The following is a 57,671-nucleotide window of genomic DNA, read 5'->3' on the forward strand; positions in this document are numbered from 1 at the left end:
CGGCGCATCGATGAGAGTACCGTCCGCGGCCAGCCCCGAACCCCACTCCACGGTGTCGTAGCCGTAGCGGGCGCTGTCGTGGCTCGCGCTCCGGCCGTTGGTGGCTGCCTTGGTCGGTGCGACGCTGCTCGCCGCGCCCAGTGTACAGGCCCAGACGACCGCCGAGCTCGCGCTGGAGCGGCGCGTCGCCGAACTGGAGCGTCAGCTCGCCGAGGCGCGTGCCCAGCTGGCCGAGGTCAGGACCGGCGCGCCGGCCACGCGCGACGTCAGCGAGGGCGCCGACACCGCGACGGCGGCCCAGGCCCCGGTGGCGGCCGCGGAGCCGGCGGCGGACGACGGCTCGAAGATCCGCATCGGCCCGTTGACGATCGGCGGCGCCATCCGCGCCAACTATGTGATCGGCGACTATCCGGGGCGCGGTCCTGGCCCGTCGCGCGGCGGGCACGGCGGCAACGTCGAGCTCGATACGTTTCGGATCAACATGGATCTGAAGCACGAGCAGCTCGTCGGCCAGCTGGAGTACCGCTGGTACGATGGCTACAACTTCATCCACACGGGCTGGCTCGGCTGGGACTTCGACGACGGCAGCCAGGTGCAGGTCGGTGTCAACCGGGTGCCCTTCGGTCCCGGCCCCTACGGGGTCTCGCAGAGTTGGTTCTTCGACCAGCACTACTATGTCGGCCTGTCCGACGACATGGACCTCGGGATCCGGTACGTCACCGGCGTCGGCGACTGGAGCCTGGACCTGGCCTATTACGCGAGCAGCGAGTGGAACGGCCGGGGCACGAGCCACGACAGCGCCCGCTACGGCTACGACACCGTGGAGTGGGGTTCGGGGCTGGCCGCGGACGGTACTCTCATCGATGCGCCGACCAACGGCTATCGCGAGCGCAACCAGTTCAACGTCCGGGCGATCTACGCGTTCGACGACGTCGCGGTGCCGACCGACCTGGGGCTCTCGCTCCAGTGGGGCCAGCTCGACGGTCGGCGGGCCGACGACGGCGAGCACTGGGCCGTCTCGGTGCACATGACCAACAGCTGGAACAATTGGCTGCTCGCCACCCAGCTGACCCGCTACCGGTTCGACATCGATGACGACAACCCGCTCGGCACCGACGCGCTGATCCCGATGGGCGCCTACGACTTCGCCTGGCCGGTCGCCACCGATGCCTGGATCCCGGCCGTCTCGCTGAGCTATCTCCACGAGACCCCCGGCATCCCGTGGCTCGATTCGGTCCGCCCCTATGTCGAGTACAGCAACATCCTCAAGCGCGAGGGCGACTTCAACGACAGCGACCTGTTCGTCCTCGGCGCGGCCTGGGCGCGCCAGGGCTGGTACATCTACACGGACGCCGCCTGGTCGAGCGGCAACTACTTCGTCGGCAGCGATGGCGACTTCGGCGTCAACAGCGACGACGAGCGCAACTTCCGCTTCAATCTCAATCTCGGGTACTACTTCTGAGGTCGGGGCCGCCGGGCATCGCGCGGCGATGCCCAGCGGCCGGGTCCCGGGCCTGTCTTCAGGCGATTTCTGTCAACAAAGATACCGTCTGGCTGGTCTTTTCGCCCGCCTTCCGTGTCGCGAGCGCACTCACATAGCTGGGCTATGCTCCGGCGCTCGCTCCTTGAAGACAAACGAAAGTCCGGCGTCATCCGGTCGGTTTGTTTCCGGCAATCGCCTCAGAGTTCGCCCGTGACCCAGTAGTCGATCCGCTTCGGGTTCTCGGCGATGTATTCGCTGACGGCCGCCTCGTAGGAGGTCTGCTGGGCGTCGTACATGGCCGCCTGGAGGTCGTCGATCGGGATCTGCATCCGCGAGATGAAGCCGGCCGCGTCGATGTCATCCCCGTAGAAACCCTTGCGCGCCAGTGCGACGACGCGCTCGTAGCCGCCGAGCACGCCCTTGGGGTCCTCGAGGTAACGCAGGTCGTAGGCGCCGAACTTCCAGTGCGGACTCCAGGCCGTGACGACGATCCACTCGTCGCGGCGCACGGCGCGCTCCAGCGCCGCGGTCATGCCGGCGCCCGAGGAGATCTGCAGCCGATAGTCGTCGAGGCCGTAGGCGTCGATCGCCTCCTGCGACAGGCGCATGAGGCCGGCGCCCGGGTCGATGCCGGTGATGGTCCCGTCGAGCGCATCGCGCACCGACGCCTTCTTAAGGTCCTCGATGCTCGAGAGCTCCTCTGGCGGGACATAGCCCGGCACGGCCCAGCCGAGCCGGGCGTGGGTGTAGAGGATGCCGAGCGTCGCCACGTCCTGGCCGACCTTCGCCAGGTAGTCGCCGTGGGTCTGCGGCTGCCACGACATCAGCATCACATCGAGGCTGCCGCTCGCGAGCCCCTGGTACTGGGGGGCGATGTCGGTCTGCAGGAGCTCGACCTCGTAGCCCATGCGATCCTCGAGGATGCGCTTGGTGAGCTTGGTGACGAATTCCGCGTCCGACCAGGCGGTCCAGCCGATCCGGATCGTCTTGTCTGCGGCCGAGGCCGTGCCGAGCGCGAGGGCGAGCGCCCCGGCGAGCAGGACTGTGAGCGGGGTCTTGATGTGCATGATGGCTCCTCTCAGAATCGAGTGGATGGAGGGGGACGCCCCGCCGTGGCGGGACGCCGGGTGCGCGGCCGAACGGGCGTCAGCCGCGGCCGGATGCGCCCGGCCCGTCGGCGGCGAACAGCCGCTTGAGCCGCGCGAGCCCGGATGGCGCGGCGCCACGTCGGGCGGTGCCGAAGCTCTGGGTGATGCGATCGAGCAGGATGGCCAGCAGGACGACCCCGAGGCCGCCCTCGAAGCCCAGGCCCACGTCGAGTCGCTGGATGCCGGTCAGCACCGTGTTGCCCAGCCCGCCGGCGCCGATCATCGAGGCGATGACGACCATCGACAGCGCCAGCATGATGGTCTGGTTGATACCGGCCATGATCGAGGGCATCGCGAGCGGCAGCTGGACCTTCACGAGGAGCTGGCGGCCCGTGCAGCCGAAGGCCTGGCCGGCCTCGATGTGCTCCTCGCCGACCTGGCGGATGCCGAGGTTGGTCAGGCGCACGGCCGGCGGCATCGCGAAGATCAGCGTCGCGATCGCCCCCGGTACCTTGCCGAGGCCGAAGAAGATCGCCGCCGGGATCAGGTAGACGAAGGGCGGCATCGTCTGCATGAAGTCCAGCAGGGGGCGAACGACGGCCTCGACCGAGTCGTTGCGGGCCATCGCGATGCCGATCGGGATGCCGATCGCCAGCGCCACGAGGCTGGAGGCGATCACGAGCCCGAGCGTCGAGACGGTCTCGTCCCAGATGTCCATGCCGAAGAGCAGTGCCATCGCCGCGACGGCGAAGAGGCCGAACCGCCAGCCGACCCGCCAGGTCGCGAGCCCGACGATCAGGCCCGCGAGCACGAGTGGCGGCATCGCGAGGAGGGTGCCCTCGAAGGCATCGATCACCGCGGCGAGGACATCGGAGATGCCATCGAGGACGCCGGTGAGGTTCACCTGGATCCAGTCTACGCCCGCCTCGACCCACTCGCCGACGGGGATCTCGATTTGAAGGTTGTCGTTGGCCATGGTGTCTCGGTCGGGGTACGGCGCCAGGGTCGCCCAGGGGGAGCTCGAGGCAGGATCAGGGCGCGATCAGGTGGTCTTGTCGAGGGTTTGGAGCAGGATCGTCTTGTCGACGATGCCGAGGTAGCGTCCATCGGCGCCGACGACGGGAACCGGGTAGTCGCTGCCGGCCACACGCCCGAGCACGTCCGAGAGGCCCGCGTCGGCCGGCGTGGGCGCGACCTCGCCGATGAAGGCCGCCTCCCAGCGCGGTTCCTCGCCTGCGCCACGCGCCGCCGCGGCGGCGAGCGAATTGATGCTGACCATGCCGCGATACTGCCGGCCACGGTCGATGACGACCCCGAGGGTGCGGCCGCGGTCGCGCAGTTGGGCGAGGGCGGCGCGCAGGTTCACGCCGGTGCGCTCGAACACCGTCAGGACGTCGTCGGCGGCGATGTCGCCGGCATTGAAGACCTTGCTGACGTCGACGCCGTAGAAGAAGGAGCGGACGTAGTCGTTGGCCGGGCGCGTGACGATCTCCTCGGGCGTGCCGATCTGCACGATCGAGCCGCCCTCCATGATCGCGATGCGATCGCCGATGCGGATCGCCTCGTCGAGGTCGTGGGAGATGAAGACGATCGTGTGGGCCTGGGTGCTTTGCAGGCGTACCAGTTCGTCCTGCATCTCGGTGCGGATCAGCGGGTCGAGTGCGGAGAAGGCCTCGTCCATCAGCAGGATCGGGGCCTCGGTCGCGAGTGCCCGGGCGAGCCCGACACGCTGCTGCATGCCGCCGGAGAGTTCATCCGGATAGCTGTCGGCGTAGGGCGCGAGACCCACCGTCTCGAGCGCCCGCGATGCCCGGGCGTGCCGCTCCTCCTTGTGCATGCCGGAGACCTCGAGGCCGAAGGCGGCGTTCTCCAGGACGCTCCTGTGGGGCATCAGCGCGAAGGACTGGAACACCATGCTGACGACGCTACGGCGCAGCTCGATGAGCGCCTGCTTGCCCATCTGCGTGATGTCCTGGCCGTCGATCAGCACCTGGCCGCGGGTCGGTTCGATTAGGCGATTGAGCATCCGCACGAGGGTCGATTTCCCCGAGCCGGACAGGCCCATGATGACGAAGACCTCGCCCTCGCGAATCGCGAATTCGGCATTCTGCACGCCCACCGTCGTGCGCGTGTGCTCGAAGATCTCGTCCTTCGACAGCCCCTGATCGAGCAGGGCCAGCGCCTGCTCCGGCTCGGGGCCGAAAATCTTGTAAAGACCTTTGACTACGACCTTTTCTTGCATGACGAGGGCTGTCTTCAGGGGGCTGCATCTTCGGTCCCTTCGGCGGCCGAAAATGGCGGGGCATCCAAGCCCTGCGCGGGCGTCGGACATTCTTCTGGGCGCCTTGTGTACGGCGGCGCAATGGCGAAGACGGGCGCCGTCGCCTATGGGGACCTTGAGAAATCGCCATCCGGGCAATTCTCCAAGACGGGGCATCCGTACCCCGCGCGCGCCTTGAATTCTTCTAAGGTGCCCCGATGCCGCGTATTATTCACCGTAGCAGGTTCGCCAAGCCCTTTCAACGCGTTGCATTTGCCCGCGCCTTGTGATCGGCGGTGCGCCTCTGCTATTTTGAGACCGCTTGGGATATCACCTTGCGGCCTCTGGGTCCTCTCGCCGGCGCGCAGGTGCGACGCGTAGCGGGCCGCAATGGCCGGGCACCAAATCGAATACGACGGTGCGTCACGGGCGGTGCGGCGACCTCGCCCGCTGACGAGGGCTCGGGTCGCCATCGATTGGGCCCTGATCCGTCGCGATTCGGAGCATCCATCCGATGCCGAATCGCTTCGCTACCGATGACGCGGTCGACCAGGACGATATCCGTGCCTGGGGCAGGGATCTGCGGAGTTCGGTATTCTTGAGTGACAACTCAAGAACAAGCGGCGCATTTTCTTCAAACTACGAAACACGCGAAACACGCGAAACACGCGAAAAGGCGGAATATACGCCGGATAATCTGCCGTGTTCCGCGATTTTCGTGCATTTCGTGGTTTCTTGTCTTCCGCGTGCTTGTGTCGGTTGTTTCTGCATCGTTCCTTATCGTCAGCCCGCTCGTGCTCGCCTTCGTGGTCGGCACGCGGGTGTTCCCGGGCGAGGCCACGCCGGTCGTCGACGGCGCCAAGGGCTGGCCCATCGACCACATCGACGGGCTGTCCCTCGTCGCCGGCAACGCCTCCGTCGTCTTCTGGGGACACCGATGCCTTCGTCGGTTACCCTGAGCGCAGCGTAACCCGACAGCGGGGGCCGAATGCCAGTCGCGAGGCGCTGCGTCGCGACCTCGACAGGGAGTGGATGGCCGATGGATGGCGCGAACTCGACCGATGCCCAGGAGTCCGGTCCCCCGTGTCGCCGCGACCGGGTGCGCGACCCAAGTCGGTGGGGTCCCTCGGTGCTCGACTGGCTCTTGCCGCCGACCTGCGCGCTCTGTGGGGCGGCGGGCCTGCCCGGGCTCGATCTCTGCCCCGGCTGCCTCGCCGACCTGCCACACAACTGCGCCGCCTGTCCGCGTTGCGCCCTGCCGTTGCCGCCCGATCAAGCAGTTGGTGCGACCTGTGGCCGCTGCCAGCGTCACCCGCCGCCGTTCGATGCGGCCCATGCCGCCTTCCGCTACGAGGGGCCGCTGCCGGCCCTCGTGGCCGGCGCCAAGTTCCGCGGCCGGATGAACCTGATGCGCCTGCTCGGCAGCTGCCTGTTGCGTGCGCTCCTCGAACAGGGCGCGGCCCGCCCGGAGCTGATCGTCCCGGTCCCGCTGCACCCGGCACGGCTGCGTGAACGCGGCTACAACCAGGCCCTGGAGATCGCCCGGGTGCCGGCGCGGGCGTTGGGCCTGCCGATCGATGCCCGCGGCTGCGCGCGGGTGCGCGCCACGGCGCCGCAGATGGGGCTGGAACGGGCGGCGCGCCGGCTCAATGTCCGCGGCGCCTTCCAGGTGACCGCGCCCCCGGCCGCGCGGCACGTCGCGCTCGTCGACGACGTGGTCACGACCGGCCAGACGGCCGCCGAGCTCGCCCGCGCGCTACGCCGCGCCGGCGTCGCCCGCGTCGACCTCTGGGCGGTCGCCCGCACGCCCTAGCGGCGCTCGGGGTGCCGGCCGTTAGGGTGCCGGGTTGGGCCAGCGGGTGTGGATCGCCTCGATGGCCTGCTCCAGTTCGTCGGTGAGGGTCAGGTCGGCGCTGCCGAGATTCTCGCCGAGCTGGGCGAGGCTGGTCGCGCCGATGATGGTCGAGGTCACGAAGGGCCGGCTGGTGACGTAGGCGAGCGCCATCTGGGCCGGGCTCAGGCCGTGGCGGCGTGCGGCGGCGACGTATTCGGCCGTGGCCTGCTCGGCCTGCGGGTTGGAGTAGCGGCTGAAGCGCTCGAAGCGGGTCAGGCGGGCCTCGGGCGGGCGGGCGCCGTCGAGGTATTTGCCGGTGAGTGTGCCGAAGGCCAGCGGCGAGTAGGCGAGCAGGCCGCAGCGCTCGCGGATCGCGATCTCGGCGAGGCCGATCTCGAAGGTGCGGTTCAGCAGGCTGTAGGGGTTCTGGATGCTCACCGGACGCGGCAGGCCGCGGTCTTCGGCGAGTCGCAGCAGGGTCATCAGGCCCCAGGGGGTCTCGTTGGAGACGCCGATGTGGCGCACCTTGCCGCTGTGTACCAGGTCGCCGAGGACCTGGAGGGTCTCCCCGAGCGGCACGCTGTCGTCGACGGCCGGGTGGCTGTAGCCCAGGCGGCCGAAGAAGTTGGTCTGCCGGTCGGGCCAGTGCAGCTGGTAGAGGTCGAGGTAGTCGGTGCGCAGGCGCCGCAGGCTGCCCTCGAGGGCCGCCTCGATGTTGCGCCGGTCGAGGCGGTTCTGGCCGCCGCGCAGGTACGGCAGCCAGTCGCCGGGGCCGGCGACCTTGCTCGCGAGGATCAGGCGGTCGCGCCCGCCGCGCCGCGCGAGCCAGGAGCCGATGTAGGCCTCGGTGCGCCCCTGGGTCTCGCCGCACGGCGGCACCGGGTAGATCTCGGCGGTGTCGATGAAGTTGATGCCGGCGGCGATGGCGGCGTCGAGCTGCGCGTGGGCCTCGGCCTCGGTGTTCTGTTCGCCGAAGGTCATGGTGCCCAGGCACAGGGCGCTGACCTCGATGTCGGTGGTGGCGAGTCGTCGGCGTTGCATGGCTCCTCCCGGTTGCGCGCCCGTGGGTCCAGCGGGGCACCCAGTATAACAATCCCCCCGGCCCGGGCCGGGGCGGCGCGGGTGCGGTGCCGCGGGTGAAAAAGGCGATCGATTCGGTTAAATTTGCGCCACATTGGTTGTTACCCAGGGCCCCTGTCGGCCACGGGGACCGCTAACCTCGGGAGAGACCCCATGGCTCGTGACTTGATCGCCCCCTCGATCCTCTCCGCCGACTTCGCCAGGCTCGGCGAAGAGGTGGATCGGGTGCTGGCCGCTGGCGCCGACATCGTCCACTTCGATGTCATGGACAACCACTATGTGCCGAATCTGACGATCGGCCCGCTGGTCTGCGAGGCCCTGCGCAAGCACGGCGTGACGGCGCCGATCGACGTCCACCTGATGGTCAAGCCGGTCGATCGCATCGTGCCGGACTTCGCCGCGGCCGGTGCCACCTACATCACCTTCCACCCGGAGGCGAGCGAGCACATCGACCGCACCCTCCAGTTGATCCACGCCGAGGGCTGCAAGGCCGGTCTGGTCTTCAACCCGGCCACCCCGCTCAGCCATCTCGACTATGTGATGGACAAGGTCGACATGATCCTGCTGATGTCGGTCAATCCGGGCTTCGGCGGCCAGGGCTTCATCCCGTCGGCGCTGGAGAAGCTGCGCCAGGTGCGCGAGCGCATCGACGCCTCGGGGCGCGACATCCGCCTAGAGATCGACGGCGGCGTCAAGGTCGACAACATCGCCGAGATCAAGGCGGCCGGCGCCGACACATTCGTCTCCGGTTCCGGCATCTTCGGCAAGGGCCGCGCCGAGGACCCGAACCGCTACGACACCATCATCGCCGCGATGCGCGCGGCGCTCGCGAGCGTCGCCCGCTGAGCGCCCCACTGAGCGCCCAGCTGGGCAGGGAGAACGGCGCCATGCGGCGACCCAAGATGATCCTGGTCGATCTCGACGGTACGCTGGTCGACAGCGTCCCGGACCTGGCCTTCTGCGTCGATCGGATGATGGCGGGCCTCGGCCGGGCGCCGCGCGGCGAGGCCGCGGTGCGCACCTGGGTCGGCAACGGCGTCGAGCGCCTGGTGCAGCGCGCGCTGACCGGCACCCTCGACGGCGAGCCGCCGGCTGGCGACTACGAGCGGGCGATGGCGCTCTTCCTCGAACTCTATGCCGCCAACACCTCGGGCCGCTCGCGTCCCTATCCGGGCGTGCGCGAGGGGCTCGAGATCCTGCGCGGCGCCGGCTATCCGCTCGCCTGCGTCACGAACAAGCCCGCCCGGTTCACCGAGCCCCTGCTTGCCGACCTGGGGCTGCGGGACTACTTCTCGCTTGTCGTCGCCGGCGACACCTTGGCGGAGAAGAAGCCGCACCCGCTGCCGCTGCAGTATGCCGCGGCGCACTTCGGCGTGGCTCCGGGCGAGGCGCTGATGGTCGGCGATTCGGTCAGCGACGTGAAGGCCGCGCGCGCGGCCGGCTTCGCGATCGTCTGCGTCAGCTATGGCTACAATCACGGCCGCGACATCCGCGAGGCCGCGCCCGATGCCGTGATCGATTCCCTGACGGAGCTCGAAGGGCTCCTGGCGGAGGCCGCCTGATGGTGTGGCGGCGGCGGTTCGGGGGTTGCCGCGAGGGGGCGCCGCTCGCCCCGGGCGGGCGATGGCGACGCTGCGTCGAGGTACCCGACCGACACCCGTCCGCCGCCCGGAGCCATCCAGATGACACCCGAAGCCTACCGCGCCCTGGCCGAACAGGGCTATAACCGCATCCCGCTGGTGCGCGAGGTCCTCGCCGACCTCGACACCCCGCTGAGCGTCTACCTGAAGCTCGCCGAGGGTCCCTTCTCGTACCTGCTCGAGTCCGTGCAGGGCGGGGAGAAGTGGGGCCGATACTCGCTGATCGGCCTGCCCTGCCGGACGCACCTCGAGGTCCGCGGCCGGCAGGTCCGGGTCCTCGACGATGGCCGCGTCGTCGAGGAGGTCGAGGTCGACGACCCGCTGGCCTGGATCACCGCCTTCCAGGGGCGCTTCCGCGTCGCCGAGCACCCGGGGCTGCCGCGTTTCACCGGCGGCCTGGTGGGCTACTTCGGCTACGACACCATCCGCTACATCGAGCCCAAGCTTGCCGAGTGTCCGAACCCGGACCCGATCGGTGCCCCCGACATCCTGCTGATGGTGTCCGACGAGGTCGTCGTCTTCGACAACCTGTCCGGGCGCATGTTCTTGATCCTGCATCTGGATCCGACCGCCGGCGACAGCTTGGAGGCGGGCCAGGCGCGCCTCGACGAGCTGGTGCGACGGATGCAGCAGGGCGCCCCGCGCCGCCCGGGCGGGCCGCCCCGCCAGGTCGCCGAGGACGACTTCCGGTCGGGCTTCACCGAGGCCGGCTTCAAGGAGGCGGTGAGCCGGATCAAGGACTACATCCTCGCCGGCGACTGCATGCAGGTCGTCCTCTCGCAGCGCCTGTCCATCCCGTTCCACGCCCGCTCGCTCGACCTCTACCGGGCGCTGCGCGGGCTGAATCCGTCGCCCTACATGTATTTCCTCGAGCTCGGCGCGTTCCAGATCGTCGGCTCCTCGCCCGAGATCCTCACGCGGCTGGAGGACGGCATCGTAACCGTGCGTCCGATCGCCGGCACCCGCCGGCGCGGCTACACCGAGGACGAGGACCGCGCGCTGGAGGCCGAGCTCCTCGCCGACCCGAAGGAGCTCGCCGAGCACCTGATGCTGATCGATCTGGGGCGCAACGACGCCGGGCGGGTCGCGCGCACCGGTAGCGTGCGGGTGACCGACCGGATGATCGTCGAGCGCTACTCGCACGTGATGCACATCGTCTCGAACGTCATCGGCGAGCTCGATGACGACCTCACCGCGATCGACGTGCTGCGCGCGACCTTCCCGGCCGGCACCGTCTCGGGGGCGCCCAAGATCCGCGCGATGGAGATCATCGACGAGCTCGAGCCGGTCAAGCGGGGCGTTTACTCCGGGGCGATCGGCTACCTGTCCTGGAACGGCAACATGGACACCGCGATCGCGATCCGCACCGCCGTCATCAAGGACGGGACCCTGCACATCCAGGCCGGAGCCGGCATCGTCGCCGATTCGGTCCCGGCCCTGGAGTGGAAGGAGACGATGAACAAGGGCCGGGCCATCTTCCGCGCCGTCGCCCTCGCCGAGGCGGGCCTCGATCGCGTCCCGCCGTCGTCGACCTAGGGGCAGCCGACGTTGGGCGAGGCGAGGTCGGGTCAGCGCAGCGCAACCCGACATTCCGGGGCCGCGTCGGGTTAGGCGCGCCGGCACGACGGTCGCCGAGAAGGAACGGGCCGGCCGCGCCGTAACCCGACAGGCGGCGGCCTGTTTCTCGGTAACCCGACGCCCTGGAATCCACGAGGGCCAGTGCCAATGACGAACACCTACGAATCCGATTTCTACAGCTGGGCGACCACGCAGGCCGCGCTCCTGCGCGCCGGACGGCTCGATCAGGCCGACATCGAGCACATCGCCGAGGAGATCGAGAGCATGGGCAAGGGCGAGCTGCGTGAGCTGGAGAACCGGCTCGCGGTCTTGTACACGCATCTCCTGAAATGGCGATTCCAGCCCATCCACCGCGGCCGCAGTTGGGAACTCACGATCAAGGAGCAACGCCGCCGGCTGCGCCGCCACCTGGACCAGAATCCAAGCCTCAAGGCCAAGCTCGCCCAGGCGATCGCGGACGCCTACGGCGACGCCATCCTCGAGGCGGCGCGTCAGACGGGGCTGGCCGAGGATGCGTTTCCCCAGACCTGCCCGTTTACCTTCGAGCAGACTGTCGATGACGGCTATTGGCCCCTGGGGGCCTAGTGGCGCAGGTCGCGCGGTGCAACCCCGCCATCGGCACCGCTGGGAGCCGCGTCGCCCGCTGTCGGGTTACGCCCCGAGGGGCTAACCCGACCTACGGCCCCGGCGCACGTCGGCACGGCCCGTAGCCCGTGGTCGGGTTAGGCGCGCCGGCACGGTGGTCGCTGAGAAGGAACGGGCCGGCGCGCGCCGTCACCCGACAGGCGGCCGCCTGTCTCACGGTAGCCCGACGCCCTGGAATCCTTGAGCGCCAGTGCCAATGACGAACACCGACGCCCTGCGCCGCTGTCTCGGCGATGCAACGAGATGATCGAGCCCCGCGAGATTCGCATCCCCCTGCCCGACTGGCTGCCCGATTTTCTGGCGCGGCAGCCGGCGCGGTATCCGACCGACGAGGCGGCGATGGCCGTGGCCATCGCGCTCGCCGAAGAGAACGTTCGGCAGCGGACCGGCGGGCCGTTCGGTGCCTTGGTGGTCGCGTCGCGGACGGGCGAGCGGATCGCGGCCGGGGTCAATCTGGTGCTCGCCTCGCACTGCTCGATCGCCCACGCCGAGATGGTCGCCCTGGCCTCGGCCCAGCTGGCCCTCGGCGACCCGGATCTGGGGGCCGCCGTCCCCGGCGGTTGCACGCTCGTCTCGAGCGCCGAGCCCTGTGCGATGTGCATGGGGGCGATCCCCTGGTCCGGCGTGACGCGCCTCGTCTGTGGGGCGCGTGATGCGGACGTGCGCCGCGCGGGGTTCGACGAAGGCGACAAGCGCGACGACTGGCCGGCGGCCTTCGCCCGGCGCGGGATCGCCGTGGTCCGCGACTGCCAGCGAGGACGGGCCGAAGCCGTCCTGCAGGCGTATGTCCGAGCCGGCGGGCCGATCTACTGACGGGTCGGGCGACCAGCGTGCGGTCCTCGGGATGCGATCGCCAGCCAGGCGGGGTCCCCGCGGACGACAAAACGCCTCCAGGTTGATCTGGGCCAAGGATCCGCCGGCGATGCGGGCCACCGCCATCGCGGTTCGCGCTACATTTCTGCCATCCCGGACGCCGATCCGATCGGTCCGTCCCGGCCGGCTTGCCCCGGTCCCGGCGAGGAGCCCTGTCATGCACGCCGTCGTCGCCATCAAGCAGGTGCCCGACACCACCAATGTCCGGATCGACCCCGACACCGGCACCCTGATCCGCGAGGGGGTGCCGGCCATCGTCAATCCCTATGACGTGCACGCGCTCGAGATGGCCGTGCGGCTGAAGGAGCGCTTCGGCGGCCAGGTGACCGTGCTGACGATGGGGCCGCCGAAGGCCGCCGAGGCGCTGATCGAATGCGTCGAGCAGGGCGCCGATCGCGCCATCCTGCTCAGCGACCGCAAGTTCGGCGGCGCCGACACGCTGGCGACCTCCTACGTGCTGGCCGGGGCGATCGAGGCGATCCGCGCCGAGGGGCCGGTCGATCTGCTGCTCTTCGGCAAGCAGGCGATCGACGGCGACACGGCCCAGGTGGGTCCCGGGGTCGCGACCCGGCTCGGGGTGCCGCTGATCACCTATGCGATCGAGATCGAGGCCTTCGATCCGCTGGCCCGCACCGCGATCGTCCATCGCCGCACCGAGCTGGGCGTCGAGGTGCTGGAGACGGCGCTGCCGGCCCTCCTGACGGTCGAGAAGGAGATCGCCGCGATCGCCCGCGCGCCGCTGCCGAACCTGGTGCGCGCCGCGCGCTACCGGCCCGAGGTCTGGGACGCCGCCCAGCCGGTCGCGTTCGATGCCGCCAAGCTCGGCATCAAAGGCTCGCCGACCGTCGTCGGCCGGGCCTTCACGCCCGCCGCCAAGGCGCCGGGTGAGCAGATCGAGGTCGCGGCGCTCGGTCTGCCGGCCGTGATCGAGCGGGCGCTGACCCGACTCGAGGCGGCTGGCGTGCTCGCCGCCGGCCCGCCGTCGGCCGGTGGCCCGGGAGGGGGACCATGAGCGGGGCGCCTGAGCTGACCGCTGAGACAGGACCCAGGCGCATCTGGGTGCTGATCGAGCAGCAGGGGGGGCGGGTCCATCCCGTCTCGTGGGAGCTCTTGGGCGCGGCCCGGCGGCTGGCGGTCGAGCTCGATGCCGATCGGGCGATCGTCGAGGCCGTGCTGCTCGGGCAGGACGTCGGCGCGATCGCGCAGGAGGCCCTCCGCTACGGCGCGCGGCGGGTGCACCTGATCGAGGACCCGGTCCTCGCCGACTATCGCAACCTGCCCTATGCGGTCGGCATCAGCCGGCTGGTGCAGGCCCACCGCCCCGAGATCTTTCTGATCGGCGCGACCAGCCTGGGCCGCGACCTGGCGAGCGCGGTCGCGACCCGGGTCGAGACCGGGCTCACCGCGGACTGCACCGAGCTGACGATCGACCCCAAGCTCCAGATCCTCGCCGCGACCCGCCCGACCTTCGGCGGCAACCTGATGGCGACCATCCTCTGCCGCCGGCATCGCCCGCAGATGGCCACGGTGCGGCCGCGCGTCCTGCCGCTGCCCGAGCCCCTGCCCCCGGCCGAGATCAGGGGCGAGACCAGGGGCGAGGTCGTGCGCGCGCCGCTCGGCCTCGTCGAGGCCGAGGTCCCGCTGCGGCGGCTGCGGCTGATCCCGGGCGCCGAGCGGGTCGATCTCGAATACGCCGAGGTCATCGTCGCCGGGGGCCGCGGCCTCGGCGACCGCGACGGGCTGCCGCTGCTGCGGCAGCTCGCCGAGGCCCTCGGCGGCGTCCTGGCCGTCTCGCGCCCGCTCGTCGACGCCGGCTGGGTGTCGGTCGAGCATCAGGTCGGGCAGACGGGCAAGACGGTGCGCCCCAAGCTCTATGTCGCGGCCGGCATCTCGGGGGCGGTGCAGCACCGGGTGGGCATGAGTGGCGCGGGCTTCATCCTCGCGATCAACAAGGATCCGCACGCGCCCATCTTCCAGATCGCCGATCTGGGGATCGTCGGCGACCTCTACGAGGTGGTCCCGGCACTGATCGATGACCTGCGGGCACGGCGCTCGGGGGGCGACGATGGGCGCTGACCTGCGCTTCGACGCGATCGTCGTCGGCGGTGGTCCGGCCGGCGTGGCCGCCGCGATCACGATGGCCAAGGGGGGTCTCGACTGCGTCCTGATCGAGCGGGGGCGCTTCGCCGGGGCCAAGAACCTCTTCGGCGGCGTCCTCTACACCCACGCCCTCGCCGACATCCTGCCCGATTACTGGTCGCGCCAGCCGCCCTTCGAGCGGCCCGTGACCGAGCAGGGCTATTGGCTGCTGTCGCCGGACAGCGCCATGCGTATCCTGCACAAGGGCGAGTGCTACAAGGGCGAGCCGGCGGCGGCCTACACGGCGCTGCGGGCGCGCTTCGACCCCTGGTTCGCCGAGCAGGCGGTCCGCGAGGGGGTTCTGGTGATCCCGAAGACGACCGTCACCGAGGTGCGGCGGGATGATCAGGGCCGCGCGATCGGCGTGGCCACCGACCGGCCCGAGGGCGAGGTGTCCGCCCCGATCGTCGTCCTCGCCGAGGGCGTCAACAACCTGCTGACGCAGCAGCTCGGCCTGGCCCGCGGCGACCTGCCGCCGCGCTATGTCGCCCTGGCCGTCAAGGAGGTCATCGGGCTGCCGAGCGCCGAGATCGAGGCGCGCTTCGGCCTCGCCGGGCCCCAGGAGGGGGTCGCCATCGACATCTTCGGCGACGCGACCCTCGGGCTGCCCGGCACCGCGTTCCTCTACACGGACACCAAGGCCGTCTCGATCGGCGTCGGCCTGCTGTTGGAGGAGCTCGTCCACCACAACCTCCGGCCCTACGAGGTGCTGGCGCGCTTCAAGGCCCATCCGGCGGTGCGGCCCTACCTGGCCGGCGGGACCCCGCTGGAGTACGGCGCCCACCTGATCCCGGAACAGGGCTACGACCGGATGCCGCAGCTGGTGGCCGACGGTGTGCTCGTCGTCGGCGACGCCGCCTGCATGGTCGACGCTTTGCACCGCGAGGGCACCAACCTGGCGATGACCGCCGGGCGCCTGGCCGGCGAGACGGCGTTGGAGGCGCACCGCGAACAGGACTTTTCGGCGCGCGCGCTGCGCGCCTACCGGCGCCGCCTCGCCGAGAGCTTCGTCCTGAAGGACTTGAAGCAGTACCGCCGCATGACCGACCTCCTCGACAGCACCCCCGACCTCCTGGGGACCTACGTCAACTTCATCAACGAGGCCGCGCAGCGCTACTTCACCGCCCACGGGATCCCCAAGCGCGAGATGGAGGCCGAGATCCTGGGGCTGCTGCGCGAGCGCCGCTCCTTCCTCGGCGTCGCCCGGGACCTGATGCGGCTGCTGCGCGGCATGCGAGGCTGAGATGAGCGAACGCAAGCACCGGCCACTGGCCCCGGAGCTCGAGGCCAGCCTGCCCAGGGTCGATGTCGACGACCTGATCGCACCGCTCAAGTACTATGTCGACGACGATCACCCCCATCTCTGGATCAAGGACCCGGCGGTCTGCACGGGCTGCACGGCCAAGCCCTGCCTCGCGTTCTGTCCCGTCGGCGTCTACCGGCTGGACCGCCGCGGCCAGGTCATGGTCGGCTACCAGGCCTGTGTCGAGTGTGGCAGCTGCCGGGTCGGCTGCCCCTTCCTGAACATCGGCTGGGCGCTGCCGCGCGGCGGCTACGGCATCGCCTACAAATTCGGCTAGGTATGCGACCATGCAGCCCACCTCGATGGAACAGATCGACCGCGCCGCGCTGACCCTACTCCAGGCGCTCGCCGAGCACGGCCGGGCCCTCGCGCCCTACTTCGAGTCCGGCCATCTCGAGGGCCTAGAGCAGGATCTGGTCAGGCTGCGCCAGGCGCTGCTCGCCGTCCAGATGGGGCCGCTCTACTGGGAGACCCCCGCGGACCAGCAGGCGGACCAGCGGGCACCGGACTGAAATCGGGGAGTGCAATCGGGGGTGACATGGGCTCGACGGACGCTGGTTTTCGTGGTCCGTCGTTCGAGAATGCGCCCGGTCGCCGGTCTGTCCACCAAGGAGGCATCGCCGCCCCATGTTCGGATTCCTGCAGGGCCTGGCCTACGGGCTCTTCGTTTCCTGTCTGCCCTGGTTGATCATCGGTCTGGTCGACCCGCGCCTCGCGCTGCCCACCGAGGCGCCGTCGCGGCTGCACGTGCTGCTCCGCTATTGGCTGTTGGTGCCCTTCATCGCCTTCATCGTCTGGGTCACGTCGCTGTGGGGCGGTTTCGGTCCGAGCCTGGGGGGCTGGCTGGCCGGACTCGTGGCCGTGCCGGCGGCGATGCCGCTCGAGCGCGCCTGGCGCAGGTGGCGGCGCGCCCGGCGCGAGCGCGAGCGGCTGGCCCGCCAGCAGGCGCTGGCGGCCGAGCAGCAGGCCGCCCTGGAGCGCCAGGCGCGCGCGCAGGGGCTCGCCGTCCTCGATCCGGCCCGTGCACCGGCCGACGCGGACGAGGTCGTGCTCGCCCTGTGGGAGGCCAAGGGGCGCCTGCTGGCCGTCGGCCGCCCGGATCTGGCGATCCTGGCCGATCGGATCTACAGCCGCCATGCCCATGTCGACGAGGTCCTGCGCAGCAAGTTCGACGCGCGGGAGCTGACCTTCGAGCGCTCCCGCGGCCTGGTCGGCGAGGTCTCCCGCACCGCGGTCGATACCCTGAACACGATGGCCTCGGTCGCCCGCGGGATCGTCGGCATCGATGTCGACGACGTGCGCCGGCGTCTCGCGCGGCAGCCGACCCTCATGGGCGCCGAGGAGCGCCAGGCGCTGACGCGGCGCCTGGAGCTGGTCGAGGACACGGAGCGGCGGCTGCGCGAACTGGGTGCCCGCAACGAGGCGGCCATCACGGCGCTGGACGATGCGGCCGTGGCCGTGGCGGCGATCGCGACGGATCGTCCGCGCGCCTCGCTGGCGGCCGAGCAGGCGCTGGCCGACCTGCGGCGCTTCGCCGAGCGGGCGCACCAATACGGTCGCGCCCCCTGATGCCGTCAATGCGTTTCGGAGACGATTCCAGGACAACCGGTACAGTTTCTCGGAACTACGAAACACGCGAAACACGCGAAAAGGCTGAATAGACACAGGAGCACCTGCTGTTTTTCGCGACTTTCGTGTATTTCGTAGTTTCTTGTCGTCCCCGCCCTTGTGTCGGTTGTTTCTGAACCGTCCCTAAGGAATCCAGTGTGTGCGCGAGAGCGCGGAAGTCGCCTGACCGCCGCGCGCTACGAAAATTGCCCGGAAGCCGGTCTTTCCTGGTCACCATCGAGCGAGGAACCCCATGAACCCAGTCAATCCAGATGCGCAGGCGTCGTTGCGTCTCTCCCTGCCCCCGGCCGAGGAGATCGCCGAGGAGATCAAGGTCCAGGTCAAGACCCAGACCGACCCGGACGCGACCCTCGACGACCCGGCCCTCGTCGAGATGGCCGAGGCCTTCGTCGCCGATGTGCTCGCCGCGACGGGGGCCGAGCAAGTCGAGCACCGCCATCGCCAGGCGGTCGACGAGATGGGCCTGGACGTCCAGCGCCAGGCCGCCCATCGCAGCAAGATGCTCGAGGCGCCGATCCGCCAGCTCGCCCACCAAGGGGATGAGGGAGGGCCTGTCGCCCGCTCGCTGGTCGATCTGCGCACGCGGATGCAGGACCTCGATCCCCAGCGGCACAACCTGAGCCGCGACGGGCTGACCCGGCTCCTCGGCCTGATCCCGGGCATCGGCTCGCCCCTGCAACGCTATTTTCACAAGTTCGAGACGGCCCAGGGGGCGCTCGATGCCATCCTCAAGGACCTGGACGCCGGCAAGGAGATGTTGCGGCGCGACAACGTCAGCCTGAGCGACGATCAGGAATCCTTGCGGGCGAGCCTCGAGCAGCTGCGCCGCCAGATCGGGCTCGGTCGCCTCATCGACCGGCGCCTCGTCGAGGAGGCCGAAGGGCTCGCCCCGGATGACCCGCGGCGGCGGTTCATCGAGGAAGAGCTGCTGTTCCCGTTGCGCCAGCGGGTCCTGGATCTCCAGCAGCAGCTGACCGTCAGCCAGCAGGGCATCCTGGCCCTGGAGGTGGTCATCCGCAACAACCGCGAGCTGATGCGCGGCGTGGATCGGGCGATCAATGTGACCGTCTCGGCGCTGAACGTGGCCGTCACGGTGGCGCTCGCCCTCGCCAACCAGCGGCTCGTGCTGGATCGGGTCGAGGCCCTGAACACGACCACCTCGACCCTGATCGCCGGTACCGCCAACGCCCTGCGCACCCAGGGGGTCGAGATCCAGAATCGGGCCGCGTCGACGGTGCTGGACATGGCGCAGCTGGAGCAGGCCTTCGCCGACGTGATCGGCGCGATCGACGAGGTCTCGCGCTATCGCCGCGAGGCCCTACCGCGCCTCGATGCGCAGATCGATCGCCTGGAGGCCCTGGCCGCCGAGGGCGATGCCGCGATCCGCCGGCTCGACGAGGGCAACGCCGCCGAGGCGACGCGGGCCATCTCCCGCTGAATTCAACCCTTGCCCTCCTCGGGCGCAGCCTCTACTATCCGCCGCGCTTCGCCGGGGACCCTTGGATTTCCGGTCCTCCGGCTCGACCCCCACCCGCCTCGCAAGCACCAACCACTCGGTCAATCGAGAGACGTGCCATGGCCCACTTCGGCTTTCCGCTGGAAACCATCCTGATCTTCTTCGCGGTGATCGGCCTCTCGGTCTTCATGGACCTGTTCGCCCATCGGCGGACGCAGGAGATCTCCGTGCTCGATGCCAGCCTCTGGACTGGCTTTTGGGTCGCCCTGGCCCTCGCCTTCTACGGCTACCTCTGGGTGCGTTTCGATCGGGAGTGGGCCGACCTCTACCTCGCCGGCTTTGCGCTGGAGAAGTCGCTGTCGATCGACAACCTGATGGTCTTCATGGCGATCTTCGCCTCGTTCGGCATCAAGGGCGCCCTGCAGCACCGCATCCTCTACTGGGGCATCATCGGCGCGCTCGTGTTTCGCGCGATCTTCGTCGCCGCGGGCACCAGCCTCTTCCTGCTCACCCCCTGGGTCGGCCTGTTGTTCGCGGCCGTCGTCGCCTGGTCGGGCTGGAAGATGCTCACGGCCGACAAGTCCGACGAGGCGATCCACGACTATTCCGATCACTGGTCGGTGCGTCTCGCCGAGAAGGTCGTGCCCATCTTCCCCCGCCTGCATGCCGAGCGCTTCTTCGTCACCCGGATGATCGCGAAGGACCTGGTCAAGGCCGACCCCTCGCTGCGCCTGCCCCGGGATGCGGCCCTGTTCGCGACCCCGGCGTTCCTGTGCCTGCTGACGATCGAGACCTCGGACGTGATGTTCGCCTTCGACTCGGTCCCGGCCGTGATCGCGGTGACGCAGGAGCCGCTGCTCGTCTACGCGGCGATGATCTTCGCGATCCTGGGCCTGCGCTCGCTCTACTTCGTGCTGGCGGCCCTGACCCGCTATCTGGTGCACCTGGAGAAGGCCGTGATCGCGCTGCTCTTCTTCATCGCCTTCAAGCTGACGCTGCAATCGGGTGAGCACCTCTTCGGCTGGGACTTCCTGCACATCTCGCCGACCGCGAGCCTGATGGTCGTGATCGGCACGCTGACGGTCGGCGTCGTTGCGTCCTTCATCTGGCCCGAGCAGCGGGATACCCCTTCGGATGCCGCCTGATCATCGAACGGCGCGGGGTGCTCCCGCGCGCGACGACAGACCCGGCCGCCACCAGAGACCATCCCTTCCTTGGTCTCTGGCACGATGGGGCTCGTCTCAACACCGATCCGATCTGGCGGGTTCCGGCTGGCGCCCGGATCTGCGCGCGACCACCCCTCCGATCACGTGGCGCGCAGGCTTGTCGTGTACCGCTGCCGCGTGAGGGCGTCGGATCAGCAATTTGAAATTGCCGCCCTTGTCCGCACCTCTATAATATTTACGCGAATCCGTGAATCCAGCGCGCTGTCCGTGAAGTGCGGTTTTCGCTAGTGGCGCGATCAAGCGCATGAAAAATCAAGGAGATTCTGGTGTCTCTCCTGTACTCTGCGCCCTGGAATCTGCTCGGAAGCCGATGCTTCAACCTCCGGTCACTATGGTGACATTGAAGGATGCAGGCCGATCCGTGCGGTCTTCCGCCAGCGCGGCCCGAGGTGAGTCGAACGGATAAGCGGACCACGGAGAGCTCCGAAGGAGCCGGCGAGGTTGACGACCATGTTCAGGATATTTCGACATTACATCCCCAAAGATATCGTATTTTTGGGTGTAGCCGAAGCTGCAATCTTCCTTCTATCGGCGTATCTCGGGGTTCGGCTGGGCCTTTTCGTTCTGGATGGTGGAGCCACGTTGGCGATGGAGCCGCTGTCCCCCCGTGCGCTCCTATTCGCCGCCGTAATGCTCATCGCGATGAGCGCCATGGGTCTCTACGAGCGCGACTTGCGTGTGAGTACCGGCGCGACGCTGTTGCGCATCGTGCTGAGCTTCGCGATTGGCGCCCTGCTCGTGGCGTTGCTGATGCAAGTTCAACCGGAACTGTTCGCGAGCGCTGGCGCCCTCGCGATATCGATGGCGGGTGCCTTTATGGCGGTGTTGGCGGCGCGACTGGTGTTCGTCAAACTGAGCGACGCCGAGCGATTCCGAAAGCGTATCCTGGTGCTGGGCGCTGGGCAGTCCGCACAGGAGATCGCCAATCTCAAGCGCAAGACCGATTGGCGCGGGATGACCCTCGTGGGTTTTGTCGCGATCGAGGATGCCGAGCCGGCGATAGGGCCTTCGCGACTGGTCCCGATGGAGGCAGGTGTCGCAGATCTGGCGCGAGAGCATCGAATCGACGAGATCGTTGTCGCGATGGATGACCGGCGGGCACGACTTCCGGTCGCCGCGCTTGTGCAATGCAAACTGCTCGGGATCAAGATAAGCGACACGACTCAATTTCTCGAGCGAACGAACCGGAAGATCGCCATCGATGCGCTGCGTCCGAGCGACATCTTCTTTTCCGACGGTTTCTCGAAGCATGTCTTCCAAAGCCGCACCAAGCGCATCTTCGACGTCCTGGTGAGTTTGGTGGCACTGCTGCCGGCACTTCCTATCATGGCCTTGACGGCAGTGGCTATCCGTCTCGAGGGGCACGCCGGCGAGCCAATCCTCTACCGACAAACCCGTGTGGGGAAGAACGGCCGACACTTCGAGTTGCTGAAGTTCAGGAGCATGCGCGTCGATGCGGAGGGGGATGGCGTTGCGCGCTGGGCGGTCGCCAATGACGATCGGATCACGAGGACTGGACGTATCATCCGCAGGTTGCGCATTGACGAATTGCCGCAACTATTCAACGTGCTGCGCAACGAGATGAGCTTCGTGGGGCCGCGTCCCGAGCGCCCGCAGTTTGTGGAGGACCTGCAAGAGAAGATGCCTTATTATGCACTTCGTCACCAGGTCAATCCCGGAATTACCGGCTGGGCGCAAGTTCGGTATCCCTACGGGGCATCGGAGAAGGACGCGAAGGAAAAGCTGCAATACGACCTATACTACATCAAGAACTATAGCGTTTTTCTCGATCTCATGATCCTGTTTCAAACGGTGCAGGTCGTTCTGTGGGGCAAGGGCGTGCGTTGAGCGGTGATGGATCCTTGTGGACTAAAATGGTGGGTTCGGACTCCGATTACCTGACTTCGTTCACTAGAACCCGTTAAAATGATCCTCAATCCGTGAACTGAATGGCAAGACGATTGTGTTTCGCGGCATGAAGGGCGGGTCGGTGTCGCGGGTATTGACCGGGTGAAGACACTAAGCGCCGGCGCCGCGGTGGCCCTGTAGGGAAGCTCGAGAAATTTGCCATCCGGGCAATCTTTCGAGACGCGACGCGAAAATGCGGTTTCCGCTTCGCTTCAGTTTCAGTCGCTTGGGCGACTGGGAATGGCGGGGCCTCTTTGCCCCGCGGCGGGCACCTTGAATTTTTCAGCGTGCCCTGTATTGGCCCGCCGCGGCCTGCGGGGCGCGTTTTTCTCGGCGCCGGACAATAGGGGTCCGCCGCGCCCGGGCGCGGTACCTGCATCCCCGGGCCGGGGCCGCTCGGGAGTCGGCGGGTTGGGCGTAGAGGCGCTGGAAGAGCGCGACGACCGAGCGCTGCCCGGGCGAAGGCGAGCTCGAGCCGCCGCCCGCCCCCGTATGGATCAGTCGCGCGGCCCGGCACATCGACTCCTGCATGACGGTACGGCTGAGTGGACGCTTGGCCCGACGGCGTGGTGGGGCCTGGCGCCGAGCAGTCCGTTCTGCCCGATTCAGCGCAGGATGTTGTAGGCGAGTACGGTGGCGGCGATGATCCGCGCATTGGTGCGCGGACTCCCCCGAGGGCCGTCCGCTCGATGTAGAGATCGGTCTTGAACTCCCTGTGGAACTGCTCCGAGGTTCGGCGGACAGGGCGATGATCGTCTCCCCGTCGTACTCTGGACTCATCCGCGAGCCTTGGATCTCGACGTCGGGCACCAGCAGGCGTTGGCCGTCTTTGTCGATGATGCGCTCGGTGGCGCGCATCACCCGGCGCAAGGGATGGGCTTAGCCGGCATGGGTCCGCGTCTCGCCCCCCCCTCGAACTGACCACGTCAAGACCCGGTAGTCGCCTCGAAGTCGCGCTTGCCCAGCCACAGCAGGGCCGCATAGCTCGCGAGAATGTCTGACGTCGTCAAGCCGAGGCGGATCTCCTGCCTCGCGCACCCACTGCTACACCGTAACGTGCACGTGACAGGCCGGGCCGCTGGGGACTACTATTGGTCCCATCAATATGGAATGGACTTCGACCTGCGCCACCTCATCCATGTGCCATAGCGACCACGATCTGCGACAGTTCGACGCCGAGCGCCTCGCGCCGCTGACGGAGAGGCCGTTGCGGGTGGTCTCAGAGAAGCCGCTGCTGGATCTGAAGGCGGCGCGCGAGCGGCTCAACCGCAGCACTCGTAACGGATCGTGTGCCGCGAGCAGGCGGGTGCTATGTGAGCGGATGCGAGAGGCGGCGTTCGGGGACGAAGCAAAGGCGCCCGAGGTGGAGGCGGCCGAGGAGGCAGAGGCAGCCGCCGGTGAGTCGCAAGCGCGGCCCAAGGAGGAGTGCCGGGAGCAGAAGACGTGCTCGCGCACCCAACGTCTGGGCGCGGGCCTGCGTCCGGGGGTGACCCGCACGCGCACGCTGCTGGTCGATGCCGAGGTGATCCACGGCCAGTCGTGCTGCGCGCTACAAGGGCAGCTCCAGCCATTGCACGCGCAGGCCTACATCGGCCGATACGAAAACGATGCGGTGGTGCGCGCGACAGGACAGGGGCTGCTGCTGCGCCAGACAAAGCACATCCGTATCGATAACGTAGCAGTGCGCCTGCGCGTATCTCATCTGCGCTGGGCCCGGGCGGCGCGAGCCGGAATAGGGCTGGCGGGTCAAGCTGGACGAATGGCATCTCGCCGGTCCCGGCCTGGTAACCTTCATGGTCGCGTTGGCGCAGCGCCAACGGGTCTCGTGGGTTCGCACCCGGGACTCTCTACTCGGTGGCTGGGGACTGTCGCTGAGCACAGCAATGATCAACTCGTGTCTGCACGAAGCCGCTCGGGCCGTGGTGGACCGCGAGATCATTGCCGGCCTGCGCGCGCTCGTTCTGGTGCGTACCGACGATGCGATCTGGCTCCAGCAGGGCGAGGCGCTGCTGGCCGTAAGTCTTCACCAGCGCACCAAGGTCTTGTTTCTCATCGGGCGGTGCCTGCGGGCGGTCGTGGCGCAGTGGTCGGGCGAGGTGTTCAGACTGCCGCCAACGCCGAAAAAAGGTCGCGCAATGGGATTTGAACTGGGAGATCCAGCCCCATGTACGCGACAGTTGCGGCTCGTAACTAAGGGGGTTGAACGTAACGTGCGCCATTGACCGGAAGGACTGCCGAAAGCACGAAGTAAGCGGCTGATTGTGAAGGGTATTCGCGTCGGCGCCCTAACATCATGGCGTGCCTTGGTCGCAGCCATGATCTAGGCCTAATTGACCCCCTGGCGACTGGCAGAATTGCTTGCAAGGCGGTCGAGTGGCGATGAAGAACTTCGGTCTGCCTTCTTCCGCGCAATTTTCGGTGCCGCGCTCTTCGGGCGGAGACGTGCCGTCTCGAGCTCCGCAAGGTATCGATCTTGCAGGTGAGAATGCCTCGACGAGGCCAGCGATGCTTCAGCGCATACGGGCCACGTCGGGGGCGACCGCCCAGTTCCCTCGCTAGCTCGCATCTCACAGGGTGGTGGAGCCAAGAACCCACGGCGCAGCTGCTTCAGCCCTCTCATACTGGGTTGAATCGGCCGATTGAAATGCCGGTAGATCCGTGATTTTTGTGGCCCCCTTCGCGCTCGAGGACTCCCGGCCCTCGCGCAGGGTGCGTCTTCAGCAATCCTTTGCCACGCAGTTCGCGGCGTCAGGTTTGTGGCATTTTGATATTCCGTAGTCAAGCAGGGTACGATGATCCGCAACGCACTGACAGTTGATGTCGAGGACTATTTCCAAGTTGGAGCGTTCTCGACGCACATCCATCGCGCCGATTGGGACCGGTTCCCGTTGCGTGTGGAGCACAATACGCACAGGCTTCTTGACATCTTCTCCGAGTTCAATGTCAAGGCCACATTCTTCGTCCTCGGTTGGATCGCGGAACGGTGTCCGCGTTTGGTTAAAGAAATCGCAGAACGGGGCCATGAGATCGCGTGTCACGGTTACGCCCACCAAGAGATCTATACTCAGACCTGCCGGGAGTTCCGGGCCGAAACGATTCGAGCCAAAGCGTGCCTGGAGGATCAGGCGCAACGTCCGGTCGTGGGCTATCGGGCAGCGAGTTATTCGATTACAGCGCGCTCTCTGTGGGCGTTAGACGTACTTGCGGAACTCGAGTTCTCGTACGACTCGAGCATTTTCCCTATCTATCACGACCGTTACGGGATCCCGGGCGGCAGGAGATGGCCCTACGCGATGACGACGCCGAGCATGTCGCGACTCATTGAGTTCCCGCCATCCACGTTTGAGATCTTCGGCCATCGACTTCCCATTGCCGGCGGGGGATATTTCCGGATCTATCCTTACGCCTTGACGCGCTTCGCTATTCGGCACATCAATCGCGCGAATCATATGCCCTGCAACTTCTACCTGCATCCCTGGGAGATTGACCCCGACCAACCCCGTATTCCGGCGAGTTGGCGATCGAAACTCCGTCACTACACGAATCTCGTACGTTGTGAGGCGCGGCTGCGTCGGCTGTTGTCTGACTTCGCCTTCGCCCCCGCGACCGATGTTCTCAGCGAATGCACCGTGGAAGAGGTACACGGACCGGTTGCTTCTCCAAAAGGCGTTGTAGCTGGCATTTAGACACGAAAATTGACGCGCAGGTCCCAGTACGCGCCGATCCGTATCGGCCGCTGGGGTCCAATATGCTCTCGTACAGAACTCAGGCGTTGACACTGACACTGACAGAAAGGCGAAAAGCGATGAAGGTGGCGATTTTAGCGGGAGGGTTTGGGACCCGGCTTGCAGAGGAAACCGAGATCAAGCCGAAGCCCATGGTTGAGATCGGTGGGCATCCGATGCTCTGGCACATCATGAAACACTATGCCCACTTTGGCTTCGACGAGTTCGTCATTGCGCTTGGCTATAAGGGAGAGCACATCAAGCGCTGGATGAAGGACTATTCCATGCTGAATGCCGACATGACTGTCGACACGCGGACGGGTGACATCCGGGTGCACGAACAGGAAAAGGTCGGCTGGGTCGTCGATTTGGTTGACACCGGGCTGAAAACCCTCACGGGTGGCCGGATCAAGCGGCTCAGGCCGTGGCTCGGTGAGAGCACCTTCATGCTGACCTGGGGCGACGGTGTCTCGGACGTCGATCTGGATGCACTCCTGGATTTCCATCGACGCCACGGAAAGCTGGCGACGCTAACCGCCGTCAGGCCGCCCGCGCGCTACGGGCACCTCGGCTTCGAGGGCGAGAAGGTGACGGCCTTCACCGAGAAGCCGCAAACTGCGGAGGGCTGGATCAACGGGGCGTTTTTCGTCCTCGAGCCAGGGGTCTTCGATTACATCGAAGGGGATGAAACCATGTTCGAGCATGATCCTCTGACAAACCTGGCACGGGATGGTCAGCTCTACGCCTACAAGCACTCGTCATTCTGGCAGTGTATGGATACTCTCCGGGAAAAGCATATACTGCAAACGCTGTGGGATACCGGAACCCCACCCTGGAAGCTCTGGAGTTAGGATATGCGTGTATTGGTAACCGGGTCTGCCGGATATATAGGGACCGTACTGGTTCCTATGCTCGTTGCTTCGGGCCATGATGTGGAGGGACTGGACAGCAACTATTTCTCGCGCTGCACCTTTGTCGAGCCTGTTCGCGACATCCCGACGACCCAGATGGATGTGCGGGACGTGTCGGCGAAGATGTTAGAGGGGTTCGATGCGATCATTCACCTCGCCGGGCTCTCTAATGACCCATTGGGCGACTATGACCCGAGGCTGACCGAAGATATTAACACGGCCGGGTCGATTCGCCTGGCGCAATGCGCCAAGGCCGCTGGCGTCCCGCGCCTCTTGTTCGCATCCTCGTGCAGCAATTATGGTGCCTCGGGCGATAATTTTCTGACTGAAGACGCCACATTCAATCCAGTAACGCCTTACGGCGTTTCAAAAGTTCGGGTCGAGGAAGCGCTTCACGCGCTGGCAGACCACGCGTTCAGTCCTGTATATCTGCGGGCCTCGACGGCCTACGGCCTTTCGCCGCGGATTCGCTTTGACCTAGTGGTAAACAACTTGACGGCCTGGGCCTTCACCACGGGGCGCGTTTATCTCAAGAGTGACGGTACGCCTTGGCGCCCCATCGTTCACGTCGACGACATCTGTCGAGCTTACTTGGCGGCACTTGAGGCGCCCCGGGAAGCCGTACACGACCAAGCGTTCAACGTCGGGACGACCACCGAGAATTATCAAATCCGGGAGCTAGCGGAAATCGTCCAGGAGATCGTGCCGGGGAGTCGCGTGGAGTTTGCCGCGGACGCGGGGCCGGATAAGCGTTGCTATCGCGTGGATTGCAATAAGATCGCACGGGCCTTGCACGGGTTCAAGCCTCAGTGGACTGCTCGTCGAGGTGTGGAGCAGCTTTACCATGCCTACAAGACGATTGGGCTCCAACTGGAGGATTTCGAGGGGCCGCGATTTATGCGGATCGCCCACATGAAGGCCTTGGTAGAAGAAGGCCTGCTGGACGCGAACTTGCGTTGGAAAACCTGATTATCTTTAGGGAAAAAACGGAGGTTCCACCTCGTGACTCAGAATGGCGAATTGGTAGCTTGTCGATCGTGCGGTGAACGCGGGCTTCGACTGTTTCTTGACCTGGGTGTGATGCCTTTGGCTGATCGCCTGATCCCGCCGGAACACTTGGGCGAGCCTGAGCCGGCCTTCCCGTTGCAGGTAGCGTTCTGCCCTAATTGCGCTTTGATGCAGATCCTCGAGACAGTACCGCCGGAGACGCTCTTCTGCGACAAGTACCCCTATTATTCGTCTTTTTCGGACGCCCTCCTGCGCCACGCGCGCGACAATGTAACGAGCCTGATCGCGAGTCGCAGGCTCGACGCGAGTAGCTACGTGGTTGAACTCGCAAGCAACGACGGTTACCTCCTGAAGAACTATGTCGACCGAGGGATTCCAGTGCTGGGCATTGATCCGGCCGAGGGTCCGGCAAAGGCGGCAGAGAACGTGGGGGTCAAGACATTAAATACCTTCTTCACCGCAGACCTCGCGCGGTCTTTGGCCGCTGAGGGCCGGCAGGCGGACGTGGTCCACGGTAATAATGTGCTCGCGCATGTCGCGGATACGAATGGATTTGTGGCGGGCATCGGGCTGTTGCTCAAAGACAGCGGCGTGGCTGTGCTGGAAGTGCCGTACGTAAAAGATCTCATTGATCATTGCGAGTTCGACACGATCTACCACGAGCACTTGTGTTATTTCTCTGTCACGGCGCTGGACAGACTATTCCGACGCCACGGCTTGTATCTCAATGACGTCGAGCGGCTTGATATCCATGGAGGCTCGCTTAGGCTCTACGTGGAACGTACAGAGAGGGTGACAGCGCGGGTGCATGACCTCCTCCATCGAGAGCGGCAGGAAAATGTTGATCAATTCTCTTTCTACGAAAACTTTTCGCGACGGGTGGAAGCGCTGAGAGGCGACCTGCTGGCATTGTTGCGGGAACTCCGCCAGGGCGGCCACAGGATCGCTGCATATGGCGCCGCGGCGAAGGGAGCCACTTTGATCAATTACATCGGTATCGGCCCGGACCTGATCGATTTCGTCGTGGATCGGAACGTTCATAAGCAGGGCTCCTATATGCCAGGTAAGCACATTGAGATCTCTTCTCCCGAGCGTTTGCTGACGGAGACCCCCGACTATACGCTTTTGCTGTCATGGAATTTTGCTGAGGAGATTCTAGAACAGCAGGCGCAGTATCGGGAGCGGGGCGGTCGTTTCATCGTTCCGATTCCGGAACTGAGGATCCTGTGATGGTCGGTAGGGCGGAAACGGCGACGGTGGGAATGACAACGGGGCCCAATGCACGTGGGCATTCGGTGGTTTGCCCTAGTTGCCAGACGCAGCAGATGCGCGTCTTCCACCGGCAGGACAATGTGCCCACCAATAGCTGTATCCTCCTCGCCTCATTAGAGGAGGCCGTGGCATACCCGCGTGGAAGCATCGCGTTGGGCTTTTGTGACACCTGCGGTTTCGTCTCCAATGTCGCGTTCGAGCAGCGACTGACGGAGTATTCAGGGCGTTACGAAGAGACTCAAGGCTTCTCGAGGACCTTTAGCGCATTTCATCGCGACCTTGCTACGCGTCTTATCGAGCGCCATGGATTGCGAGGGAAAAGGATCCTCGAAATCGGGTGCGGTAAGGGTGAATTCTTGGCCCTGCTTGCGGAACTTGGCGACAATCATGGGGTCGGGTTCGATCCGGGATACCGCGAGGGCCGGCTGCCGGGGTTGAGCGGCGCGGGCGTCGAGTTCGTGAAGGATTTCTATTCGGAGAAGTACGCCGATGTCGAAGGCGACTTCGTCTGTTGCAAGATGACGTTGGAGCACATTCACGGTACGGCTGACTTCCTCGGCATGGTGAGGCGTGCGATCGGCGACCGCCCGGATGTCGTCGTTTTCTTCCAGGTTCCCGAGGCGACGCGCATTTTGCGCGATTGCGCGCTTGAGGACATCTATTACGAGCATTGCTCCTACTTCAGCCCCGGGTCCGTGGGTCGCCTGTTTCGCCGCAGTGGCTTCGAAGTGCTCCATCTCGCCACGGAGTATTCGGACCAATATTTGACCATTGAGGCGAAGCCTTCTTGTGGGAGCCCGCAGCCCGTCGCGCCGGAGGAAGATGACTTGGCTGCGCTTAGGTCGTACGTCGCGGGGTTTCCGGAGAAGTTCGCTGCCAAGGTAAACGCTTGGAGGCAGCGAGTCGGAGCGGCCGCAGCGAGCGGACGGAAGCCTGTCCTCTGGGGGTCTGGCTCAAAGGCGGTTGCATTTCTGACGACGCTCGGTCTTCGCGAACAGATCGAGTATGTCGTGGACATCAATCCTCATCGCCAGGGGTTCTTTCTGCCGGTGACGGGCCAGGAGATCTTGGCCCCCGCAGCCCTTCGAGCCTACCGTCCGGACTTGGTTATCGTTATGAACCCGGTCTACCGAGATGAGGTTGTTGGCGATCTCGATGCAATGGGGCTTCGACCAGAAGTGTGTACGCTATGACTTGAATGGGTACGTGTCGCGACCCTGGGATTGTCGCAGCCTCTGCGCAGCTGCGCGGTGGGTGCGGTCTAGCTGCGGCTGGCCGCCAGAAGCGAGAAGGCAATAGCGGGCTGGGTAGGGCGGTGAGTGGCCAAGGCCGCCTACGATGCCAGGGCAAACGCATCAACGGCTCCTAATATAGATGGCGCCGATAGCTGCGACCCACGCGATTGCCGGAGGTTCTGCTGAGTGCAAACTTGATCGTTCGTTCCGCATTGTTCGTGCGAGGAACTTTGCCCTGAGGCTTCTTGGTACTAACCGGAGGATTCGCCGAAACGCGAAACGTGTTCGATGGGGCGCTTCAAGGCTCCAGTCGACGAAAACGACATAGGTTATTATACCTTTAGAATATTTGGGAAGTTTGATGCGTTTGTTCTGCCTACGATGCCCTGCTCGATCGGGCGTTTTGAATGTCGTGCTAATGAAGGGTCTTGCCTCGCCCTGGGCGAGGCCTCCCTCGAAAATCGCGACCTTTAGCCGGGGGCAGAACCGCATGCGTGGTTCGATCTTAGATGTTTCCCCCGGGCGGGCGAACCCCGCGCGGGATGCCGTCTGGGTGTTGCCCTCATGATGTCGGCGGCTTCGTTGGTCGGGAGTGACAAGCGCATGGGACCGGAGAACGTAACGCGGTGTCCTGTCTGTGACGGCACGCAGATAAACGACCTATTGCGAATCGACGCGGCCCCGGTCCTTTGCAACGTGCTATGGCCGGAAGAGCGGCAGGCGCGCTCGGCGCGGCACGGGCCGCTCGGTGTCGCCTATTGCGAGGCGTGCGCCCATGTATTCAACAAGGAACACGATCCGGACCTCGCGGACTATGGAACGGCCTACGATAACTCATTGCATTACTCTCCCTTGTTTAACGATTACGCGAGAAGGCTTTCGCAGCGATTGGTTGACCGATACGACCTGCGCGGCAAGAGAATCGTGGAGATCGGGTGCGGAAAGGGCGACTTCTTGCGCATGCTGTGCGAGGCGGGAGGTAACTTCGGCTACGGGTTCGACCGCAGCTTTGAGCCTGACCGCGTGCAAACGAGCGACACCGCTGAGATAGCCTATGTCCAGGACCTGTACACGGAGAAGTATGCCGCGCGATGCCGGCCTGACTTTCTTTGTTTTCGACACGTGCTGGAGCATATCGATCGACCAATCGATTTTCTGGTGGATCTGCGCCGTACGATCGCCGATCGCAAAGACGTCGTCATCTACTGCGAAGTGCCCAACGCGCTTTTCACACTGAAAGATTTGGGTATTTGGGATCTCATCTACGAGCACTGCTCGTACTTCACGCTACACTCCCTGGTCGCGGTATTTCAACGTGCCGGCTATGATGTGGTTGCCGGCGATGAGGCATTCGGTGGGCAGTTCATCTGGGTGGAAGCCCGGGCCGGGGCAGGGCAATCTCTCGTGACCCTGTCGGAGCATCAGATGCCGTCGCAAGTCCGACTTCATGCCGATGCGTTCGCCGACCAGTACGGCGCTAGCGTCCGCGCTTGGCGTGACCGGCTAGCAGCGTTGACGCGGGAAGGGCGCCGGCCTGTAGTCTGGGGCGCGGGCTCGAAGGGTGTGACCTTCCTGAATGTTCTAAAGGAGTTCGGCGACCAGATTCAATACGTGGTCGATGTCAATCCGCACAAGCAGGGGCGTTACGTACCGATTACCGGGCAGAGGGTCGTGCCAGCGGAGTTTCTGCGCAGCCAACGCGTGACGGACGTCCTCATAATGAATCCATTGTATGAGAAGGAGATCACGGCAACTATCCGCGAACTGGGCCTCGAGTTGAATATTTCGACGGTTTGATTTCACGGCACATGCAATGGCGCGACACCTCGTCGTTACATTATCGTCGCACGGGTTCGGCCACATCGGGCAAACTGCCCCCGTGGTTCGGGCGTTATGCGAGCGTTTGCCGGGTCTTCGAGTAACCCTGCGCACCTCCGCGCCGGCCTTCAAGTTGCGCGAACGCTTTGGAGCCGAAGCGCGGATCGTTCCGGCGGTGACCGATGTCGGTATGGTGCAGGAAAATGCTCAGGCAATTGCGTTGGAAGCAAGTGCGCAGGCCTATCAGAGATTCCACGACGGCTGGGAACGCCGGGTCTCCGAGGAGGCACGGCAGTTGGTTGACCTCGGAGGCGATCTGGTGCTTGCCAACGCGCCCTATCTGCCGCTGGCCGCGGCGCAACGTGCCGAGTTGCCGGCCGTAGCCTTGTGTTCTATCAACTGGATGGATATCTATGCGCACTACTTCTCAGCACGCCCTGAGGCGTGCGTGCTACTGGATGAGATGCGACGAGCCTATTCGTCGGCGGCACTGTTCTTGCGGCCGACGCCGAGTATGCCGATGCGAACGCTCACCAATGGCCGCGTCGTGGGGCCGATCTCCGACTGCGGAGTGAACTGTCGCGCCTGGTTTGCTGAGCATTTGGGGCTACGCGAGGATGAACGCCTGGTCATGGTGTCGCTCGGAGGCATGGAGCTTTGTCCGCCATGGGCCGACTGGCCCCGGTTTCCCGGGGTGCGCCTTATCGTTCCGGGAAGTTGGGGATGCAGACATCCAGACACCGTTGATTTCGAGGCCTTGGGAGTGCCATACGTGAATGCCCTATGGTCGTCGGATGCCCTGATCTGCAAGCCTGGCTACGGAAGCTTCGTCGAAGCAGCGTGCGCCGGCCTGCCAGTGCTCTATCTGGCGCGCCCTGGCTGGCCGGAGGTGCCGTATTTGGTGCAGTGGCTGAAGGCGGTTGGTCGCGCTGAGCCGCTGGAGCAGCGCGACTGGCAAGGCGGCGATCTGTCGGCTCACTTGCAAAGACTGTGGGAGGCGCCATCGCCATTGCCGATTTCTGCCGACGGTGCAGATGAAGCGGCGGAGGCTATCCTACCAATTCTGTTATGAATTGACTTAGCGGTCGTCCGCGAATCACTCGAACAAACAGGCTTCGGATGCGAAACCATGGATACGGATGCCGTTGACGAGGAGTCGATTTGGCGGGAGTATCAGCGGCTAAGTGGGCTGTTGAACGAGCGCAAGCATCGCTTGTGGGTGGCTGTGGAGTCTGCGGAACTCGGTCGCGAGGGCATCTCGACGGCGGCGCGGGCAACGGGGCTGTCGCGGACGACGATCGATCAAGGCTTGGACGAGTTGGGGCAAAGGCGGCCGGGCGGCGCTCTGCGCCGGGGTCGGGTTCGCCACGCAGGAGCCGGGCGCAAGGCGGCGACGGAAAAAGACCCGGAATTGCTATCGCGTTTGGAGCAGTTGGTCGAGCCGACGACACCCGGCAACCCGGAATCGGCGCTGCACTGGACATGCAAGCGCACGCGCCCAGTTGTTCGAAGCGCTCAGGATGCAGAGGCATCCGGTTGGTCGGCAGAAAGCCTGTGAGTTGCTCAACAGGCTCGGCTATACAGCCTTCAGGCCAACCTCAAGACCCGCGAAGGCAGCGATCACGAGGATCGCGATGCCCAATTCAAGTACATCAACGCGCAGGTAAACGCCGATCAGCCGTGCGCTCAGCCGGTGACTTCGGTGGACGCCAAGAAAAAGGAACCCGTCGGCGACTTCAGGGGACCTTGCAAAATTGCCATCCGGGCAATTTTTCAAGACGCGGAGCGAAAACGCGATTTCCGCTTCGCTTCATTTTAGTCGCTTAGGCGACTGAAAATGGCGGGGCATCCTCGCCCCGCGCTGGCACCTTGAATTTTTCAAGGTGCCCTTAATTGCGGACGGCGGCTTAGGCCCATGCAGGCGTGACGGCACCCTGAAAGATGGCAAGGGGTATTGCGCGGTAAAGGCGACCTTTCTCTTGCCGGGCAGCCGTGCGTGCCCGGCTAAGTCCGTCCGGACTCGGCGGGCCACAGTGACTTCTCCGCCGGACGAGGGCGGGGGGCCGCGTAGACGTAACCGTTTAGCGTCCCTCGCTGGGCGTGATTCCCGAGGGTTCTGGGCCAGGTGTTCACGCCGCAGATGATTCCCTACTCGTAATCCCATGGATTTGGGGTCGCCGGGTGTCGCCACCTGCCGAGCTTGCCGAAAATCAACCGGAGACAAATTGCGCTAAGACCAATAGATCCATCCGAAAAGCGGGCCGGACAGTTATACGGAGCTTGTCGGCTCTTTCCATCGCTGTGAGCGGGCCGCACAAGTTGGCGGTGACGTTCGAAGCGCACAGCAGCGTTGCCTGATATCGACAGGAGCACCGCCTGATCAAGCGGTGCCGAGGTGACGCTGAACGGCTTTCCGCCACGCGCGGCCGAGGCCGGCCCTGCGGAAGCGGATCTTTCGTACTTCGGCGGCGAGGCGAGCTGCCAGAAGAGATCCGCAGGCCAGCCGTGTAGTCGCTTCGTGTTACGCGTCGCAATGGCAGACCTCATCTCGTGCCGGCCAGAGGTAGCGGGCGCCACGTTGGCTCCGCGTGAACAAACAGAACGTCATCATGATGGCAAAGTTGCACGGACACCGCTTTGATCACCGTGCAAGATGCAGGTTTATTTTCGGGGTGCCGCCACGTCTACATGCTCGTTAGAGAGAATACCACCGTTGTGGGTCGGTCTCAGGCTTTCTTGAGGAGCCCGCGCGAGTGCGACGCGCCGTGGCAACGATGACTTGTGAATCCAATTTGACGGGATCTTGAAAAATCGCCATCAGGGCAATCTTCCAAGACGCGAAGCGAAAGCGCAACTTCCGCTCCGCTGCATTTTCAGTCGCTTGGGCGACTGAAAACGGCGGGGCATTCTTGCCCCGCGCGGGCACCTTGAATTTTTCAAGGTGCCCTTAACTTAGCCGAATATGAAAAAGGATGACGGTACAACATGGTCGGTGCACTGCTCTCCAGTCCTTTCGCAGATCGACACAAACGAGCCTGTAACGATTCTCGAGATCGCCTTGGCGTGGCCGTGACCCCGAGGGCAGCGTGGCTATTCAAGTGCGCAAAGAAGGCACGCCCTTGGCCGATTTAGAAAGCGTTTACGAGCACATTCTTCTGAGAAGATTTGGGCTCGGAGTTATAGGCGGAGCCCTTTCGGTTGTGTTACTCGCAACCCTGTTTCCCTTCAATTTCCACCTTGGGTCCCATATATTCGATCCCCCGTCAGTTGCTACGGCCTACGACTGGGATGTGCTCGATGTACTAAATAATGTCGTCCTGTTCCTGCCCCTGGGCTTCGGCCTAGGATGTTTGTCGCGGGCGGCGCCGTGGAGCGACGCGCCCAAAGTTTGGGGCGTCTTGTTCATCAGCGCCTTTGTGTCTGCCGCGGTCGAGTTTCTTCAGATGTTTCTTCCTACTAGGTGCCCAGCGTTTGCCGACTTGTTGGCAAATGCACTTGGGGGCGTAGTAGGGTACTTTCTGTTCCAGGTCTCCAAGAACAAGGTTTGTGCTTTGCTGTCCGCCAGGCCACGGGGTGGGATCAGCCATTTCACCTTGGAGAGGCTAAAGATCGCAATTATTGCGTATTTTTTGGCTGCCTGTCTCGTTACTGCCCAGATCGCAACCAGCGGTCATCTTGATCGATGGGATGAAAGCTTCCCTTTGATGATTGGCAACGAGCACACAGGGGATCGGCCTTGGACAGGAGTCGTGTCGGAGTTGGTATTTGCGAATAAGGCATTGTCGCGGCAGAGCGTAGAGGGTGTCTTTTCCGGCAGGTTCGCTTGGGCCTCTTTAGGAGATCGCTTGATCGCTCAATACGACCTGAGTGGATGCGGGCCGTATCCGGACCGAGCAGGGAATCTCCCGAATCTGGCCTGGCGAAGCCGAAGAGACATCGGCGAGACCGATGGGGAATCTGGCAGGCGAGCAGATTTTGCCGGCACGGGCGAGGAAGGGGCTCGGGTGGATCCCTACAGCTGGCTAGAAACGGCCCGTGCAGCGACACCTTTGGCGAACTCGGTTCGTGCTACATCCGAGTTCACCTTGAGCGTTGCAGTCGCAGCAACGGAAGGATCCCAGACGGGTCCCGCACGGATCATTTCGATTTCGGAGAGTCCCTGGCGACGAAATCTCACTTTGGGGCAAGAGGAGTCCGACCTAATTTTAAGACTCCGGACCCGGACTAGCGGCGAAAACGGTAGTGACCCGGAGTTAAGGCTACCGAATGTATTCGTCGACGATCTCACTCATCAAATAATTGTGACCTACGACGGCCAGTTTCTGCGCGTGTATGTGGACAGGCCAGACGAAACGTTCGCTTTAGAGATGCCGAATCTTGTTCTCGTGAACCCCGGCGCTGCGCTTTGGCGCTTGGCGTCGCAGCCTGGCACGGAGATCTACTCCCAAGTGGACCTCGGCTCTCGGGGGTGGGTTTCTTATAAGATAGTCTATTTCGGGTTGATCTTTGTTCCCATGGGCGTAATGCTTGGGGTGAGCATCGCCTTGGGTAGCGGCAGGTCGGCGAAGGGGGGGGCGCTGTTGGTTGCTGGCGTCCTCTTGTCAGTAATTGGTCTGGCCTGGGTCTGGGGAAGCGGAGGTCGAGATGGCCTTAGCATGGGGGACATCTTCCTCGGCTTGAGCATGGTCACGACTTCGACGCTTCTGTTCGGCTCTTGGGCTGCGAACATCCTCTCGACGGAGCGCCTTGACAGTGTATGACTTCGATTGGAGGTGGCGTCAACTGGCGGTTGATGGCCTGTTGGCGTTGAACGAGCGCTTGAGTGTGACTGCGTCGCCAGAGGACGTCAGTTCTCGTAGTGCCATTGTTTTTGCTCCACACCCGGACGACGAAGTATTGGGTTGCGGTGGGGTCATAGCCCTAAAGGCGCAGGCGGGCACACCTATCAAGGTGGTGGTGATGACTGATGGTAGAGCATCGCATCGGGGGTTCATTGACGAAGACGAGCTCGTGAGAATGCGGCGCGCGGAAGCGAAGGAGGCGGGGGTGCGTCTCGGGCTAGCTGCCAGTGATTACCTGTTTCTTGATTTCGAGGACCACCGGCTGCAGCTGCATCGCGGTGCAGCCTGCGATCGGGTTGTCGATATTCTCGGCCGACATTCGCCGCTAGAGGTGTATGTGCCGCATCGGCGCGATGCCCTTGCTGATCACGTCGCGACGAACGAAATAGTGCGAGACGCCGTAGAGCGCGCCAAGCGCCCGTTGATGTTGTTTGAATATCCCGTGTGGTTGTGGAATTCCTGGCCTTGGGTGCGGGCTGACGCGGTGCGTCCCGGTGCGCGTGGCTTGTTCCAAGTACCTAAGACGGTGCGGGACGTGACGGAAGTCGCGTTGGGTTGTCGTACCAGAGTGCGGGTTGGGAGCGTTTTGGCGCGGAAGCGAGCGGCGCTCTGCGCATATAGGTCACAAGTCGAGCGGTTGAATGGGAGCGCAAGATGGCCAACCCTATCAGATGTGGCGCACGGAGATTTTCTGGAAATCTTCTATACTGGCGTTGAGATCTTCCGTCGGACAAGTTACCCTCGAACAGCGGCACGCGAATCACGGTGAGGTGCGTGGATTTGGAAGTTGGCCCCAGCAGTATTGTTTGTTGGTAACTCGTCGAAGCCCCGTGCCTCATCGAGGGTTGATAGCTTGTTGGAGTAAGGCCATGGCTGAGGATCGCGACGCAACCCTACCGCCCGAAAGCCCCGAGCAGGAGCGAGAGTGGCTGCGCGCGCAGATCCCCGCCGAGGTCCCACCCGAGCGCCGCCAGGTAATCGCGCTGGGGATCCGGCGCAAGATGATCGAATTCCGCATGCTGGCCGGTTGCTGCGCCTGCGGGCGCGTGCATTGCGGCGACGCTTGCGAGGCCGTGGCGGCGCCAGCGCAGTGGGGGCCGAGCGTGCAGGCCCCTGCCGCGCATCCGACGCATCACCAGTCGCTGCCTTTTCGACGCTCTGCCGAATTGATCGGGGAGGTTGGGGACGTGCCGCTGTCGAACCTCATCGGTCAGGTCCGGGGCCTTGCGCCGTCCGCCCGCGTCGACGAGAAGGGAATGCGCGTCGGGCGGGGCTTGTACTGGCTGCAAGTGCTCAGTGTTGCTGATGCGACCGCCTACTCGCCCCATTGCAAGCGTGGCCGCGAGGCGCTCGTCGCCTGTGGTCTGGGCGCCTTTGGTGTGCTGAAATCGTTCGCCGCTATCTTCGTCCACGATTCTTGGCCGGCCAACGGACGCTGCGACCGCCTGCGCGCCCTCTGCGGTACCCATCGCCGGCACAACCTGTCCGCGCTGACCGGGGCTATCCCCAACCAGAAGGGCCGGGCCGAGGACATGATCCCGCTGCTGCCAAGTGGGGCCAACGAGGTGACCGCCCGCACCCGCCAACAGGAGCCCGCGGAAGTGCCCGATGCCGAGGTCGAGCGACTGCGCAACCGCTACGATGCCGTCCTTGATGCCGCCGCATGGCACAACCCTCTACGCTTGCCCCCGCTGGGCTCGCGCCGCGGGCCCAAACAGGCCCCGGCCTACAAGTTCATCAAGGGCTTGCGCGAGGAGCGGCATGACGTGCTGAGTTCACTCGCCCGTCTGCGCGCCCCCTTCGACAACAAGGGGGCCGAGCGCGGTCTCCAGATGCCCAAGGTCAAGCACAAGCAGAAGGTCTCCCGCCTATTTCGCACCGTGGGCGGCATCGGCCCTCGTCTTTCAACCTTATACCGGCCATGGCCGACATCTTCCAAGCCCTCGTCCTCGACTTCCAGGGCCTTCCGCACATGCCCAGCTTGGGTTGGCTGAATAGTTACCTTTGGTGCCGTCAAGCGTCTAAGAGTTGCCTTATGAATACGACCTCATCTCCGCAGAACGGCATTGTGAGACTGTTGATGGGCCTGTGCGCATTGCTGCTAGTTTTCTTTGCGCGCGTAGAGGCTGGGGAGGTTTTGGTCTTCAATGAGGAATTTGATGGGCCTGATTTGGATTCGAGTTGGTTTGTGTGGGATGGATATGCATTTAATTATCCTGACGACATAGGGAATCATGCCGCTTTCGCGATGACAGGGTCGCAGCTATCGATTTCCGCTCCGGGCGGGGCCGAGCATAATATGTGGTGGCTGGAGCACGCGCAGGTTACGCGAGCCTTCGAGGGGAGTGGCGTTTACGAGATTAAGGTGGATAGTACTTTCGATGGATCTCAACAGTTTGGGTTCGTTTTTGAGAGTGGTCCCGGTACCTTTATGGTGCTCATGCTTTATGCAAACGAGAGGGTGTGGGGTTACGTTGAGCGCTTTGTGAACGTCGATGGCTTGCAATACAAGACGACATTTCCCGGCTGCTGTGCCTTTGGGCACGATACGGGATTGGTCGTGCCCGCACCTGGTCCGTATTGGCTTAGAGTTGTTCTCAAGGACGATCTAGAACCGGAAGAGCGGCATTGGATGTTTGAGTGGTCTACTGATGGTGTTGAGTGGACGACAGTTGTCGACGGCGTCCTTGAGGAGGCAGGCGTCACCGGTAATATTGGGGCGATCCAGAGTGTCGGTGTATTCGCCGGCAATCACCCATACTTCTACAGTGCGTTCGACGCCCGTTTCGACTATTATCGCACTTATCCCCTGGACGCCGTACCAACGGGCGGGCCTGGCAACCTTGTTGCTATCCCCGGCGACCAGCATGTCGCGTTATCGTGGGATGCGTTAGAGGGAGCAGATGAGTATTGGGTTTATCGTTCGAACACGCCGGGCGGTCCTTATACGTTCCTCGCAAACACAACCAGTCCCAGTTATCTGGACAGCGGATTGGTCAACGGTCTTGTGTATGCGTACGTGGTTACGGCCCAGGTCGATGGTATTGAGACTTCCGAATCAGACGAAGTGAAGGCCATTCCCCATGTCGCCCAGGATTTCGGGTTCTTGCCCGAAAGTGGACGATTAATGGTCCTGAATGCCGATACGCTTAATTACACCCACTTCGGCGGAGAGAAAGTCACTCAATGGGTCGATGCATCCGGTGGTCCTTTTATGGCGTCGGTAATCGAGCGGAACGCGCCGACATTCGTCCTTGATGGCATTGCGGGTCACGGCGCGGTGCGCTTTGACGGAGTAGACGACTATTTGAGCCTGCCGGCGGGATTTGCCGACTTTACCGAGGGTCTGACGCTGTTCGTGGTGGCGCGTCCGACGGTGGTGCAGGGGGGCGCGAAGCTGCTGCTGCTGGGCAATGGGGCGGGTGCGGAGAATGTTGGGTTCGGTCGTAATGGGGGTGGGGCTGGGCTGCAATACTTCACCACCAACGGTGGGGGGAGCTACGGCTGGTTCGGGACCGATGCGGCGCTGGCCGACGGTGAGGCGGCGGTGTATGGCGTGGTGCAGGGTGGTGGGGTGGCCGACGCCACGGTGACTGCTACGGTGAGCAAGAATGGCCAGGCGGTTGGCGGCGGCCCGGTCTATGTCCCGCCGGTTGCGACGCGGGCGAGCAACTACCTGGGGCGCAGCTACTGGGGTAGCGATGGCTACTTCCAGGGCGACATCGCCGAGGTCATCCTCTACGATCGGGCCTTGAGCCCCGACGAGCAGGCCCTCGTGCACGCCTACCTGGCGGAGAAGTACGAACTGGACGTCGAGGCCCCGCCCACGCTGGTGCTCGACCCGCCGAGTGCGGCGGTCGCCGTGGCGGGCGATGGCGAGGTGGCGTTGAGCTGGGGGGCCGTCGCTGGCGCCACCGGTTACAGGGTGTACCGGCGGGTGGGGGCGACGGACGTCTATGGCGAGATTCACGCCGGCTCCGACACCAGCTACACCGACACCGCCGTGACCAACGGCACCACCTACCGCTATGTTGTCACGGCCTACGACGCTAGCCAGGAATCGGCATATTCGGCCGAGGCCGTGGCCACGCCGACCGCGCCACCTCCGGCACTGGTGCCGCCGCCGGAGCTACCGGCGGACGACCTGGTGCTGTTGCTGGACGCCGGGACCGCTGCGTTAGAGCGCGTCGACGGCAGTGAAGTGACCACCTGGCGGGATGTCTCCGGCCGGGGTCACGACGCGTTCACGGCAGCCGGCCGAGCGCCGACCCTGGTGGCTGGCGTGCTCGGCGGCGACGCGGTGTTGCGCTTTGACGGAGTAGACGACTATTTGAGCCTGCCGGCGGGATTTGCCGACTTTACCGAGGGTCTGACGCTGTTCGTGGTGGCGCGTCCGACGGTGGTGCAGGGGGGCGCGAAGCTGCTGCTGCTGGGCAATGGGGCGGGTGCGGAGAATGTTGGGTTCGGTCGTAATGGGGGTGGGGCTGGGCTGCAATACTTCACCACCAACGGTGGGGGGAGCTACGGCTGGTTCGGGACCGATGCGGCGCTGGCCGACGGTGAGGCGGCGGTGTATGGCGTGGTGCAGGGTGGTGGGGTGGCCGACGCCACGGTGACTGCTACGGTGAGCAAGAATGGCCAGGCGGTTGGCGGCGGCCCGGTCTATGTCCCGCCGGTTGCGACGCGGGCGAGCAACTACCTGGGGCGCAGCTACTGGGGTAGCGATGGCTACTTCCAGGGCGACATCGCCGAGGTCATCCTCTACGATCGGGCCTTGAGCCCCGACGAGCAGGCCCTCGTGCACGCCTACCTGGCGGAGAAGTACGAACTGGACGTCGAGTGAAGGCAGCGCACTGATTCGCCGGTGCATCCTTCGCTAAAGGGACCTGTGCGACCTAGGAAGTTCAATGTGACGGCCTTCACGCAGCTTCCGGCCCTTCGGTGGTCTGACAAGAAGTGTCGACTTGAGCTCCGCAACCTATCGCCTTCTAGCGAAATTGCACCCGTACAAAGCCGGACGAAGACTTTATAAGCGGAACATGGTTGAGCCTTGCCGGATTCAACACCTCTACGCGCGGCCCCAACCAGTCATGCCAGCGACCGCCGGAGCTTTGAGATCCACGCTGTACATAGCCCCCAGACACCCACCATGAAGATTGCGATGGTCGCGCAGCCCTACGATGGGCTGCTCCCGCCGAATCAGAACTCGATCGGCTTGATTGCGTATAACACGGTTCTGGAGTTGGCCCGCGAAGCCGATGTCACCTTGTTCGGTAAGCGCCCGGCCGGACGAGGGCGCGGGCTAGATTTGCCGCTAGACGTGTCATACGTAGCGAGTGCGTCAGACGATCTGCTCCAGTTCGTTAGTTGCCACTACCCGCGCTGGGCAAAGTGGCTCGGGGTATCGGAGAAGGCGGATACCTATCCTGGCTACGTGCGCGCAGTAGCGAGGGAGCTTGATCGCAAAGACATCTCCGTGGTCCATGTCATGAACTATTGGAATTGGTCCGGTCGATTGAGAGGTGGCCACCGGCGCCGGCGGATTGTCCTAGAAATGCACGCCGAGTGGCTTTCTCAAATGGATGCAGCGCAGGTGCGAACCCAGCTGGATCAGGTGGACGTGCTGGTTGCGGTCAGTCACCATATTGCAAACCTGTTTCGTGCCGCTCATCCGGCTTACCAAGGAAAAATCGTGACCGCTTACAACGGGGTCGACCAGGAAACATTTAGTCCTGGTCAGAGCCGGCTGGCGGTGCGAAGCGACGAGTGGTCTATCCTCTTCGTCGGGCGCGTATCCCCGGAAAAGGGAATTCACACATTGATCGAGGCGTTTGCTGATATCGCTGGCGCTGATGACCGGGCGCGCTTGTGGATTGTGGGAAGCAGAACGACGCTTCGTCCCGACTTTCTTGTAACCATTTCCTCGGATCCCCTTGTGCGCGCGTTGAGTCGCTTCTACGGCGGTGCGGAGGGCGACGATTATCAGACATATCTGGACACGTTAATTCGGAATTTGAATCTCGGAGACAAGGTGCGATTCGTCGGAAGGGTCCCCCACGAGGACCTGCCCGACTGGTACAGAGCCGCGCGAGTGGTCGTCAATCCGTCGGTGAGCGAGAGTTTCGGGATATCGGTTGTCGAGGGCATGGCCTGCGCCAGGCCCGTCGTCGGTACTCGTGTGGGGGGAATGCTGGAGACGATCGTCGACGGAGAAACCGGTCGGACGGTCGAACCGGAAAGGCCGGATTTACTTGCCGACGCCATCCTGTCCTTGGTAGCGAATCCGGAGTTGGCCAGCGCGATGGGCGTGAAGGGTAGGGAACGTGTCGCTAAGATTTTCACCTGGCGCGCGCGGGCCCATAGACTTCTGGCGGCATACCGAGAGGTGGCATAATGACCGACGGTGCGCAGTACACGCGATTGCCGCGCATGCCTGAGGGAGGCAGCGTGATGCCCGAGGAGGCCGGTGGATCGGAGCAACTGGGGCACAGCGCTGGTCTGGCGGCGGTTGTGCAAGAAAGGTCGGTGCGCCCCGCCGAAGCGAATGTATCCGTCCCTGGCCGAGGGGATCGGCGCCGGTTTTTTTTCCCCGCCGGTGCCCGGTTGTGCCTGCTATCCGTGGTTGGGGCGGCTCTCATCACGGCATGTGCCCGGGGCCCCGACCCGGAGCTGGCTTTTTTTGAGCATTGGGTGATCGACCCGGAACCAAACACGGGGAAGGACTGCTGTACCGACGTGCTCGCTCTAGGCGACCTGTCGGGCGACGGACAGCTGGACGTCATCGTCGGTGCCGAGAAATCCGAAGCCCCGGGGCTCGTTTGGTACCAGTACCCGTCTTGGGAGAAGCATCCCGTTGCGAGCGGTGAATTCACGACGGACGGTCAGGCCGCCGACATCGACGGCGATAGCGATCTCGACATCGTGATCGGCAATGCCGTCCCTGGGCGCGAAACGCTGGAGTGGTTCGAGCATGTTTCTGGACCGCCCGAGGACAAATGGATCCGGCATGTGATCGGCACGGGCTATTCGCATGATGTCGAGGTTGGCGATGTCGACGGGGACGGCGATCTCGATGTTGTGACCGGCGACAAGAGAAAGGTCATCGTGTGGGAGCAGGCCGGTACCGGTGAATTCAGTGGACACATCGTGGTGGAGCGGCGTGGTGAGGGCATCAAGCTTGCCGATATCGACGGCGACGGCGACCTAGACATCGTCTATGGCGCGTCTTGGCTCGAGAACCCGGGGCGGGTACAGGGGCGATGGACGGGGCATGCAATAGAAGAATGGCCAGCCGATACCCGCGTGGCGCTGGCAGACGTGAATCGAGACGGCCGCGTCGATGTCGTTCTGAGCGCCTCCGAAGGCGTGGGCGGCCTGTCGTGGTTCGAAGCCCCGGCCGATCCGCGCGCGGCGCATTGGGTTGAGCATGTCATCGAGGCCGACGGGGAGCTCGAAGGTGCGCACTCCCTGCAGGTGGCTGACTTTGACGACGACGGTGACCTCGATGTGTTGGTAGCAGAAATGCACACGTCGCGACATCGTCGCATCCTCGTTTATCTCAACGAGGGCGACGGCTTCCGGCGCGCGCTGCTCGCTTGGCACGGCTCGCACAACATGCGCATCGGGGATATCGAGGGCGACGGCGACATCGACATCGTCGGCAAGAATTACGCGGGTCCCGGCCGTGTCATCGAGATGTGGGAGAATGCGTTGAGCGCGACCGGTCGCTGGAACTATCGCGCGATCGATGACGCGCGGCCAACGAGCCAACAGGGAAAAATGGGACTCGTGGCGGCCGACGTCGACAGGGACGGTTACACCGACGTCATCGCTGGATCTTTTCTGTACCGCAACCCCCTAGGCAAGCTCTGGGGACCCTGGCAGCGTACAGAACTCCCTAAGGCCGTCGACGTGTATTTTGCGTTGGACGTCGATGACGACGATCGCGCCGACCTAGTCGGGATTGCGGGAGAAACTGCGTACTGGATCGAGGCCGACGACAGGGTAGCCTCCACCTGGCGGGCCACGCCCGTGGCAACTGTCGCCGACGCGCGGACGCAAGGCTATTTGATCGCGCAGCTCGTTCCAGGTGCGAAGCCGCAACTCGTGTTCACGCGCGGCAAGAAGCGCCTCTACGCGATGGAGATCCCGGCAAACCCGGATCAGAGGCCGTGGCCGCTCCACGCGATTTCGGGCGAGGCCGAGGAGGAAGGGCTGGCGGCGGGCGACATCGACGGTGACGGCGATCTCGACCTCGCAGCCGTCAAAGTCGACGGTGAGCACCTGATCTGGCTCGAGAACCCCGGCAGGCTGTCGCAGGAGTGGACGATGCATGTGGTGGGCGACACGCCGCACTGGGCGGACCGTATCGCGCTCGTCGACATCGACGCCGATGGACGGCTCGACCTCGTCTGCACCGTGGAGCGGCAGGAGACGACGATCGCCGATGGGCTCTTCTGGTTCCAGGCGCCGGTCTCCGGGAGCGATCCCTGGACGCGCCACCTGATCGCCCGCCATCGCTCGCTCAACAGCTTAAGTCTGACGACGCCAGCGGATGGCGAGGGCACCGAGATCATCGTCGCCGAGCATACCGATCTTCGAACGAGCCCGGGCGCGCCCGACAACCTGACGCTGATCTATGAGACCGCGGACGGCGGACGGAGCTGGGTGCCGGAAATCGTCGAGCGTGGTCCGCACTCCAGCCATCTGGGCGCGTATGCGGCCGATCTGGACAACGATGGCCTGCCCGAGATCCTGTCGCTGGGGTGGAACCAGTATCAGACCCTGCACCTTTGGACTAGGACGTCGAAGCCCGCTGCCCAATAGGGGAGTGGCGCTGGTTCTGCACCAACCAGCCGCCGTCGAATCGAAGCAGTCGGAGTACCAAGATGGACAGAGCAGTAACCGCACCCGGAGCCGTTGTTCCGGAGCTGGTAGAAATTGGAAGGGCGCGCACCGTCGTACAGACGCTGGCCGAGCTCTGGCGCGACCGTGAGCTTCTGTACTTCCTGGTGTGGAAGGACATCAAGGTCAAGTACAAGCAGACCGCGCTCGGCGTCGCCTGGGTCGTGCTGCAGCCTGTGATTGGTATGCTGTTGTTTACACTGCTCTTCGGCAAGGTCGCCAAGCTTCCCAACGACGGGCTTCCCTATCCAGTCTTTTACTATGCATCGCTGTTATCCTGGACCTATTTCTCCTCTGCTCTGCTCATGGCTTCGAATAGCGTGATATCGAATACTTCCTTGGTCACCAAGGTCTACTTTCCACGCATTCTACTCCCTGCGGCGTCGGTAATTGGCGCGCTCCTTGATCTTGCAATCGCATCGACCATCCTGCTCGGGCTTCTGCTCTTCTACGACGTTCCACTCACGCCGGGTTTAGCGCTATTGCCGTTGTTTTTAGGTATCCTGGTCCTATTTACTCTGGGCGTCGGGCAGTTGCTGGCGGCGCTGAACGTGAATTACCGTGATATCAAGCATGCCCTGCCCTTCGTCGTGCAAATCTGGATGTTTGCCTCCCCGGTGGTCTGGCCCCTCAGCATGGTTCCGGAACCCTACCAGTGGCTCGCGAGCTTGAACCCAATCGCTGGGATCATCGAGGCAACACGTGCTGTCATCTCCGGTAGCCCGGTCCCATGGGACTGGGTCAGTATCTCCGCGGCGATGGCTCTCCTGCTGTTCGCGTTGGGCCTTTGGTACTTTCAGCGAACTGCACGGCGATTCGCAGACGTGATTTGAGCGTCTGCTCAGCGGTGTCATTTCCAACTACGATTCGACGCGATTAACCGGAGCAATGGATGAATTACCTGGCGCTACAGGTTGCAGGTCTTTCCAAGCGCTATCGGCTAGGGGAGTATTCGTCCGACACGCAGCTTCGAGAGGTGATCGTGGCGGCGGTATCCAGGCTCGCCGGGCGGAAGCGCGATCCCCTACAAGAAGTCTGGGCGTTGCGCGACATATCGTTCGAAATCCAGCAGGGCGAGGTGCTGGGCATTGTTGGGCGCAATGGTGCTGGCAAGAGCACCTTGCTCAAGCTTCTATCGAGAATCACATCGCCCACCACCGGTAGCATTAGAGCACGTGGGCGCATCGCATCATTGCTCGAGGTCGGTACCGGTTTTCATGACGAGTTGACAGGCCGCGAGAACATCTATCTCAACGGCTCAATTCTCGGCATGAAGAAGCGCGAGATAGAACTGAAGCTAGACGAGATCGTAGATTTCTCGGGAATTGCCCGGTTCATCGACACGCCGATCAAGCGATACTCTTCCGGCATGCGTCTTCGGCTGGGTTTCGCCGTTGCGGCGCATCTGTCGCCCGATATCCTGCTCGTCGATGAGGTGCTCGCGGTGGGCGACGCGGATTTCCAGAAGAAGTGTCTCGACACAATGGATGGTTTGCGCGCCAGCGGGCGTACGGTGCTATTCGTCTCGCACAACATGGCGGCGGTGGAGAGTCTGTGCTCGCGCTGCATCTGGGTCGAGGCCGGCCGGCTACGTGCCGACGGCGAGGCGCGTAGCGTCGTCGCGGAGTACATGCGTACCTTTTCGAAGTCTTCGGCCGGAACAGTCGACCTCGAGCAGATCGAGACGCGCACAGGTAACGGCGAGGGACGTTTCACGCACATATCGTTCCTCAACGCCGCGGGTGAGACGACCAACTACATCCGCAGCGGCGACAGGCTGACGTTACGTTTGCACTACCATGCGTTCAAAGAGTTGCGCGACGTCGTCATCGGCATCAATATCCACAACGAATACGGTACCCTAATCGCTGCGAGCAACAATTGGGCGACCGGCGACGATATTCCGATGGCCGCCGAAGGCGATGGCTATGCCGATTTTGAGATCGACTGCCTCTATCTGCTGCCGGGCCGTTACTACCTTTCGCTGTGGCTCGGCAAGTGGAATAATCAACAGGACGTGCTGAAGAACTGCATCTCCTTCGACGTCGAGACGTCGGACTACTACGGTTCAGGACGGGGTATCGAGGCCGGTTTCGGTCTGATGTTCTTCCCGTCTCGCTGGAAATCGTGCGCTCCGCAGGAGCGGCTGATTCACCCCGAAATCGAAGTTGGCTAGGGCAATCGCATGGAACGGGCGACGGACATCACCCAGGCCTGGGAACGCGAAGCGACGAGTGCAACAGTCGAAGTGGCCGACGATTTTTCCGACGCTTGCGGCGAAGGGCGCGTGCTCGGGACCAAGTCCGCGAGCGGACATGTTCGACTCGGCCGAGATCTCGAGCGTGCATTGAGCATCGATAACGGTGCGTTGCGGATCGCTCCGCTCGTGCAGGCGGGTTTCGGTCGCGTCGTGTTGTCCTATGGGCCGTTCGTGCGGCATCCGGGTCTGTCCTTTGCGGTGTTTCTCCTCAACGGCCACAACACCTCGCAGGACGAGCCTTCGCCCGACAACTTCGTTTACCGGCTGCGACTCTGGCTGCGCGGGAGCGAAACCGAGGGGTCCTGGAAGCGTCTATTTCAGTGGGCCAGACAGGCACGTTTTGGACGCGCGCTGCGCCAGGTCCGGTGGTGGTGGCGGACGCGCGCGGGCCGTGACGTGGCGCATCTAGACGAAAATCTCGCGATCGGTTGGTATGCTAACGAACTGGAGGCGGATCCCCGTCGCGAAGGCAGCGGGTTCGTCATGCACGCGCTCGGACCCGAGAACGGCGAGCTCTGGGCCGGTGCAGCGAAACAGCGCACGCGCGCGCTGCGCGGCGTGCAGAATCTGCCCATCTACTACGTTGCCATCGCCCGGGCGGGCGGGACGGTCTATTATGTCTCCTCGGTCGATGGCATGGCAGGCATCGCGGCTTATCCGGCGATGCGGCCTATCGCGCTGGACGACTGCGAATTGCCTGAGCGGCTCTACCTCGGTATTCACCAGGGAGTACTCGGGCAGATCGGATTCCGGCTCGACACGCGTGCTTACGGCGTCCGTGTCGGGCAACTCGGCGGCTACGCGGCTTGGTTTGGCGGCGCTCATGCGGCGGCTGCTCTAGGCGTCGACGGGCCGGCGAGCGAGGCCCCTACCGAAGCTGGACTGCGCTGGGAGTCGGCGCATGCGGTTGACGGCGGGTTGGGCAACGGTGGTGCCGGTTTTGCCTTGCTCGATCCAGGCGCCCCCAGCGGGCTCGTGTTCGCCTACGCCCGCGTGGAGGGCGGATCTCCTACGCTTGGGCTGGTGTTTCGGGCTCAAGACGCTGCGAACCACTGGCGGCTTGAGGTGACCGATGGAGCGGCGGCGCTGGTGGTCGTGTCAGCGGGCAGGCGCAAGGTCGTGGCGGCGCGCGGGCTCCCCGAACCTGCAACTGATAACTGGCGACGCCTGCAGGTCATCGATGATGGTTGCCGGCTGATGGCGTTGGTCGACGGCGAGCAAGTACAAGGGGCATGGGTCGAGGACCGACGCCTGGCCGATGCCTCGAAAACGGGAGTGTTCGCGGCGGGGGCACGCCTCGATGGCCGCCAATTCCGCCGTTTCGAGGCGCATCCGCGCCAGGTTCCGATTCCGGCGCAATTCGACATGGGTGCGCCGTGGTTGCGCAAAGGCACGCTCGAAGTCGTCGCGGACGATTTCGTCGGTGAAGCCGGCGATCTCGACGGGCGGAGGGTCGGTGCTGGCTCTGGCCAGTGGCGTCGTGTAATGGGCAAGGGACGCATTGAGCTGACTGGGGCCGGGTCCGCGCGCGTGCACGCGCGCCGCGATGCGCCGTGTCCGGGACGTACCGCGTATTGTATCGACTGGCCCCGCGCAGACTTCGCAGACGTCAAGGTCACCGTCACGCCCGCCGGGACGCGGGCTGGGGACAGAGAACGTACGACCAGCGGCCTGATTCTTTTCCAGGATGTGCAAAATTTTGTCATCGCAAACGCGTGGCGCTCCGATAGTTATCCTGGAGGTTCTGTCTCGACGTTCTTCAAGTTTGGTGGGTTTGAGGATATCTATGACGCCGTCTGGACCAATGTCGCTGACCGAGTGAAGCATGGCCATGCGGTGGAGCTTCGTCTTTGCAGCGACACTGAGCGTTACATCGTGTTCCTCGACGACGAACCGGTTTTGTACCGTGCCTACCGTGACGTCTATCCAGATCTGCCCCGGTTTCGAATCCGGAAGATCGGTATTATCGCGAACTGGGAGTTTGGTAACGACACCGGCAGCCGCTTCGAGAACTTCCTGGCGCGGGTATGAGTATGCGCAAGCTGCTGGGACAGCTGGGCCCAATCCGCAGCGGCCACGCTGCAGCTTGTGCTAGGTGGCTTTCTTTGTCTACTCCGATCGGCGTGGGAAGCGGTGCTATCCGGGCCTGCGACGTTTCCGGGAACCCGGCAATTCAGGCCATTGCGGCGCTCGCACGTATCAGCTCGGTAGGTGCGATGTGCGACCGTGCGTTCAAAGCTCTCCACGCTGGCGGCGCCGAGCGCCGTATCGGTTGCTCGATCCCGGCGGCACGCGAAGTGCGTTCGGGTCCGCGCTGGCCGCTGAATGCTCCGACGGCTGCCGCTCGCGTTTCGCGTTCTTCGTTCCAGTCGGCGGCGACATCGCGACGGCATGACGCGCGCTGCCCCGTTCAAGGGCCTCGCGCAGGTACTCTACCCTGGCCCTCCAGCCGGCAATTGCGATCGCCTCTGCCACCGCCTTGCCGATTTCGGTCTGCTCGCGGCCATCACCCTTCTGTTCGCGTAAGGCGAGGGACTTCGCCGCAGCCACGCTCAGGGCTGCTTGACATTTCGTCCGGCACGGGACACCCTAGCTCCGCGGTAGCGACCGTGTGCTTGGGCCGCAATACTGAGGTGGCGACTTCGACTTCGTTAACCTCCGCATCGTGGCGCCCACTGCCACCCTCGGTGTGCGTCGACGGGGAGTCGCCTCTCCCGATTTCGAACGGTTCGGGTGGCGCCGCGTTATGCATGGGCGGGCCGCACTACGTACGCTCCAACATGGCCCTGACCGCACAGTTAGGCCGTGTTTTCGGCGGAAAGGGCGCTCGGTTCTTCACGCACATCCGCAACACCGACGGCGAGAATGTCCATCCGGTCACGCCGCTGGACGCTTCAGGCTGTCATCGTAGGCAGTGCGCATTCGGCGTGTCGCGGCTTATTGCCGAAAAGGAGACCGTTCGCGAATGGTGCGTCGGCGATGCCCTCGTCCCGAGCATGCAGGCGGGTGACGAAGGGCTCGCCGCCGCCGCAGCCGAGCGGGCCCCGTTCGGCGTGTGCGGTGCGTCGCCTTGGAAATGCCACGCGGGGCTCGATCGGGCCGGTCTCGTCCAGCGGTATTGGGCGACATTCAACGCGCTGCACCGCTTCGAGCCGGACGATGGTGGTCTTGTGGGCAACGCCGTCTGGCCGTCGCAGTGCTTGCGAAGCGAATCCTCAGGCACTTCGCATACCTTTCCCGGTATCGCGCGCGGCGCCGCGCAGATGCTCGCCGAGTTGGTGGCATCGGAGGCGGGTGCGCCGGCTGCGGCGAAATTGCGCTACCTGATGCCTCATTCATTCGTGCTCTTCCCGTTGCCCGGGTGCCATCCTTTATCGCAGCTGCCGTTCGGGCAGCAAGGCGCCGCTGCATGAAGAATCGGCACTCCCACCGCGGCTTTTGGAAAGAATGATGGCGATTGCGTTTTTGGAAGGCATAGCGCAGCGGCTGGGTGGCATCGGCGAAGCTTGCCGGCGCGCAGTCGCTGGCCCCGCAGCGATCGAAGCCGGCCCGGCGGCGGGGCTGCGCTTCGACGCGGGTACAGATACCCTGCGCTTCCAGAAGGGAGACTACGAGCGGCCGGTCCAGCAGGCGCTGGCGTCGCTCGCGCGTCCCGGCGACATTTGCTACGACATCGGCGCCAATCTCGGCTTCTTCTCGATCTTGTTGGGCCGTCTCGTCGGTGCGACCGGTATGGTGTACGCGTTCGAGCCGGTGCCGGCCAACGCGGCGGCCATCGAGCGCAACGCCTGCCTGAATGACCTCGCCAATGTCTGCGTCGCGCGCGTGGCCCTGACTCGATCCGATGGCGAGGCCGAGTTGCTGCTCGCGCAGCATGTGGGAGGTGCCGTTCTCGCGGGTGCCGGTATACCGCCCGATCCGGCTGGTCGCTTGACAGTGGCGACGGCTGCGGTCGATTCGCTGGTCGCGCGGGGCGAACTCACGCCGCCGCGGATCGTGAAAATCGACGTGGAAGGCGCAGAAATGGATGTCCTGAAGGGTATGGAACGGACGCTGAGCGACCATGCGCCGGCCATCGTCCTCGAGTTGGACGACGCGACCGAGAGCAGGTGCCATAGCAAGGCTGACGAGTGCCGGATTTTTCTAGAAGACCACGGCTACCGGGTCGAAAACCTTCCGAGCAGCTACATCGAGGTAAGATGGTTTGTGCGGCATCTTGTGGCTATCCGGTCGGTACCCTAATTGCGATCCGTGCCGCGTGGCTGGCCAAGCCGCCGATCCAGTGAAAAATGCGAATCAACGGGAGCGGTCGCGCATACTTGATCGCGCGAAAACCTAATCTACATCTAATGCTTCCGGTTGTGTGGGAATAGGCCCAATACCGATGAAATCTCGTCGATGCGAAACTCTGAATCTCTGAGGGGAAGGAAAGCGGATATGGCAATCGGTCCCCGTGTCAGCATCGGCATGCCTGTCTACAACGGCGAGCGGTTTATTCGAGCAGCTATCGAATCGCTGCTCGAGCAAACATATTCCGATTTCGAGTTACTGATATCGGACAACGCGTCGGATGATGCTACCAGAGAGATTTGTTTGGAATTCGCGAAAATTGACTCGCGCGTCAGGTATTCGCGGAACGACCGCAATCTTGGGGCCGCCCCCAACTATAATCGGGTTTTCGCGCTATCAAGAGGGACCTATTTCAAGTGGGCCGCTCACGATGATGTTTGTGCGCCTACGTTTCTCGAGCGCTGCGTCCAGATTCTTGAATCGGACGCGTCAGTTGTATTGGCGCATACCGGCGTTTCACTCATCGGAGAGGCTGGCGAGATTACGAACGAATGCGTCGAAAGCTTCCATTTAACATCTCTGCGCCCTTCTGAGCGATTATTGGGGTGTCTTCTTGCGGGTCCCTGGACTTTTCATCCGATTTTTGGAGTCATGCGGAGAGACGCATTGAAAAAGACCCTGCTGATCCAGGATTATGCGGGGTCCGACTTCGTGCTTCTTGCCTGCTTAGCGCTCGCCGGAAAGTGTTACCAATTGCCTGAGCGGTTGTTCCTGCGCAGAGAGCACGAAGGACGGGGCGGTAAAGCTACGGGACAGAAGATGCGTTATTGGTGGAATGCTGATAATGACCGTAGGTTCCTGTATTTCAATAATTGGCGCCGGCTTGGCGGCTACCTCGGAGCGATTGCGCGAGCGGACATTTCCGCGAAAGAGCAGGCTGCGTGTGTTCTCCATGTCACGAAATGGTGCCGTTGGTTCTGGCCGCACTTATACCGAGATATTGGTGAAGCCGCGCCGCAGTTGCCAATAAGCTTTAGCCTAAAGAGGAGGGGCGGAACGGGGGGGAGAAAGTAGCGGTGGTAGCCAGCGGCATCCACGGCCCGTCGGCCTCGGAATCGTCAAGGCGCTGATTGGCGGGACGCATCCGGGACAGGTTCTTAGGCTTGGTGGGAGCCGAGTGAAGGCGAGCGAAGAGGAGCTGCTGGGTGGCCTGGATGGCGGGCCGAGCGACGGTTGTCGCTCTGTCCTCGGCGAGTGAATGGGACATATCGAGGATTTGGAGCGGTGCATGGATCGCTGGAGCCGTTAGTTGCCGGTAGCGTTGGCGCAGCGGCGACCGCTCCTGCAGTCGATGCCGGGCTTGGACGAGCTCGAGGTTGCCAAGAGGTTGGTGGAGATCGGCGATGAGATGCAAGCCTCGGGCGCGGCGGAGAAGCTGGTCTCGTGGGCGGGTGTCTTTTTCGGGAGTCGCAAGGAGGCCTGCAAGCGCAACGTCGAGCCGTCAAGCGACGCGACTGCCCTCCCTGGTGTGCGATGGGTCGTGTGGGAAACGTTGGCTTCCTTTACCGTGGTTGGATTGCTCCGCTGTTGTGCCGCGTACCAATTCCCTTGCGGGCGGTTTTTGTAAAGCGATATTTCCCCCGGGGGTAGCTTGCTGGTATTGTTCGTTCAGGTGGCGCTGCTGCTGCCCCTTGCTCCGCGCGCGGCGATCGGCTGGAAAGCGGATTGGAGGCAACCGCTGTTTTTGGTTCCGCGCCGGTTCGGGAGGAGCAACTCATGAAGGCGGTGCGGCTGCGAATGGAGGAAATGGATGCGAGCATGCTGTATGGCTGGACGGAGTGCATGTCCCGGTTGGCAAACTGTGGTCCTTATGGTTTGCCTGCGTGGGGAGCAGCAATTGCGGATGCTTACGGATTGGACACCTATTGCGTGGTGGTTGAGGAAAAGAAGGATGCAGTGCGGGGGGAGGTCGGCATATCCCCTGCGAATGGAACTGAAAGCGCTTTCGGAGAGGGCGTACGAGGGGTGCTTCCTATTGTGCATATCAGTCACTGGCTGTTCGGTAATAGCCTCGTAGCCATGCCTTTCTGCGACGGTGGGGTGTGTGCGGTAGCCGATGGGGAGGTTCAAGGAGGGCTGATTTCCGCTGTGTGCGATCTTGCGGAGGATTTAGACGTACCCGTTGTCGAACTGCGTGCGTTCGAACCATTCGGCAACGAGCTCGACTTTGTGCCTATGAAGGGCCGCGAGACGCGTTTGCGCCCGATGCAGGAAGACGGGGCCGTGGGGTGGGCTGGGCCCGCGCGTGTGGAGGGCGACAAGGTTCGGATGCTTCTGGGACTGCCTGGTCAGGCGGAGGAACTCATGCGTTCGTTCAAGGCGAAGTTGCGCAGTCAGATCAACAAGCCCAAGAAAGAAGGCTTGACCGCACAGCGAGGGAGCGTTGAATTGCTGGACGATTTCTATCGCGTGTTCGTCGAAAATATGCGTGATCTTGGTTCGCCCGTGCATTCGAAGGCGTTTTTTAGGGCGATCCTGCGGAATTTTGGGAGCGCGGCGACCGTGTTCCTCGTTTACCATCGTGGAATAGCCGTTGCCGGTTCTATCGCCGTCGGTTTCAAAGACGAGTTGGCGAACCCTTGGGCTTCGTCGCTGCGGCGGTTCGGAAGACTTGCCCCGAACATGCTGTTGTACTGGTCGATGCTGGAGTATGCGTGCGAGAACGGCTACCGGCGGTTCGACTTCGGTCGTTCCACGATTGGCGAGGGCACCTATCGCTTTAAGGAACAATGGGGCGCGCGGCCCGAGCCGCTCTACTGGTACCGGTTCACTCGCATGGACAGGAACAGCCCCGCGCTGGACCGTGAGAGCGGGAGTATTGGCCGTGCCGTCGCGATTTGGAAGCGGCTTCCGTTGCCTGTGACCCGTATTTTGGGGCCGCGCATCCGGCGGCACATCAGCCTCTAGCGCGTGACCATGCGCCTGCTGTTCCTTGCACACCGGATTCCCTACCCGCCGAACAAGGGAGACAAGATCCGGTCGTTCCACCTGCTGGACTACCTGGCGCGGCGCCACGAGTTGCACCTCGCGTGTCTGGTCGACGACCCGGAGGACATGTCTTACCTGCCGGAGATGGCGGTGCGGGTGTGCAGCCTGATGGTCGAACAGATCCGTCCTCGGGCGCGTAAGGCCCTGGCACTGGGGGCCGTGCTCGCCGGCCGGCCGATCACCGTAGCGCATTTCCATTCGCGTGCACTGCAGGCGAAGATGGACGTTCTGCTGGATAAGGGCGCTGTGGACGCGGTGATATGCTTTTCCTCGCCGATGGCAGAGTACGTCTTTCGCTCGCGTCATGCGAAAGGCAGCTTAGCTAGTGCAGTGCGCTTGATGGACCTCATCGACGTCGACTCCCGCAAGTGGGAGCAGTACGCGGCCAATGCGTCGGCACTGTTGGCGCCGATCTACCGCTACGAGGCGCATCATTTGGCGGCCTACGAGCGGCGAATTGCAGCGTCTTTCGACCGCGTGGTGGTGGTCAGTGAGCAGGAAATGTCGTTGTTCCCCGGCGGTGGCCTCGCCGAGAATATCGTGGCGGTTTCCAACGGGGTCGACCTCGAGTTCTTTCGGCCAGAAGCCTGCGCCGTGGAAGCGCCGGCACGGCACACGGTGGTCTTTACCGGCATGATGGATTACTGGCCGAACGTCGACGGGGTGACCTGGTTCGCCAACGCCGTGCTGCCGACGTTGCAGGTGGCGATTCCTGACGTCGAGCTGCTGATCGTGGGCGGTCGCCCGACGCGGGAGGTACAGCGCCTTGGCGAGCGCGATGGCGTGAAAGTCACCGGCTTCGTCCGGGACGTGCGCGAGTATCTCGCCCGGGCGCATGTGTGCATTGCGCCGCTGCGGGTGGCACGGGGAATACAGAACAAGGTGCTTGAAGCCATGGCGATGGGCAAAGTCGTGGTCAGCACACCCGAGGCGTTCGAGGGGATTCGGGCTGTGGTGGGCGAGGAGATCGTGGTCGCCGACGGTGCCGAGCCGTTTGCGGAGCATGTGCTGGCGCTGCTGCGGGACCCGACGCGCAGACGGGAAATCGGGCAGAAGGCGCGGGCGCGGGTGGTTGCCGACTACGCCTGGGAGGCGAACCTCCGCATCTTCGATGAGTTGCTCGCGGTGCGCAGCGAGGCACGAGTGTCGGCTGCCGTTCAGGGTGGCGCGAAGACCGGCGGCCTCGCGGGTGGACCTGAAGCGCCGAGGCTGTCCGCGCGTGCCCGTCGCTGAGCATCTGACCTCGATCCGGATTGAAGAGACCCGGGGGGTCGTCCGGGAGCGGGAGCCGGTGCGTATCGGCGTGCCGATTCCGCGTGGGATGGTCGCGGATGCGCTGGACTGCTCGCTGACCGGTCCGCATGGCGAAGAGCTTCCGCATCAGTGCCGGCTCCTGGCGCGGTGGCCGGACCGGAGCGTCAAGTGGCTGTTGGTCGATGCGCTCGTTTCGGTCGCGGCAGGGCAGCAATTCGATCTTTCCTTGTGGCGGCACCCCGGCGGTGGAACTCCCGCTCCGCAGGGTCTGACTCTCCAACGATCCGGCGATTCGGTCCTGATTGAGACCGGCGCGGCCGAGTGCCGCATCGACGCCCGATCCGGCGGCGGAGTGCCATCGGTCCGGTTCGGCGACGAGGGGTTGATTAGCGGAGGTCGGTTGGTGCTGCGCATGGCGGACGGGGCCGAGCGGCTCCCTAGGATCCGTCGGATCGAGGTCGAGGAAGTCGGGCCAGTCCGCGCGACTGTGTGCATTGAAGTGGACTTCGATCTGGGGCGGAGTCGCGCGTCCCTGTTTCTTCGTTCCAGACTGAGCTTTTTCGCCGGTACCGCCGTCGTGCGCCAGGAGGTCTTGGTGCGAAACTCGCGTGCCGCGCTTCATCCGGGCGGGGTGTGGGATCTCGGAGATCCGGGGTCTCTGCGGTTTGCCGATCTCTCGCTGCATCTGGCCTGCGCTCAACCGGTTCGGGAGATGTCATGGTCGATCGGCGATGCCGGGTCGGGGCAGCGCGGCTCCTGGCCCGGCGTCGTCATCTACCAGGATTCGAGTGGCGGCGAGAACTGGGACTCGCCCAATCACATCGACGCCTCAGGGGCGCTCTCCGCGAGGCATCGAGGCTATCGAGTGACCGCTGCGGGGGCGCGAGGGCCGGAAATCCTGGACGAGGGCGATCGGGCATCCCCCTTCGCGCAGGCGATGGTCGGTGGTGGCTGGGTGGCGGT

At 64.1% G+C, this 57,671-nt stretch carries 46 protein-coding genes and 1 pseudogene (1 of these 47 running past the window's edge); 42 read left to right on the plus strand and 5 right to left on the minus strand.

Annotated elements, in window-relative coordinates:
- The first annotated feature begins 307 nt into the window (after window positions 1-307).
- Window positions 308-1,462 carry a hypothetical protein gene (locus CKO41_RS08625; RefSeq protein WP_338115556.1) on the plus strand — a complete coding sequence of 385 codons (1,155 nt, stop codon included), beginning with the start codon at window positions 308-310 and terminating at the stop codon, window positions 1,460-1,462.
- A 218-nt stretch (window positions 1,463-1,680) separates the two neighbouring features.
- On the opposite strand, the gene CKO41_RS08630 is transcribed toward CKO41_RS08625, so the two are convergent.
- The 3 genes from CKO41_RS08630 to proV form a co-directional block, all read right to left on the minus strand.
- Window positions 1,681-2,550, minus strand: a complete 870-nt coding sequence (locus CKO41_RS08630) for a glycine betaine ABC transporter substrate-binding protein (RefSeq protein ID WP_200381843.1) — start codon at window positions 2,548-2,550, stop codon at window positions 1,681-1,683.
- Between the two features lie 79 nt (window positions 2,551-2,629).
- On the minus strand, window positions 2,630-3,547 hold the full coding sequence (locus CKO41_RS08635; protein WP_200254648.1) for an ABC transporter permease: 918 nt from the start codon (window positions 3,545-3,547) through the stop codon (window positions 2,630-2,632).
- A gap of 66 nt (window positions 3,548-3,613) precedes the next feature.
- Window positions 3,614-4,813, minus strand: a complete 1,200-nt coding sequence (proV, locus tag CKO41_RS08640) for a glycine betaine/L-proline ABC transporter ATP-binding protein ProV (RefSeq protein ID WP_200381844.1) — start codon at window positions 4,811-4,813, stop codon at window positions 3,614-3,616.
- A 620-nt stretch (window positions 4,814-5,433) separates the two neighbouring features.
- Between proV and CKO41_RS08645 the strand changes: the two genes are divergently transcribed.
- Window positions 5,434-5,790 (plus strand): hypothetical protein, encoded by a 357-nt coding sequence (locus CKO41_RS08645; protein ID WP_200381845.1) that lies wholly within the window; start codon window positions 5,434-5,436, stop codon window positions 5,788-5,790.
- Between the two features lie 80 nt (window positions 5,791-5,870).
- Entirely contained in the window at window positions 5,871-6,644 is a 774-nt protein-coding gene (locus CKO41_RS08650; protein ID WP_242464139.1) for a ComF family protein, read from the plus strand.
- Between the two features lie 21 nt (window positions 6,645-6,665).
- Here CKO41_RS08650 and CKO41_RS08655 read toward each other — a convergent pair whose 3' ends face one another.
- Entirely contained in the window at window positions 6,666-7,706 is a 1,041-nt protein-coding gene (locus CKO41_RS08655; protein ID WP_200381846.1) for an NADP(H)-dependent aldo-keto reductase, read from the minus strand.
- Between the two features lie 192 nt (window positions 7,707-7,898).
- Between CKO41_RS08655 and rpe the strand changes: the two genes are divergently transcribed.
- The 33 genes and pseudogenes from rpe to CKO41_RS08820 all read left to right on the plus strand — a co-directional run bounded on the left by rpe (window position 7,899) and on the right by CKO41_RS08820 (window position 50,147).
- The gene (gene rpe, locus CKO41_RS08660) at window positions 7,899-8,591 is read left to right on the plus strand and encodes a ribulose-phosphate 3-epimerase (RefSeq protein ID WP_200381847.1); all 693 of its coding nucleotides are present in this window, start codon (window positions 7,899-7,901) and stop codon (window positions 8,589-8,591) included.
- Between the two features lie 41 nt (window positions 8,592-8,632).
- Window positions 8,633-9,307 carry a phosphoglycolate phosphatase gene (locus tag CKO41_RS08665; protein WP_200250022.1) on the plus strand — a complete coding sequence of 225 codons (675 nt, stop codon included), beginning with the start codon at window positions 8,633-8,635 and terminating at the stop codon, window positions 9,305-9,307.
- Between the two features lie 120 nt (window positions 9,308-9,427).
- Window positions 9,428-10,921 (plus strand): anthranilate synthase component I, encoded by a 1,494-nt coding sequence (gene trpE / locus CKO41_RS08670; protein ID WP_200250024.1) that lies wholly within the window; start codon window positions 9,428-9,430, stop codon window positions 10,919-10,921.
- 189 nt (window positions 10,922-11,110) lie between these two features.
- Window positions 11,111-11,548 (plus strand): DUF29 domain-containing protein, encoded by a 438-nt coding sequence (locus CKO41_RS08675; RefSeq protein WP_200250025.1) that lies wholly within the window; start codon window positions 11,111-11,113, stop codon window positions 11,546-11,548.
- A gap of 303 nt (window positions 11,549-11,851) precedes the next feature.
- Entirely contained in the window at window positions 11,852-12,421 is a 570-nt protein-coding gene (locus tag CKO41_RS08680; protein WP_200381848.1) for a nucleoside deaminase, read from the plus strand.
- A gap of 217 nt (window positions 12,422-12,638) precedes the next feature.
- Complete coding sequence (locus CKO41_RS08685) at window positions 12,639-13,493, plus strand: electron transfer flavoprotein subunit beta/FixA family protein (protein ID WP_200250027.1); 855 nt, start codon at window positions 12,639-12,641, stop codon at window positions 13,491-13,493.
- Window positions 13,490-14,557, plus strand: coding sequence for an electron transfer flavoprotein subunit alpha/FixB family protein (locus CKO41_RS08690; protein WP_200381849.1), 1,068 nt, complete (start codon window positions 13,490-13,492; stop codon window positions 14,555-14,557). Before CKO41_RS08685 ends, CKO41_RS08690 begins: the two co-directional genes overlap by 4 nt.
- Window positions 14,547-15,863, plus strand: a complete 1,317-nt coding sequence (locus CKO41_RS08695) for an FAD-dependent oxidoreductase (protein ID WP_200381850.1) — start codon at window positions 14,547-14,549, stop codon at window positions 15,861-15,863. The genes CKO41_RS08690 and CKO41_RS08695 overlap by 11 nt, the downstream gene beginning before the upstream one ends.
- Before the next feature lies 1 nt (window position 15,864).
- On the plus strand, window positions 15,865-16,200 hold the full coding sequence (locus CKO41_RS08700; protein ID WP_200381851.1) for a ferredoxin family protein: 336 nt from the start codon (window positions 15,865-15,867) through the stop codon (window positions 16,198-16,200).
- A 10-nt stretch (window positions 16,201-16,210) separates the two neighbouring features.
- The gene (locus CKO41_RS08705) at window positions 16,211-16,435 is read left to right on the plus strand and encodes a hypothetical protein (RefSeq protein WP_200381852.1); all 225 of its coding nucleotides are present in this window, start codon (window positions 16,211-16,213) and stop codon (window positions 16,433-16,435) included.
- Window positions 16,436-16,550: 115 nt separating this feature from the next.
- A complete protein-coding gene (locus CKO41_RS08710; protein WP_200381853.1) occupies window positions 16,551-17,492 on the plus strand; it encodes a cobyrinic acid a,c-diamide synthase in 942 nt (313 codons plus the stop codon).
- Between the two features lie 292 nt (window positions 17,493-17,784).
- Window positions 17,785-18,990: a toxic anion resistance protein gene (locus tag CKO41_RS08715; protein WP_200381854.1), complete on the plus strand. Its 1,206-nt coding sequence runs from the start codon at window positions 17,785-17,787 to the stop codon at window positions 18,988-18,990.
- Between the two features lie 137 nt (window positions 18,991-19,127).
- Window positions 19,128-20,153, plus strand: coding sequence for a TerC/Alx family metal homeostasis membrane protein (locus tag CKO41_RS08720; RefSeq protein WP_200381855.1), 1,026 nt, complete (start codon window positions 19,128-19,130; stop codon window positions 20,151-20,153).
- Window positions 20,154-20,684: 531 nt separating this feature from the next.
- On the plus strand, window positions 20,685-22,082 hold the full coding sequence (locus tag CKO41_RS08725) for a TIGR03013 family XrtA/PEP-CTERM system glycosyltransferase (RefSeq protein WP_242464150.1): 1,398 nt from the start codon (window positions 20,685-20,687) through the stop codon (window positions 22,080-22,082).
- Between the two features lie 1,943 nt (window positions 22,083-24,025).
- Window positions 24,026-24,364, plus strand: a complete 339-nt coding sequence (locus tag CKO41_RS08730) for a hypothetical protein (protein WP_200250036.1) — start codon at window positions 24,026-24,028, stop codon at window positions 24,362-24,364.
- A 570-nt stretch (window positions 24,365-24,934) separates the two neighbouring features.
- The gene (locus CKO41_RS08735; RefSeq protein WP_200381856.1) at window positions 24,935-25,828 is read left to right on the plus strand and encodes an XrtA system polysaccharide deacetylase; all 894 of its coding nucleotides are present in this window, start codon (window positions 24,935-24,937) and stop codon (window positions 25,826-25,828) included.
- Between the two features lie 119 nt (window positions 25,829-25,947).
- Window positions 25,948-26,718 carry a glucose-1-phosphate cytidylyltransferase gene (gene rfbF / locus CKO41_RS08740; protein WP_200250038.1) on the plus strand — a complete coding sequence of 257 codons (771 nt, stop codon included), beginning with the start codon at window positions 25,948-25,950 and terminating at the stop codon, window positions 26,716-26,718.
- Window positions 26,719-26,721: 3 nt separating this feature from the next.
- Entirely contained in the window at window positions 26,722-27,747 is a 1,026-nt protein-coding gene (locus tag CKO41_RS08745) for an NAD-dependent epimerase/dehydratase family protein (RefSeq protein WP_200250039.1), read from the plus strand.
- Window positions 27,748-27,780: 33 nt separating this feature from the next.
- Window positions 27,781-29,016, plus strand: a complete 1,236-nt coding sequence (locus CKO41_RS08750; RefSeq protein WP_200381857.1) for a methyltransferase domain-containing protein — start codon at window positions 27,781-27,783, stop codon at window positions 29,014-29,016.
- A 95-nt stretch (window positions 29,017-29,111) separates the two neighbouring features.
- Complete coding sequence (locus CKO41_RS08755; RefSeq protein WP_200250041.1) at window positions 29,112-30,251, plus strand: class I SAM-dependent methyltransferase; 1,140 nt, start codon at window positions 29,112-29,114, stop codon at window positions 30,249-30,251.
- Between the two features lie 645 nt (window positions 30,252-30,896).
- Entirely contained in the window at window positions 30,897-32,090 is a 1,194-nt protein-coding gene (locus CKO41_RS08760; protein ID WP_200381858.1) for a class I SAM-dependent methyltransferase, read from the plus strand.
- A 16-nt stretch (window positions 32,091-32,106) separates the two neighbouring features.
- Complete coding sequence (locus tag CKO41_RS08765; RefSeq protein WP_200381859.1) at window positions 32,107-33,183, plus strand: glycosyltransferase family protein; 1,077 nt, start codon at window positions 32,107-32,109, stop codon at window positions 33,181-33,183.
- A 57-nt stretch (window positions 33,184-33,240) separates the two neighbouring features.
- On the plus strand, window positions 33,241-33,669 hold the full coding sequence (locus CKO41_RS08770) for a hypothetical protein (RefSeq protein ID WP_200250046.1): 429 nt from the start codon (window positions 33,241-33,243) through the stop codon (window positions 33,667-33,669).
- A 33-nt stretch (window positions 33,670-33,702) separates the two neighbouring features.
- A pseudogene (locus tag CKO41_RS19120) lies at window positions 33,703-33,930 on the plus strand (ISAzo13-like element transposase-related protein); the annotation flags it as partial.
- 1,267 nt (window positions 33,931-35,197) lie between these two features.
- Window positions 35,198-36,871: a VanZ family protein gene (locus CKO41_RS08780; protein WP_200381860.1), complete on the plus strand. Its 1,674-nt coding sequence runs from the start codon at window positions 35,198-35,200 to the stop codon at window positions 36,869-36,871.
- The gene (locus CKO41_RS08785) at window positions 36,864-37,721 is read left to right on the plus strand and encodes a PIG-L family deacetylase (RefSeq protein WP_200250048.1); all 858 of its coding nucleotides are present in this window, start codon (window positions 36,864-36,866) and stop codon (window positions 37,719-37,721) included. The genes CKO41_RS08780 and CKO41_RS08785 overlap by 8 nt, the downstream gene beginning before the upstream one ends.
- A 100-nt stretch (window positions 37,722-37,821) precedes the next feature.
- On the plus strand, window positions 37,822-38,946 hold the full coding sequence (locus tag CKO41_RS08790; protein WP_200381861.1) for an IS66 family transposase: 1,125 nt from the start codon (window positions 37,822-37,824) through the stop codon (window positions 38,944-38,946).
- A gap of 41 nt (window positions 38,947-38,987) precedes the next feature.
- The gene (locus CKO41_RS08795; protein WP_200381862.1) at window positions 38,988-41,795 is read left to right on the plus strand and encodes a LamG-like jellyroll fold domain-containing protein; all 2,808 of its coding nucleotides are present in this window, start codon (window positions 38,988-38,990) and stop codon (window positions 41,793-41,795) included.
- A gap of 306 nt (window positions 41,796-42,101) precedes the next feature.
- On the plus strand, window positions 42,102-43,346 hold the full coding sequence (locus tag CKO41_RS08800) for a glycosyltransferase family 4 protein (RefSeq protein WP_200381863.1): 1,245 nt from the start codon (window positions 42,102-42,104) through the stop codon (window positions 43,344-43,346).
- Window positions 43,346-45,778 (plus strand): FG-GAP repeat domain-containing protein, encoded by a 2,433-nt coding sequence (locus CKO41_RS08805; RefSeq protein ID WP_200381864.1) that lies wholly within the window; start codon window positions 43,346-43,348, stop codon window positions 45,776-45,778. Before CKO41_RS08800 ends, CKO41_RS08805 begins: the two co-directional genes overlap by 1 nt.
- 62 nt (window positions 45,779-45,840) lie before the next feature.
- Complete coding sequence (locus CKO41_RS08810) at window positions 45,841-46,689, plus strand: ABC transporter permease (protein WP_200381865.1); 849 nt, start codon at window positions 45,841-45,843, stop codon at window positions 46,687-46,689.
- A gap of 59 nt (window positions 46,690-46,748) precedes the next feature.
- Window positions 46,749-48,032 carry an ABC transporter ATP-binding protein gene (locus CKO41_RS08815; protein ID WP_200253011.1) on the plus strand — a complete coding sequence of 428 codons (1,284 nt, stop codon included), beginning with the start codon at window positions 46,749-46,751 and terminating at the stop codon, window positions 48,030-48,032.
- 9 nt (window positions 48,033-48,041) lie between these two features.
- Window positions 48,042-50,147, plus strand: coding sequence for a hypothetical protein (locus CKO41_RS08820; RefSeq protein WP_200253009.1), 2,106 nt, complete (start codon window positions 48,042-48,044; stop codon window positions 50,145-50,147).
- Window positions 50,148-50,348: 201 nt separating this feature from the next.
- On the opposite strand, the gene CKO41_RS08825 is transcribed toward CKO41_RS08820, so the two are convergent.
- Window positions 50,349-50,666 carry a hypothetical protein gene (locus tag CKO41_RS08825; RefSeq protein ID WP_200381866.1) on the minus strand — a complete coding sequence of 106 codons (318 nt, stop codon included), beginning with the start codon at window positions 50,664-50,666 and terminating at the stop codon, window positions 50,349-50,351.
- A gap of 230 nt (window positions 50,667-50,896) precedes the next feature.
- Between CKO41_RS08825 and CKO41_RS08830 the strand changes: the two genes are divergently transcribed.
- The 6 genes from CKO41_RS08830 to CKO41_RS08855 all read left to right on the plus strand — a co-directional run.
- On the plus strand, window positions 50,897-51,529 hold the full coding sequence (locus CKO41_RS08830) for a hypothetical protein (RefSeq protein WP_200381867.1): 633 nt from the start codon (window positions 50,897-50,899) through the stop codon (window positions 51,527-51,529).
- 34 nt (window positions 51,530-51,563) lie between these two features.
- Window positions 51,564-52,358, plus strand: coding sequence for an FkbM family methyltransferase (locus tag CKO41_RS08835; protein ID WP_200253005.1), 795 nt, complete (start codon window positions 51,564-51,566; stop codon window positions 52,356-52,358).
- A 195-nt stretch (window positions 52,359-52,553) separates the two neighbouring features.
- Entirely contained in the window at window positions 52,554-53,480 is a 927-nt protein-coding gene (locus CKO41_RS08840) for a glycosyltransferase family 2 protein (RefSeq protein WP_200253003.1), read from the plus strand.
- Window positions 53,481-54,182: 702 nt separating this feature from the next.
- Complete coding sequence (locus tag CKO41_RS08845; RefSeq protein ID WP_200381868.1) at window positions 54,183-55,373, plus strand: GNAT family N-acetyltransferase; 1,191 nt, start codon at window positions 54,183-54,185, stop codon at window positions 55,371-55,373.
- A gap of 9 nt (window positions 55,374-55,382) precedes the next feature.
- Window positions 55,383-56,687 carry a TIGR03087 family PEP-CTERM/XrtA system glycosyltransferase gene (locus CKO41_RS08850; RefSeq protein ID WP_200253404.1) on the plus strand — a complete coding sequence of 435 codons (1,305 nt, stop codon included), beginning with the start codon at window positions 55,383-55,385 and terminating at the stop codon, window positions 56,685-56,687.
- Window positions 56,644-57,671, plus strand: the beginning of a protein-coding gene (locus tag CKO41_RS08855) for an RIFT barrel domain-containing protein (RefSeq protein ID WP_200381869.1). It continues 1,618 nt past the right edge of the window; 1,028 of the gene's 2,646 nt are visible here — the first part of the coding sequence; it begins with the start codon at window positions 56,644-56,646; the stop codon falls past the right edge of the window. Before CKO41_RS08850 ends, CKO41_RS08855 begins: the two co-directional genes overlap by 44 nt.

The organism is Thiococcus pfennigii (assembly GCF_016583835.1).
GTDB classification, from domain to species: domain Bacteria; phylum Pseudomonadota; class Gammaproteobacteria; order Chromatiales; family Chromatiaceae; genus Thiococcus; species Thiococcus pfennigii.

Bases quoted from the DNA above. Each gene is read 5' to 3' on its own strand.
- CKO41_RS08630 (WP_200381843.1), bottom strand. From the start codon at position 2,550: ATGCACATCAAGACCCCGCTCACAGTCCTGCTCGCCGGGGCGCTCGCC.
- CKO41_RS08635 (WP_200254648.1), bottom strand. From the start codon at position 3,547: ATGGCCAACGACAACCTTCAAATCGAGATCCCCGTCGGCGAGTGGGTC.
- proV (WP_200381844.1), bottom strand. From the start codon at position 4,813: ATGCAAGAAAAGGTCGTAGTCAAAGGTCTTTACAAGATTTTCGGCCCC.
- CKO41_RS08650 (WP_242464139.1), top strand. From the start codon at position 5,871: ATGGATGGCGCGAACTCGACCGATGCCCAGGAGTCCGGTCCCCCGTGT.
- CKO41_RS08655 (WP_200381846.1), bottom strand. From the start codon at position 7,706: ATGCAACGCCGACGACTCGCCACCACCGACATCGAGGTCAGCGCCCTG.
- rpe (WP_200381847.1), top strand. From the start codon at position 7,899: ATGGCTCGTGACTTGATCGCCCCCTCGATCCTCTCCGCCGACTTCGCC.
- CKO41_RS08665 (WP_200250022.1), top strand. From the start codon at position 8,633: ATGCGGCGACCCAAGATGATCCTGGTCGATCTCGACGGTACGCTGGTC.
- trpE (WP_200250024.1), top strand. From the start codon at position 9,428: ATGACACCCGAAGCCTACCGCGCCCTGGCCGAACAGGGCTATAACCGC.
- CKO41_RS08675 (WP_200250025.1), top strand. From the start codon at position 11,111: ATGACGAACACCTACGAATCCGATTTCTACAGCTGGGCGACCACGCAG.
- CKO41_RS08680 (WP_200381848.1), top strand. From the start codon at position 11,852: ATGATCGAGCCCCGCGAGATTCGCATCCCCCTGCCCGACTGGCTGCCC.
- CKO41_RS08685 (WP_200250027.1), top strand. From the start codon at position 12,639: ATGCACGCCGTCGTCGCCATCAAGCAGGTGCCCGACACCACCAATGTC.
- CKO41_RS08690 (WP_200381849.1), top strand. From the start codon at position 13,490: ATGAGCGGGGCGCCTGAGCTGACCGCTGAGACAGGACCCAGGCGCATC.
- CKO41_RS08695 (WP_200381850.1), top strand. From the start codon at position 14,547: ATGGGCGCTGACCTGCGCTTCGACGCGATCGTCGTCGGCGGTGGTCCG.
- CKO41_RS08700 (WP_200381851.1), top strand. From the start codon at position 15,865: ATGAGCGAACGCAAGCACCGGCCACTGGCCCCGGAGCTCGAGGCCAGC.
- CKO41_RS08705 (WP_200381852.1), top strand. From the start codon at position 16,211: ATGCAGCCCACCTCGATGGAACAGATCGACCGCGCCGCGCTGACCCTA.
- CKO41_RS08710 (WP_200381853.1), top strand. From the start codon at position 16,551: ATGTTCGGATTCCTGCAGGGCCTGGCCTACGGGCTCTTCGTTTCCTGT.
- CKO41_RS08715 (WP_200381854.1), top strand. From the start codon at position 17,785: ATGAACCCAGTCAATCCAGATGCGCAGGCGTCGTTGCGTCTCTCCCTG.
- CKO41_RS08720 (WP_200381855.1), top strand. From the start codon at position 19,128: ATGGCCCACTTCGGCTTTCCGCTGGAAACCATCCTGATCTTCTTCGCG.
- CKO41_RS08725 (WP_242464150.1), top strand. From the start codon at position 20,685: ATGTTCAGGATATTTCGACATTACATCCCCAAAGATATCGTATTTTTG.
- CKO41_RS08730 (WP_200250036.1), top strand. From the start codon at position 24,026: ATGATCAACTCGTGTCTGCACGAAGCCGCTCGGGCCGTGGTGGACCGC.
- CKO41_RS08735 (WP_200381856.1), top strand. From the start codon at position 24,935: ATGATCCGCAACGCACTGACAGTTGATGTCGAGGACTATTTCCAAGTT.
- rfbF (WP_200250038.1), top strand. From the start codon at position 25,948: ATGAAGGTGGCGATTTTAGCGGGAGGGTTTGGGACCCGGCTTGCAGAG.
- CKO41_RS08745 (WP_200250039.1), top strand. From the start codon at position 26,722: ATGCGTGTATTGGTAACCGGGTCTGCCGGATATATAGGGACCGTACTG.
- CKO41_RS08755 (WP_200250041.1), top strand. From the start codon at position 29,112: ATGCGCGTCTTCCACCGGCAGGACAATGTGCCCACCAATAGCTGTATC.
- CKO41_RS08760 (WP_200381858.1), top strand. From the start codon at position 30,897: ATGGGACCGGAGAACGTAACGCGGTGTCCTGTCTGTGACGGCACGCAG.
- CKO41_RS08765 (WP_200381859.1), top strand. From the start codon at position 32,107: ATGGCGCGACACCTCGTCGTTACATTATCGTCGCACGGGTTCGGCCAC.
- CKO41_RS08770 (WP_200250046.1), top strand. From the start codon at position 33,241: ATGGATACGGATGCCGTTGACGAGGAGTCGATTTGGCGGGAGTATCAG.
- CKO41_RS08790 (WP_200381861.1), top strand. From the start codon at position 37,822: ATGGCTGAGGATCGCGACGCAACCCTACCGCCCGAAAGCCCCGAGCAG.
- CKO41_RS08795 (WP_200381862.1), top strand. From the start codon at position 38,988: ATGAATACGACCTCATCTCCGCAGAACGGCATTGTGAGACTGTTGATG.
- CKO41_RS08800 (WP_200381863.1), top strand. From the start codon at position 42,102: ATGAAGATTGCGATGGTCGCGCAGCCCTACGATGGGCTGCTCCCGCCG.
- CKO41_RS08805 (WP_200381864.1), top strand. From the start codon at position 43,346: ATGACCGACGGTGCGCAGTACACGCGATTGCCGCGCATGCCTGAGGGA.
- CKO41_RS08810 (WP_200381865.1), top strand. From the start codon at position 45,841: ATGGACAGAGCAGTAACCGCACCCGGAGCCGTTGTTCCGGAGCTGGTA.
- CKO41_RS08815 (WP_200253011.1), top strand. From the start codon at position 46,749: ATGAATTACCTGGCGCTACAGGTTGCAGGTCTTTCCAAGCGCTATCGG.
- CKO41_RS08820 (WP_200253009.1), top strand. From the start codon at position 48,042: ATGGAACGGGCGACGGACATCACCCAGGCCTGGGAACGCGAAGCGACG.
- CKO41_RS08830 (WP_200381867.1), top strand. From the start codon at position 50,897: ATGGCCCTGACCGCACAGTTAGGCCGTGTTTTCGGCGGAAAGGGCGCT.
- CKO41_RS08835 (WP_200253005.1), top strand. From the start codon at position 51,564: ATGATGGCGATTGCGTTTTTGGAAGGCATAGCGCAGCGGCTGGGTGGC.
- CKO41_RS08840 (WP_200253003.1), top strand. From the start codon at position 52,554: ATGGCAATCGGTCCCCGTGTCAGCATCGGCATGCCTGTCTACAACGGC.
- CKO41_RS08845 (WP_200381868.1), top strand. From the start codon at position 54,183: ATGAAGGCGGTGCGGCTGCGAATGGAGGAAATGGATGCGAGCATGCTG.
- CKO41_RS08850 (WP_200253404.1), top strand. From the start codon at position 55,383: ATGCGCCTGCTGTTCCTTGCACACCGGATTCCCTACCCGCCGAACAAG.